Source organism: Collinsella aerofaciens ATCC 25986 (assembly GCF_964239575.1).
Lineage (GTDB): Bacteria > Actinomycetota > Coriobacteriia > Coriobacteriales > Coriobacteriaceae > Collinsella > Collinsella aerofaciens_BQ.
The window spans coordinates 1-56,451 of sequence record NZ_CAXSQQ010000009.1 but is presented as its reverse complement, the minus strand read 5'-3'; the positions used below and the strand labels follow the sequence as shown (position 1 = coordinate 56,451).

Sequence of the window (56,451 nt, the reverse complement as noted above, 5' to 3'; positions counted from 1 at the left end):
ACCGAGACCTCGCGCCCGCATACGTCGGCGATAGTCTGCATCCAAACTGGATTCTTGGTTCCGCCTCCGACAAGCATAATGCGCCCAATTGGCAGTCCATGCTCTCGCTCGATAATGTCGACATGGGATGCAACGGTATACGCGACGCCTTCCAAGGCGGCGCGAACCATATGGGCTCGCGTATGCCTTCCGGTCAGGCCAAAGAAGACGCCACGCGCCTCGGGATCGTTGAGCGGAGTACGCTCCCCCGCAAAGTACGGCAGGCACAGGAGCCCATCGGCACCCGACGCCACATCGGCGGCATCATGCGCCATAACCGAATATGCATCGGGGCCACCGTGGCCCTCGGCCTCTACGGCGTCGCGATACAGCTCTTGGCGCAGCCACGATGTGAGTGCACCCGCCGTATTGGTCCCCGCGCAGATTCCGTAAGTTCCGGGAATGATAAACGTCCCCGGCCACAGGCGGGCATCATCGACCATATGATCAGCTAGGTAGATGAAATACGCCGTGCTCCCCAACTGAACCATCATATCGCCGGGACGGAATACACCCGTCGAAATGGCCTCGGCACCAGAGTCACCCGTTCCCACTAAGACAGGTGTCCCCGCCGCGAGCCCCGTCGCCTCAGCCGCACGCTGCGTAATCACCCCGACAATATCGGTAGCCGACATTACCTCCGCCATCTGGTCAGGCCGGCAGAAACGAGCACATTCCCGAGCATCAACCTTCCAAGTGTAGCGGTCATATAGGGGAAGAAAATCCTCCGCCAAATAACGGTCCACCGTAAAACGCCCCGTCAACTTTGCGCACAGAAACGATGACGCCGTCAGGAACTTCGCGGCACGTTCGTGCACCTCGGGCATATTCTCCTTAAACCACAAGATCTTGGGAGCAATATCTGACGAACAGGGATCGTGCCCGAAAAGCTCGCGTGCGCGATCTGACCCATATTCGAAAAGAAGCTCGTCAATCTGCGGCTTCGACCGCGCATCGACTCCATACAAAATCGCGGGCGCCAGCGCGTTGCACTCGGTATCGACCGGCACGCAGTCGCAACCCAATGCGGAAAGCCCCACGCATCCGATCTGCGCCGCGTTAACCCCCGATTGCGCCACCAGCTCGCGCGACAAGCGGCAAAAATCGCCCCACCAAACTGCCTCCGCATCATGCTGGTACCATCCATCACACGGGTTGTCCGTCTCGTGTCCACAAGAGGCTTGGCAAACGATATCGCATCGATCATCGATTAAAACACCTTTAGAGGCGCTTGTCCCGATATCAATACCCAGATAGAACGCCATAGGTGCTTACTCCCCTCGCGCCGCACGAGCGGCAGCCATAAAACGAGCTACCCGCTCAACATCGACCGGGGCATCCAGCTTTCCGTCGCACTTTAAGCACGTGCCGACAAACGCACCATCGTAGTGAGCGAATACGTCAGCCACGGTATTTTCGCGACAACCGGTGCCACATACCACAGGTACTTCGCCAACACGCTCGCGGACTTCATCGGCAAGCTCGCCCGAAGCGCCACGACCGGCAGCCGAACCGCCGATGACCATTGCATCCGGAAGGCAATTAAAGAGAAGTGAATCGGCAATGTCCGCAGTCGTGCGGTCGTTGAGATAAACCTCCCCCTCGCTCGTGATGAAGTGAAAAAGCTTGAGGTCATCCAGGCGCAGCGCCGCCTTGCGACGCATGGTGTGCGCGAAATCTCGATTAATCAGCCCGAGATCACCGGCCCAGGCACCGCAAAAATTGCAGCGCGTGAACTGCGCATCGACAGCAGCGCACAGCTCGATTGTGGCATCACCGTCGTAAATAGCCTCGGCTCCCCAAGGGGTCGACAGATCATGGGACAGAGCTCCGATTACATAGCCCATCGATGCAAGGGTTGAGGGAGAAACGTGCTGCTCATAGGGCATCGAGAGCTCATTGCTAATCAAAATGCCATCGACACCGCCCTGTTGCAACGCCTCGAGATCGCGCTTGGCGGCTTCCACGACCTGCGACACGCTTCCACCCGGGTAATACAGTGGGTCGCCCGGCAGAGGACGCAGCAGCATTCCGATAACCGGCTTTTCGGTCTTGAACATCGAAGTTAGAAACGACATAGCGTGCTCCTTCATAGGGTTATTGCAGGGACGTTACTCCCCCAGCACCTCGACGTACACTTTTCGCTTCTGCGGACCGTCAAACTCCGCAAGATAGATGTTCTGGGCACTTCCGCACACGATGTGGCCATCTTGGACGGGAAAGAAGCAACTGTTCCCACAAATCATGCTCTTGATATGCCCACAGGAGTTGTTGCCGGTGGCTCCATAGCTCGGCAGGAAGTGTGCATGTGCATAGGGGGCATCGAGTGGGGCGATGCGATCAAGCGTTTCCATAAGATCCGTCTCCACGCAGGGCAGCCCCTCGTTTACCACGATTCCACAGGTCGTATGCGACAAAATAATCGCTGCCAAGCCATTGGTCACCGAGCTGCGTTCGATGGCAGCGTGCACGTCTTCGGTAATATCGATGAACTGGTCCGGAGCAGTCGATAGATAGCTCAATGTTTCGAGCGTCACCATGTTTACTCATCCCCTTCAAGAAAACGCAGGGCATTACCCCAGTAGAGCCTTTCTCGCGCATCATCGCGCATGGACACGGTATCGAGCGCCCGCTTGAGTTTGAACGCACGGAAACGCGGCGTATTGCTGGCGAACATCACTTGATGCGATAGCGCGCGCTCATACCACAGCGGCCCCATATCGACCGTGAAAAGACGCTGCATCATCTCCTCGGGCGAATCGATGTAAGTGATAGAGGTGTCCGTGTAGCAGTTGGGATACTTGAGCAGCATCGCCACGGTCTCGCGCACCCAGGGCCAGCCAAAGTGGGTCAAACTAAAACGCACATTTGGATGCGTTGCGATTGTGTGCTCAAATGCAAGCGGGTTACTGCGCGAGAGCTCTGCGCCCGGCTCCCAAGACATACCGGCATGGAAAACCACCGGCTTGTTATAGCGCTCGCACAGCTCGTAAAGCGGCTCAGCCACAGCATCATCGGGGTCAAAACCCTGCTTTGCCGGATGCAGACAAAGCCCCTTTGCCCCCAGCTCGGTAAAGGCGCGCTCCAATTCGCCTGCGGCACTGCTCACGCGCGGATCTACGCTCGCAAATCCCCACAGACGATCGGGATGCGCGGCAACCAGCATGGCAATCTGGTCATTGGTGCCAAAATGCCCTCCGCATGCCGTGGTTACATCGAGCGGCATGAGCAAGCTCTTCTGCACATCGCAGACGTCCATCTCAACTTGAAGCTCGTCCCAATCCATGGGACCCATATGCCCCATACCAAATTCTCGTGACCAAAAACCGAATCCATCAGGCTCATCACCCGGCGTACAGATCTCGCCGTAGAGCATGGGCTGAACCAACATGTCGATAACCATTTCGTACTCCTTTCCAGGCATTTGACCCTAGTACGGCTCAAACGAACCAATCACTCGGGACGACAGCTCAGCGCCCGCCTTCATACACGCCGGAATATCAAGGCCATCGATCACGCCCTTGGTAAACCCGGCAATATACGAGTCGCCGGCACCCACGGTATTAACGACCTTCTCCGCCGGTACAATCCCGCACTCATAGAAGCGCTCACCGTCATAGGCAATGCTTCCCTTCTCGCCAAGCGTGGCAACCGCAACGCGCGGTCCCAATTCCTGCACGTGGCGTACCCAGTCTCGTAGCTCCGGAGTGTCCTCTTCAAACGACATAAATGCGTAGTCAACGTAGGGAAAATGATTCTCACATGCATATTCGGGATCCTGGCTGAACACCGAGAAGTCCATAACCACCGTCTTGCCCGCATCGTGCCATTCGGGCAGGAGGTCCAAACAATTGCCAAACAGGTCGGTATGAATGATGTCATGCTCTAGGATAAACGCCCGGTCATCTTCATTCGGTCGATATGTCTCCATTACGCCATCGATTGCCTCGAGATGCACGCGATCGACGCCGTCTTTCAATGCCATGAGCATCACCGAGGTGTCGCCATCCTCCACCCGCAGATGTGAGATATCGAGCCCCTCAGCGGCCAGCGCCTCTCTCATCTTGTCTCCGTACTCGTCCTTGCCGACAACCGACACGGCGGATACCGAAACGCCCATTCGTGCAAGATGGATACCCCAGTCAATGCCATTACCAGTCGGATAGAACACGCCGATGTTTTGATAGACGTCCGCACAGCAAAAACCAGCCGCGCACGCTTTAATACCCATGGTCTTCTCCAATGTTCAAAAGGGGACCCACCACATGGCGAGCCCCCTTTTCGCGTTTCGCTTATTGTTTTGCATCGGCTGTCCAAGGCCTCATAGCCAGACCGCCGTACGCTTTCTTAAGCTATTCGACGATTGGCGCTCCGTGGCCCCAAGAACCTTCCATGCCGCACACGGTCGAGGCAAACCCGGCAGCAAAGTCGAGCGCGCGCTCGATGGCCTCGGCGCCATCCTCACCACGCTTGGCGGAATCGAGATAGCACATCAAAAACGAGGTGAGGAACGAGTCGCCCGCCCCCATGGTGTCCTTCATGTCCGTTACCGGTTTAGCCAGCTGGCGGTAATAACGCTCGCCGTCGTAAGCAATGCAGCCCTCGGCGCCCGCCGTAGCCGACACAAAACGCGGACCCAGGCCCTTCACCCATGCCAGACGCTCGCGAATCTCGTCCTCACTCGCGGCATCCGCCGCACTAAAGAAAGCGAAATCGACGTAGGGCGCAATCTGCTCGTAATACTCGTCGGTGGAGTCATCCGAAAAGTCAAAAGAGACCGTGACGCCCGCAGCCTTCAGCTTGGGCAGCTCGCGCTCGGTAAAGCAATAGTTGCCCGAATGAACCACATCGAACTGCTTCATGTACGAAAGGTCAAAGCGATCGAGGACATAGCGCGCATCGCCACGGATACCGCCCTCGTTGGAGCCAAGGAAGACACGGTCACCGTCAACGACGGTCACGCGAGCCGCTCCGTTCTCGCCAATCATCTGCTCGCACTTGTCAAGCTCGATACCTTCATCCTCGAGGCTTGCAATGACATGCTCGGCAGCGGCGTCATTGCCAAAAATGCCCATGTATGCGGAGCGTGCGGCACCGCATTTCTTGGCATAAACGGCGAAGTTCACCGCATTGCCGCCGGGATACATGGTGTGGATATGCTCGTAGCGATCGACGACGTTGTCGCCAAATCCGAGCGCGTTAACGTTAAATGCCATGGCCTTTGCCCCTTCTAGTACTCGACAACACCCATATAGCGACGGAAATCGGGATCGTGATCAAACACCTTGCCGCGTGCAGCACGCAGCTCGCAGTTCATGGCGTAGAACAGCACCGGGTCCAGATAGGCACGGACGCTCGCCGGCACGGCTTCCATACCGTACTCCTTGGCATCGAGCACCATCAGCGTATCGGTATGCGTCTTAAGGAACGCCAGGGCGCGCTCGTCCATAGCACGGCACTCGCTGGAGCCCATCTGCAGGAAGTAAAAAACGCCATCCTGAGTAGCCTCGAAGGGGCCGTGGAAGTACTCGGCAGAGTGGATGTAGCTACAGTGCTGCCACTGCATCTCCATAAGAGAGCAGATAGCGAAACCGTAGGTCTGGCTAAAGTTGGGACCGCTGCCCAGAATGTAGAAGAACTCGTGCTCCTGGCAAAGCTTGGCAAAGCGATCGCCCAGCTCGGCATTTACCTTCTCGCGTGCCGGGGGAAGAATCTTATCCATCTCGGCGATACCGGCATACATATCGGCAAGATCGGCGTAACCCTCCTGCTGATCGAGCAGCTCTGCCGCAAGCGACAGCGAAATGCCAGCGGGGACCTCGGCCTGCGGCACGCCCTCGCCCCACGGGTAGACCCACGTGGTCCATTTACCGGTGTCGATCTTAGATCCAGCGTTGTCGGTCTGGGCGATCACCGTAGCGTCGGCAGCAAGGGCAATCTCGCAGCCCTCGACGACCTCAGGGGTGTTGCCACTGTGGCTACAAGCGATGACCAGGGACTTCTCGCCCAGACGACGCGGACGCATGATATCGAACTCGCGAGCCGTATAGATATACGAAGTGAAGGTGGTTGCCTCGCGCTGCAGAAGCTCATGAGCCGGGATCAAATCGATCATGGAGCCACCGCAAGCAATCCAGTAGACGCTGTCGAACTTGCCCTTCTCGGCAATTGCCTCTTTGATCAGATCGTGTGCGTTCATATCCAGTTCCTTTCTTATTTGGCCCGCAATCAATGACGTTGGTTGCGTGGCCGATGGTTGTTTTAGTCAATCAGATATTTCTCGAATGCGGCCATGTTCTTGGCATCTGCCGCCGCCGGATCATCGTAGTAACGACCGTCCGTGATTTCCTGGCCCAGCATGCCGTCGAAACCATGGGCGTTGAGCGTGGCGACGAAGGCGTCCATATCGTGCTTGCCATCGCCCCACACCAGATGGCCATACGGGTCACCGTCGATAAAGTGCATCTCGTGAATTGCCCCATCACCAAAGGCGGCAAACCAGTCCTCGAGCGTCTCGCCTGCAACGCCCATCGCGGTTGTATCAACCATGGGCTGTAAGTACGGGCTCGCGACCTCGTCAATCATGCGCTTCGCATCGGAAACCGTCGTCACAAGGTTGCTCTCCTCGGGACGCAGGCTTTCCATCGTAAGCACCAGACCGTGCTCACCGGCATACTCCGCCAGAATGGACAAGTGCTCGCGGCTGCGCTTCCAGGCTTCCTCGCGGTCCTCGTCCCAGTCGCCCCAGCCCGAGTTGATGGACATGCGGTCGCACCCAAGTACCTCGGCAAGCTCAATGCCGTGCTTAAAGTACGCCAAGCTGCGCTGTTCATGCAGCGGTTTGCGTGCGCAGTACTGCCAAGGATAGACAACATTCTCGGGACACAGAGTACGATACCTAAGCCCACGGTCTGCAGCCTTTTTCGCCAGGACCTCAGCTTCAAAGTAGCCCGTGTGGTCGAGCGTCACATGCGGCTCCGCACACCACAGCTCAATGGACTCAAAGCCCAAACGCTGCTGCACATCAAGGAAGTAATCGAGCGACCACATGATGTAGTGGATATTCATGCCCGCAATCTGTTCGCGGTGCAGCGTCGGTTTGGATTCAGACATCTTATGCCTCCTTATTTCGATCGAACACGATTTGTCCGTCCGACATCGTCATGTCAACCGCAAGATCGCGTGCGTCGCGATAATCGAGGTCGAACACATCCCGATCGAGCACGCAGATATCGGCAAGCTTGCCAACCTCGAGCGTACCCAGCTCGTCTTCGCGCATCAGGTCGTACGCGCCCCCGGCAGTCCAAGCGTGCAAGAGCTCGACAAGCGTCAGCGTGTTGACCTCATTCACGGGCAGTCCGTCGGCGAAGAATCCGCCGCACGCGCTGTAGATTGACTCGCCCAGGCTCGGAATCAGCAGCGGCAGATCCGTGCCGCAGCACACTGTGCATCCGGAATCTTCCATGCCGCGGCGATTCCAGCTGTGCAAAAGTCGCGTCTCGCCAATTTGTCGACGCATCATCGACAGGCAATCCTCGCGCCGGTCCAGCGTCAGAATCTGCGGATAGACCTCGCAAATTCCACCTAACTTGCCAAACTCGACAAGATCGGTCGGGTCAGAGTTCTCGAGATCGGTAATCGCATGGCGGCGAAGCATCCGTCCATGTTCGTCTCGAGGCAGCGAGGCATAGAGCGCCACGGTGCGACGAACGGCCCCATCGCCCTGGCAATGCAAGGAATATCGGAATCCGTCAGCATCAATTGCACGCAGCTCGTTCTCAATCAGATCCCACTCTGGCTCCTCGACGACCGTCTTGCCGGCAGCGCCCGCATCGGCCGTGTCCTCATAGGGGTCAATCATCTCGGCAAGCCCCGCCCATACGCCGCGATCGGTCATACGGTTGAAGCCAGAAAAACGAACGAACGGTCCCCGGAAGCGCTCTCGCGCCTCGCGGGCATATGCCAGATTTGCACCGGCGCCCACCGGCTGCGACATCATAGAGACGCGAACCGTCAGCTCACCAGATTCCTCACGGCGAGCCATTTCGTCGGCAAAGCCGTAGTAGTCATCAAACGCCATTTCCTTGATGGCGGTAACGCCGCGCTCGTTAAGCATGCTCATGTAGTCCGAATACCCGGCACGCACCTCGGGCAGCGCAAGGAAATCGCTCATCATGCGCCAGATCTTCTCGGCATAGCACGCTTGGGGTGTAAAGCCATATCGCGCACTGGCGGCAGCATTGAGAACGCAGGTCTCCGCGCCCGGCGTAAAGCAGACGACAGGGATATCGCCAAAACACTCGTCAAACACAGCTGCTGTATTTGCGTTCTCGGCATCCGATGCCAACGTTTCGGGTAGGTTGTGGCCAAAAGCCGCCGCGCAATCCGGATGACCTTCTTTCCATGCACGCAAGAGCGACACGGCCTCTTTGGCATCAGCGATGCCGGACAGATCAGACCCCAACGTCCGCAGCGCCCAACCTGTATAGAAGGTATGCACATCGATCAGGCCAGGCATGACAGTGCGGTCGCCCAGGTCAACTACCTCGTCCGCCTGGGTCAAATACGAAGCTAGCTCACACTTGGTGCCAACAGCCTCAATTCGATTGCCACGGACCGCTACGAAACCTTCAAACGGCAGGTCCCCCGTACCGGTAAAGACGCTCTTAGACGTCAGGACCGTCAAACGATCGGACATCACAACCACCTACGCCGGAAGCATGCCGGAAATGGCAGTAATGACCAAGCCAAACACGACCATGAAGATGAAGAACTTCCAAATGGTCTTCCACCATTGGCCAAACGAAATCTTAGCCACGGCAAGGCCGGCGACCGTCATGCCCGCCACGGGGCTGATGGTGTTGATGGTCTGGTTGGCAAACTGGAGCGCGGTGACGGCCGCCTCGGGATTGAGGCCCATGAGCTCGGTCAGGGGGCCCATAACGGGCATGGTGAGCGCCGCCAGGCCAGAACTCGAGGGAACCAGCAAAGAGAGCAGACCAAGGACGACATACATAAACGTGGTGTAGACGGCGGCGGGTGCACCGGCGAGCGCGGTAGCGAGCGCGTGGAGGATGGTGTCGATGATCATGCCGCCCTCGGCGATGACCAGAATACCGCGAGCGATACCGATAACGACGGCAGCGTACGCAAAGTCGGCGAGGCCCTTAACGAACTCCTCTGCGATCGTCTGCTGGTCAAGGCCGCCCAGGATACCGGCAAGCAAGCCCATGCCAAGGAACACGGCGGAAATCTGATTCATGTACCAGCCCTGGGTAACAAGACCCCAGACGATAATGCCCATACCGCAAGCAAAATCGATAAGCACGAGCTTCTGACGGATAGTGAACTCTTCCTCGATGGAGGCATCGGTCACGGAAAATTCAATACGCTTGAGCTTATCGTCCTCGTACACAATGGACGACTCGGGGTTTTTCTTGACGCGCATGGCGTAGCGCATGGCCCATGCGATACCGACGGCAGTGAAGATGACCCAAGAAACGGCACGCAGCCACAGTTGCGGATTACCCTCGATGCCAATGATGCCTTGGGCGATCAAAACATTAAACGGGTCGATGGTCGAAGCACAATATCCCAGGTTAGGACCAAGGAAGCAGATGATGAATGCCGTCATCGAGTCATAACCGATACCCATCATGATGGGAATGAAGATGGCATAGAACGGCAGGGCTTCCTCAGACATACCAAACGTAGTGCCACAAATGGACAGCAACGTCATCGTGATGGGAATGATGAGGATGTCCTTGTTCTTGAGCTTTTTAATCACACGGCTCATGCCGGCATTCAAAGCGTTGGTCTTGGTGATGATCGCGAACGATCCGCCAATCAATAAGACGAACGCAACGACGTCGGCAGCCTCCTGGATGCCCTTAGTAGGCGCTTGCAGGACCGCAAAGATATCCTGGCCCAGATTGATGGTCTCACCGGTCTCGGAATCGGTGTAGTTCTTATCGACCTGTTCATAGGTTCCAGCAACGGCGACTTCACGCTCACCCGCCGCTGTCGAAATCGTCTTGCGCTGATACTGACCAGAAGGAACGATCCAAGTCAGGACCGCAAAGACAACGATCAGCAAGAACATGATCGTATAGACATGCGGTAATTTGAACTTAAAACGTCTGTTTGTCTTCTTCGCCTTCGTATCTGACATAGATACCTCCAAAGAACTCAAGACTGCATCGCATCTCGCTTCAACGCTTGCACAAGCAAACGTTCTATGACGTTCCATAGATTACCAGCAGATTTTCCAGTCATCAAGATAATTTCAAACTGATTGCCGCAACGCGGTTGAACGGTCGCGTTTGCGCCATGAACGGTATGGAAACGCCCGGTGAGATGATCCACCGGGCGTTTCCATTCGCAATGTCCTAGATGTCAAAAACGTAGCGAGACCCAACGATCCGCTGACGACCGATGATAAACGGCCGCCGCTGCTCATCGAAAAAGAAGGCTTCCATATAAAACAAGGGTTCGCCAACGGGAACTGCCAACAGTCGAGCGACCTCGGGCGACGCGCACGCGATCTCGAGCGTGCACGGGTCGGTAAACGCGGGCGTGCGGCCCGTCCGGTTGCGCACGAACTCAAAAATGGATTGGTTAGATAGAAGTGCCGTTGATAGATAGGCGTTGTCCTCGTAAACATATATGTTGTTCTCGAGCATGACAGGGACGCCATCGGCAGTGCGCACGCGCTCAACGCAAATCAAGTCAGTTCCAACGGGAACACCAAAGAACTGCGCTTCGGTGGAATCCGCCGGCAGTATCTTTCTCGAAATGACACACGCCCCCGGTTCCATTCCGTTAACGCGGCATGCGTCCGAAAAACTCTGGACGTCATCCTTCTGGCGAATCTTGCGCTTGAGCTTGGGGGCATTGACAAACGTGCCTTTCCCCTGTCGCTTCGTTAGATAGCCCTGCTGGACGAGCTCCTCAATAGCGCGTCGCACGGTAACGCGGCCAACTTTATAGCTCTCAGCCAATTCGAATTCGTTGGGTATCCGCGCGCCTGCCTTGTAGGCGCCGGAGTTGATTTCGTTTTTAATGATATCAATGACCTGTTGGTACAGCGGTATCGCTGCTTTACCGTCAGTTGGCCCTTCAGTCGGTGGCATATACCCTCTCCCAGCACAATTAATTCTAAAACGGGCTTAAGGGCATTCAACAAGCCCTTAAGCCCGCATTAGCTTAAAGTATGCTAGGTGTCGCACCAAAATGTTGGCTATTTACTCATCAGACCCGAAAAACGCGCAACTACCGCGCTCCTAAGAAAGCGTGAGCAGCTCCGGCAGCTGGTCGATAATCTTGTCCGCGGCATCCTGGCTAAAGCCAAAGCGTTCCTCGCGCTTGGCAATGACTGTCAGGCCGGCTCGCTTGCCAGCGGTGATGCCAGGCACCGAATCCTCGACGCAGCAGCAGCGATTCGCGGGCAGCCCCAGCAGGTCCAGCGCATGCAGGTAGATGTCGGGCTCGGGCTTGCTCTCCTTAAACTGCTCGCCGCTCACCACATACTCAAAGGCATCCGACAGCCCGCACGCATTGAGCACTTCCTCGATACTAACCATGGGAGACGAGCTGGCAAGTGCCACGCGAACGCCGCGGCGCGGCAGCTCTCGAATCGTATCCACGGCGCCTGGGTTAATCAAAGCCTGATAGTCGCGCGGACGCTTATGAGCCCATTCGTCCCAACGGGCCAACGCTTCCTCGCCAGTGAAATGCCCCTTACCGGCACGCTCAAACCAATCGACCAGCATATGCAGGAAGAACTGATGCGAGGTACCGACCTGCCCATTCAACTCCTCTTGAGTCAGATTAAGCCCAAGCTCCTTGGCAAACGCGGCAGTCTCGCCCAGGTAGTAATACTCGGTATCGACAATCACGCCGTCCATGTCAAAGATAACGGCATCGAACGGAAATGCGGACACGGCACCCTCCCTAACAAAAGGACGCCCGCGAGCAGGCGCCCGAACCATGCATTAATCGGCGATTCTAACCCAGCAGCTTATCCAGCGCCACCGCAATACCATCTTCGTTGTTATTGGCGGTCACCATCTGGGCCACAGCCTTAACCTCATCGACGGCGTTGCCCATGGCAACGCCGGTGCCGGCCCACTCAATCATGGACTTGTCGTTCTGGCCGTCGCCAAACGATACGACCTCACTGGCATCGATGCCGAGTTTGGGCAGGGCACCCTCGAGCGCACGGGCCTTGTCGATACCGGGCGCCGTGTACTCAAAGTACCAGTCGGCCGTAAACATGCCCGAAAGCGTCTGGGTAAAGGGCGCGTACATCTCCTCGTGATGCGCTTGCAGATAGGCCGGGTCGCCCGCAGTGAGCAGCTTGTCCACGGGATAAGCATCAGCGACCTCATGCAGGCTCTCCACCTCGCGGATCTTAAGGTCGCACGCATCGCGCTCGTATTTGACGATGTTTTTCTGCGAGCCATCCGGCAGCGTAATCATGCAGCGGTACGAATCCTCGACATGCAAGTCGCGACCGAGCGAGATCATGGGGATCACACCATAGTTTTGCAGATGATCAATCAGACGGTGCAGTTCGTCAGCCGGCATGGCCTGGTCAAAAAGGACCTCATCGGTCTGAGCGTCGACCACATGCGCGCCATTAAAGGCAACTAGCAGACCGTCATGGTTTTGGAGGTCGAGCTCCTGCGCCAAGGCGTGCAGCCCCCATGCGGGACGGCCCGAAGCCAAAATGAGCTTAATGCCCGACTCCTGCGCCGCAAGCAGCTTCTCGCGCGTACGCGGGCTAATCACTTTCTGGTCGTTGGTGAGCGTACCGTCGATGTCCATCGCGATGGCTTTGATTGCCATATGTGCCTCCTTGCATCGTTTTTATCGCGCACTATCTTATCCGAGCCGGGGCACGTTCGCACAGCGCGCGCATGACGGTTGCAAAACCACCCCATTTGAAACAAACGCAAAAAAGTACTTGCAAAGACGCGTTCTGACATATAAGTTGATAAAAGACCGCCGTTGCGGTTTTAAGTAGATCGAGCATATGAAGTTTGAGTTTTAGCGTGTAAGAGAAGGAAGATCGGCAAAGTACAACCCCAAACGCAATGACAACTTAATGAGGTAACTGCCACATGTGAGGCACCCAGGGCATTGCTGTCTCGATTTTGAGCACGATGCCTTCCGCCTTGCATGGGCCGTTCCATCCCGCCCCTGCAGCAACTGCCTCACGGGCTCATTGAAAACCGCATAGCACCCCAACGTCAGCACATCACCCACGGCAAGCGCATCACTCACGACAACCAGCACATCAACAAACAGCACGAACATCAACCGATTGGAGAAGCTATGACAAACCACCACGCTGAAGACGGCGATAAGAAAAGCATTCTGGATGCCCGCATTGAGCGAGCATATGCAAACGAATATGACGCCGCCTTTGCCGCCGCGACCATCAAGAACTACGCGTCGCTACCGCTCGCGACGATCTTGGCCGACCACCCTCAACTGCTGAAGCGCTGCACAAAGATCATGGGCGACCCCGACATTCGCAAGCTGACAGACCCCTATGCCCCAAAACGCGACAACGATTCGTACGTTCTTACCGTAGGCTGCCTAGCCCATATGCTTACGGCGCTCGACACGAAACTCAAGCTCGAATGGGAACCCGACGAGCGTCATGAACTCGAAAGCAAGCGGAACACCCTGCGCACCGCACTGTTCCTTCCGTTGGACGGCCTCAAGCGCTGCAACGTCGAGCTCAATACACAGGCGCGGCAAAAGCCCGGGACCACGGGGCAGAAAACTCCAAGACCCCATGTGGCCATCGTCGACCGCAACCGATATAACCGCATGACCGCGCACTTTTCCGCCGAGGGAGCAGCCATAAGGACGCTGATCGACCTGCTGTGCCTCCTGAGCATCAACGAGCTATTTGAGGGCTATCTCGCCCTTGTTCCTGCGACGGCACCCAAGTCGGTAGCAAAGATCATCGAGACCTGCAGACGCCAGTTTGAGCGCCATCGCAATGGCAGCGAGATGAACGCCAGCATCGCGCAGTACTACGCGGCTCATTACAAAAATGACGGATGTGCCCCTATCGAGCATCAGCTGCGGCTCGCCTACACCACGCCCGTCGCAACGCTCCATCGCTTTGGAGCCCTTGGCGCTTGCGAGCCGCACGGACAGGCAGCCTGCCCCACAACCGAGCTCGATCTCAGGCTCGGACGAACCCTGTAGCCCGCCAGCCCCTCCGCGGGCAACAATTCTATTCCACAACACAACCAACAGAAAGGAGTCCTCATGGACACCAATCATTCCCCCATCATCAGCCCCCTCACCATGCGTGAATCCGCCCGAGGCATCACGCTCACCAGCATTTACGATGAGATGCTCGCCCGTCGCGAGCTCTCCGTCATGGGAAACATCGAAACCCCGATGGCCCACGACCTATGCCAGCAGATCCGCCTGCTCGATGCCACCGACCCCAGCCGCCCCATCACCATATTTGTCGCCAGCGCCGGCGGAAGCGTGCGATCGGGTCTTGCGATCTATGACGCCATGCGCCTCGCATCGTGCCCCATCCGCACCGTCTGCCTGGAATTCGCCGCGTCCATGGGCGCCGTGATTTTTATGGGCGGCGACGATCGCCGTATGGCGCCCCATGCAGAGCTCATGATTCACGACCCGCTGATCCCCCAGGGGGCAGGCGGCTCGGCACTTGCGCTGCAGGAAACCAGCCGGCGTCTCATGCAGACCCGCAAGACCCTCACGCAAATCCTCTCGGACCGCAGCGGCCTCACGCCCAAGCGCATCCAGTCCCTCACTGCAAAAGACACCTACCTTTCGGCCGAGCGCGCCGTCGAGCTCGGCTTTGCCCACGAAATCCTCTCGACCACCAAGGAGGTCGCCCATGTCTAACCTCACCAGCCGCCTCGCCGCATCTGAGTCCGCATCGTCCACCATCCTCGCCAAGGATCGAACGCTTTCCTGCGACACCCGCCAGACGGGACTCAACAACAACGCACTTGTGATCGGCCCCTCGGGAGCCGGCAAGACCCGAAACGTCCTCAAGCCCAACCTGCTGCAAATGAACGCAAGCTACATCGTGCTCGACACCAAAGGCACGCTCTGTCGCGAAGTGGGACCCGTGCTGGCAGCCCACGGCTACCGCGTGCAATGTCTCAACTTCGCCGACCTCAACACCGTCCCGGCCCTTGCGCCCGGCATCGAGCGCTGCGGCTACAACCCCCTGAGGCACATTCGCCGCAAGGCGGACGGCAGGCCCAACCAGCAGGACATCCTCTCGGTAGCAAAGGCCATCTGCCCCATCGAGGACAACAACCAGCCTTTTTGGGATCATGCGGCGGCAAACCTGCTGTCGTGCCTTATCGCCTACGTCACCGAACAGCTACCCGCCGACGAGCAGACGATCAGCTCGGTCATCAAGCTGATCGAGCACCTACAGGACGGTGCCACGGGTCGATTGTTTGACGACCTGATCACGACCGACCCCCAAAGCTATGCCCTCTCGCTATGGCGACGCTACGCCATTACGCAAAATGCCGAGCGCATGCACGCGAGCATCGTCGGCATCCTTGCCGAAAAGGTCATGTGTCTGGGATTCGACGGTGCGGCACAGCTCTATCGTGAGTGCCATCAGGTGGACTTCGCTTCCATGGGACACACCCCCTGCGCCCTGTTTGTAACCGTGAGCGATATTGACCGCAATCTCGATCCGCTGACCGGCCTCTTTATTTCGCAGGCGTTTATGGGCCTCATTCGTGAGGCCGATAGGCAGCCCGGCGGCAGCCTGCCCGTGCCCGTGCGCTTTATGCTCGATGACTTCGCAAATCTGCAGATCCCCCAGATCGACAACGTGCTCTCGATTATCCGAAGCCGCAACATCTGGGCAACGCTGCTGCTGCAGTCGACCAACCAGCTCGATGCGCTCTATGGCGAGGCACGCGCACGCTCCATCATGGGCAACTGCGACACGCATCTGGTGCTGGCGTTCCAGGATCCCGAGAGTGCCCGGGTGTTTTCCGACCGCGCCGACGCGCTGCCCAGCACGCTCATGGCGACGCCGATTGATCGCTCGTGGCTCTTTGTACGCGGTCGCATTCCCGAACAGGTCGAGCGCTTTAGGCTCGAAGACCATCCGCTCTACGGGGAGCTGCCCGAGGCGCAGCGAGGCCATGCGGAGACCGAGATCTAGGCGCAGGGTTCTCGCAGCGCGCGGCGCCCCGGTGATGTTCCACAAAGGCCGTGCGCCCCGGGACCACGGCAAAGCAAAGGGGCCCGCATCCGATAGGATACGGGCCCCTGACTATAAGACGCGATGCGTTAACAGCAGCGACTACTTGCGGTGAGCGCGGTAGAACTCGATGAGCGCCTGGGTCGAAGCGTCCTGCTCGGCCTTGGCGGCGTCATCGTGGAAGGCAGGGGTGATCTGCTTGGCAAGCTGCTTACCCAGCTCAACGCCCCACTGGTCATAGGAGTCGATGCCCCAGACCGTGCCCTCGACAAACGTGATGTGCTCGTACAGGGCGATGAGCTCGCCGAGCGCGAACGGGGTCAGCGTGTCACCGAAGATCGAGGTCGTCGGACGGTTGCCCTCAAAGCAGCGGGCCGGGACGATCTGCTCGGGCGTGCCCTCGGCGCGCACCTCATCGGCCGTCTTACCAAAGGCGAGCGCCTTGGTCTGGGCCAGGAAGTTGCCCAGGAACAGCTCGTGGACATCCTGGCCGCTGTCGGTCGCAGGGTTTGCGGTATTGGCGAAGGCGATGAAATCGGCCGGGACCACCACGGTGCCCTGGTGCAGCAGCTGGTAGAAGGCGTGCTGACCGTTGGTGCCGGGCTCGCCCCAGAAGATCTCACCGGTGTCGGAGGTCACGGCGCTGCCGTCCCAGCGGACATGCTTGCCGTTGGACTCCATGGTGAGCTGCTGCAGGTAGGCCGGGAAACGATGCAGGTACTGGCAGTACGGCAGCACGGCGTGGCTCTTGGAACCGAAGAAGTTGACGTACCAGACGTTGAGCAGGCCCATCAGCGCGACGGCGTTGTTCTCGAGCGGGGTATTGCAGAAGTACTCGTCGATGGCGTGGAAGCCCTCGAGGAACTGCTGGAAGCGCTCGGGGCCGAGCACGACGATCAGCGACAGGCCCACGGCGGAGTCAACGGAATAGCGGCCGCCGACCCAGTTCCAGAAACCGAAGGCGTTGGCGGGGTCGATACCGAAGGCCTCAACCTTCTCGAGTGCGGTGGAGACGGCGACGAAGTGCTTTGCCACGGCCTCGGCGTTCTGCTCATCGGAGCCATCGATAGCGCCCTGAGCCTTGAGCTGCTCGAGCATCCAGGTCTTGACCTCGCGAGCGTTGGTGAGAGTCTCGAGCGTGGTGAAGGTCTTGGAGACGATGATCACGAGCGTGGTCTCGGGATCCAGACCCTTAAGCTTCTCGGCCTGGTCGTTGGGGTCGATGTTGGAGATGTAGCGGCAGTCTATACCGGCGTCGGCATAGGGACGCAGAGCCTCGTAGGCCATGACCGGGCCCAGATCGGAGCCACCGATGCCGATGGACACCAGGTGCTCGATCTTCTTGCCGGTAACGCCCTTCCACTCACCGGAGCGCACGCGCTCGGCGAAGGCATACATGCGATCGAGGAGCTCGTGCACGTCGGCGACGACATCCTGACCGTCGACGATGAGCTGGCCCTTCTCGCTTGCCGGACGGCGAAGCGCAGTGTGCAGAACAGCGCGGTCCTCGGTGGTGTTGATGTGCTCGCCGGAGAACATGGCGTCACGGCGCTCCTCGAGCTTCACCTCGCGGGCAAGATCGCACAGCAGCTTGACGGTCTCATCAGTCACCAGGTTCTTCGACAGATCGAAGTGCAGGTCACCGGCGTCAAAGCTCAGCTTGTTCACGCGGTCGGCGTCAGCAGCGAACCAGGCCTTGAGGTCGATACCTTCGGCCTCGAGCTTCTCCTGATGAGCTTCGAGCGCCTTCCAAGCGGCAGTCGACGTAGCATCGATAGGTGCGGCAACAGTTGCCATAGAGTCCTCCTCAGCATACGGGCGCACGCCTCCATGCGCCCGGACATTCAGATGCCACTATTCTAGCGCAGGTCAAGACCATAATCAGCGAGCGTTGCCAATCCGCCCCTAAACGGCAACCGACCAAAAAGGGACAGGTTTATTTTGGCAGGTCAAACGCTTTACCTACAAAAATAACCCATCCTTTTATGGCAGATATTAGGCCGCGGCGCACACACTGCCGAGCAGCTCGCGCAGAGGAGACCCGATACCCTCCAGCAATTCGGGCGCAATGATGGCAAAAACGGGCACCTCGCCGGCTCCCACGACAGCAGGTACCTTGCCCTCCGAGACAATGCATCCATAAGGCACAAAGCCGTCTTCGCCGGCATCGAGCGCCGCCATGCGCCGCGCGAGCTCGCGCGCAAAGCCCGCCGTATCGGCATCGCCAATCGCCAGGACAAAGTCCACGCCTTCGTCGGTCGCCAGGGCCACGGCTTCGTCGATCAGCTCGTCTCCCCCATCGCAAGCCGAGCCGCAGCGGAAAAGCACGCGCTCAAGCAGAGCTCGATCAACCGAGCCGAGTGCCGCCGAGACAAGCTCATCACGCGTGTGCTTGTCGCCTCCCAGCACGACCAGCGCCTTAGTGCCGCCGTAGTGAGCGACCAATCGTCCACACCAGCGAGCCACGTCCCCATCCGCAACAAGGCGTGTCGGCATACCAAACCCATAATTGACCATCTTTCCCACAACCCTTCCGTGCGTATAGGCGGTATCAATCGTTAGGCTCATGCTAAGAAGCGAGGTTTTCCGAGCTGTTTCACGCTCTTTAGGGCTGCGTTAAAACCCGATCCAACCGCACGACCGCACCTGTCCCTTTTTGGCAGGTTTTGACGATGTTCGGACGAGCGGGTATTATCGAACAAGTATTCGATAAGAACATGTGTTTGATGGAGGGACACGGATGGCGCACGAGCAGCACACCTATATCTGCATCGACCTCAAGACGTTTTATGCCAGCGTCGAGTGCGTCGACCGTGGGCTCGATCCGCTCACCACCAACCTAGTCGTTGCCGACGAATCGCGCGGACGCACGACCATCTGCCTCGCCATCACGCAGGCCATGAAGGACTTAGGTATTCACAACCGCTGCCGCCTATTCGAGATTCCCGACGGCATCGACTACATCAAGGCCGTACCGCGCATGCAGCACTACATGGAGGTGTCGGCGCAGATCTACGGTATCTACCTGGAATACGTCAGTCCGCAAGACGTTCACGTCTACTCAATTGACGAGTGCTTTATCGACGTGACACCCTATCTGGACCTCTATCACACCGATGCGGAAGGCTTCGCCTGCATGTTGCGCGACGAGGTCCTGGCGCGCACCGGCATCACGGCGACGGTCGGCATCGGCCCCAACCTATTCCAGGCCAAAGTTGCACTCGATATCACCGCCAAGCACGTACCCAGCCGCATCGGCATACTCGACGATGAGACCTTTCGCAAGGAAATCTGGCCCCATCGTCCCATCACCGATATCTGGGGCATCGGCCCCGGCGTGGCAGCACGACTCGAAAAATACGGCGTCTACGATCTGATGGGCGTCGCGGCGCTCGACGAAAACCTGCTTTACGACGAGCTCGGCGTCAATGCCGAGTATCTCATCGACCACGCCTTCGGACGCGAGCCGACAACCATCGCCGATATCCAAGCCTATCGCCCGCAAGCAACTTCGACCACCACAGGACAGGTGCTCTCGAAGGGCTATGCCTACGAGCAGGCCTACACCGTCTTGCGCGAGATGGTCGACAACGCCGTGTTGGACTTGATCGATAAGCACGTGGTCTGCGACAGCATCTCGCTCTTTGTGGGCTACGCGAGCGAGCGCGCCGACATACGCAGGCTTGATGCCAGCGGTACTGCACAATATGTGGACGGATGCGGACACCTGCGCTCGAGTACGTCGAGCATCGAACCCACCGCAACCGCCGGCCCCGAGCTCGCGCCCCGTGCTCCCAAGCCCGTCCAGCGCGATGACGAACGGCGCCGCCTGGTGCGCGAAGCGCAGGCAATCGATGGCATCTTTGTGGGAGAGCATGGTGGCAAACCGCGTGGTGGCTATGCCGCGCTCTTTGCGCACTCCAACGCCTCGCGCAAGCTGCCCGAGCGTACCAATTCGTTTAAGAAGATCATGGGCTATTTCGATGAGCTCTGGGCGCAGACTGTCGATCCCAAACGACCGGTCAAGCGCATCAACCTGGGCTTTAGCAATCTTGTGCCCGAGAAATTTGCCACCATCGATCTGTTCAGCGATATCGAGGCCGATGAGCGCGAGCGCGACCTGGCGCGCGCCGTTCTGGCCGTGAAAGGCAAGTACGGCAAGAACGCGCTCGTCAAGGGATTAAGCTTTACCGCCGGCGCCACCGCGCGCGAGCGCAACGATCAAGTTGGAGGACACCGTGCCTAAACCCAAACAACAGCCCATGCGCCCGCCGACCGCCTTCGAGCGCCTGGCGGACCCCGAGGGCAGACGCCGCGCAGCCGACCCCAACCTCACTGCCAACGGTGCCGTGCGCGCCAACCGCGCCGCACAGTTTATGCCCTTTGCCGCCCTCACGGGATACTACGAACTCGTGCGCAAGCAGGAAATCACCGTCGAGCAAAAACGTGAGCTCACGGAAGAAAAAGCCCTCGAGCTTTCGCAAAAGCTCGAGGGCCTCAAACGCGGCGACTTGGTGCGCGTCACCTATTACGATACGTACGGCTATCGTAGCCGCACGGGCATTCTCGACGAAGCGTTACCCGCATTCAAGCTGCTCAAACTCAGGGATATCGCCATCAACTTCGACGATATCCAGGACATTGAGCTACGCGGACGAGCCTAGCGACGAGAACGCTTGCGCAAGACGAGAGCAATGCCAAGCACTGCGGCAGCTGCAACCAGCAATCCCAAGACCAGCGTGAGGGTCGAGTCGCCAGCGCGAGGCAGCGAGCCGTCCTTCGGAGTCTTCTTAGCGGTCGTCGTGACGGTGGTCGTGGTGCTGCTCGACTGGTCGTTGCCACCCGTCTGGCTGCCGCCAGGCTGATCGCCGCCACCCGGCTGCGAAGGATCGGTGGGTTCCGTCGGATCCGGAGTACCGGGATCAACCGGATTCTCCGAATTCTCCTTGCGCTGGATCCAGACCTGGCAACCATAGAACGGGTTGGCGGTACCAAGGCACAGACCCTGGTTGGTCACCGCAAAGGTGCGCAGACCATGGTTATACGGATCGTTAAAGCCATTGGTCGTCAGCGTCGTAAAGTTCACGCCGTCCTCGGTCACATACATATCAAAGCCGCGCTCGGCATCGCGCAGGTAACACATGCACGTAAGGACACTCTGCAACTTCTTGAGGTTCTCCTCGCTCAGCAGCTTATCGAGCGCATCCTGAATATCGCTCGGCAGCTCGGTGCCATAGGCATCCTCGTACTGCTGCTTAAGGCTCTCATAGCTATCGAGCATGTCCTGATACTGGTCGGCAAAGGACTTGAAGTACGCGATCTCGCCATCGATCTTCTGGACATAAGCGGCGTCGTCCTCAAAGTCCTGGGACATCGTCGCGGCCTGATCGCAAAGACCGCCCGCGGCATCCTCCAGCGCATCGCTCAGATCGCCAAAGCCCTTAGCAACCTCGGTCTTCTCGTCATCGACATCGACGGCCTTGTTTGAATCATCAACCTCAGCAGCTTCGTTCGAATCATCGACCTCGACGGCCTCGTTTGAATCATCGTCCGCAAGCGTGTTCACGGGAACGATGGGGTCGTCAGGCGATTTCTTGTCGAGCAGGTGATTGAGCAGGTCCCTAAGGCGCTGAACCTGAGAGTCCCACTCCTCGGGCGTCATATCGATAATGTCGCCATTGGAGAACTGGCCGATCGGCTCAAGCAGGCTCGCGGTATCAAAGGTACCGATATACAGCTTGCCGTCGAACTTCTGCATGCGCCAAATGTACTGGTTCTCGTTTCGGCCAAAGCCCGAAGTCAGGCCGGAAATACCGCCCTCGGGGAACATGTCGGTGCGATCGCCAACGACGAGCTCCATGTTCTCGTCCTTGTCCATGCGATAGATGTTAACCGACTGCTCAAGATTGGCATTCACAAACGAGCAGTCAACGCCACCCATGCTGCTCTTGCCGCCCTCTTCGGTGTTGGATTTGTTGAACAGGATGCGCTCGAGGGCAATCTCCTCGTCGTTGTATTCACCGATATAGAGGTAGTCGTTGTAGACGATGAGGTTGGCAGCGCCAGAACGGGTACGGGCAGGATCGATGCCAAAGCAGTACTTTGCACCGTCCGTCTTCTGATCGCCGACAATGGGAGTCCACGAATAGCTGCCGTCGGCATTCTTGTCGCCACGGACCATGGCAAACGACTGCATGGAATTATCATCGGGAGCGTTCTCGGGCGTACCGGTGCAGATGGTCGCATAGAGATGGCCATTGTACGAGACCATATCCCAAATGGCGCCGCCGTAGATGCTGTCCTGATAGCGAATCGCCGGATAGCCAAACAGCGTCTCCGAGTTGGCAATCTCGGTGAAGCTGTCCTGGCCCTTCGAGGGGTCAGACGACGTCAGGATTGTCGACACAAAATTACCGTTCGCGTCTTTACCCACATTACTGATGACGAGCTGGCCATCATGGACGCACATGCCGCGGATACCGGTAGAAATGCCCTGCTTGTAGGCAGCACCGTAATCCTGCATGCTCGAAAGGCCCTGATAGACATCTTTGTACTCATCCGTCTTAGGATCGATCTCGTATACAGCAGGCAGGCCGCCTTTGCCGTCATTGGTCCTGACGCTGCCGCAGAAATAGAGCTTACCCTTATAGCTCACGGCATTGCGGAACAAAGGAGCGACGCCGTTGAGCGATTCAGAGAGTAGCAGCTTGGTCTCACCGGTCTTGGTATTGATCTTGACCAAGATGCCGCCGCTGTCCTTGTCGGCCGTGCCGTCCTCCTTCTGCTGTCCATAGAAGAAGGTACCGTTAAACATGGCCTCCAGCGTCAGGCGCATGGTTTCGACATCAAAGGAATCGCCCAGCGTGCTGTTCATGAGCGTCAGCGTGTTGCCCATCGCCGCATAGCAGGTGCCCACATAAAGCCAGTCACCATAGCTCGCAGCCGCCCAAGTGTAGCTCTGGCCGCGATCGCCTTCGTTGTTGGCCGTATTACCATCGGCGCCCGGGACGGCAACGGCACCGTTACCCTGGTAGTCGACGATGCCATCCGGCTGCGACGTTCCTACCGTAGGATGCGAGAGCTTCTCAAAGGAATACCCATTTCCCGCATTGTAGGTAACGGCACCCGATGCGTCTTCGGCGTGCGCCGGCAGCGGCGATACCAAGATAGCGGCAAGCGCTGCCACCAAGCCAAGTGTTCCCACTCGTCTCATAAGGTTATAGCCTCCCCTGTCCTAAAGCCCAGTTTTAGCATTCTTCATTTCTGTCCACGGTTAATTGCAATCTGAGCACAGCAATAATCAGTGTATAAATATACACCTGTAATTTTTTGGACGGGTTCATAGATGCTCGATTGGTAGCGAATTCCGCGCAAACCGTCACCAAACTCCACTTTTGCCGCATCTAAAGGTTATTTTTGCGCAAATTTTTGGATGCCGATAGTCACAATGGGCAGGAGGCTGGTACCCACCGGAGAGGGCAACGCCTACATTTTCATAACGTAATAGCCCGCACCCCTCACTGCCGTCTCGAGTGTGTCGCGATCAACCGGGCGCTTCGAGCGCACGCGTGCCGTGTGGTCCGCGTACGTTACCGTAGCCCACACGCCATCAAGCGCATTGAGGGCATTCGTCACATTCCGGGCGCAGCCGTCGCAACTCATGCCGCCGATAAGGAGTTCCTCACGATAGGGGTAGTGGGACTCGTCGGTGTCTGCCACCACAACCTTTTTGGCCTTCTTGCCGCTCGCACCATCGCTGCAGCAACTCTTCCCGTGTGTCGAAGCGGCAATGCGACGCAGTCCAAAAAACATGCCGACGGCAATGACGGTCAGCACGATGAGATTCGCAGGGTTGAGCAAGTCACTCATGCGTTCCCCTTTCAAGTAGCCCTATCTGGATACCCCCATGGGGTGTCTCCATCTTAACCCAAAATCATGTCCGTTCGGTCAATTAGTTTCCCTCTTCAAACTTTTTTGTTGACCATGGCTTACTTTCGTGTATAAGTTTTCCTAGGCTAACAAGTAAGGGCTCGAAAGGGGCAACGTGACTCGAACCATTGACATCCCAACATACCAAACGGCCGTCGTGCGCAACTGCTCCCCTACGCTCGCAGGTATCAAGCCGGCTTCGCTCTTCACCTATCCCGGCGTTTACGCCAACCAAAACGGAATACCCGGCGCCGCCCATATCGAAGAGCGACGCTCTCGCCTGCTTGCCGTCATAGCCCAATGCAACCGCAAGCTCCAGCCACTCGGGATCCATATGAGCATTTTGGTCTGGCGCCCCTGCGGAGCGCTCATCTATGTGTACCGCCCTGCGGACCTCATGCGATACCTCTCCGACCCCCGCGCCACGACGGCGCTTGCCGCCGAAGGCTACGATGTCCATAACCTGCCCGCATCCCTGGTGCATCTCGCCGCGCGCATCACGCTGGCAAGCAGCAATGCCGCAGAAAGTGCCTATGACGGCAGTGTCTGCGCACTCGCGCGAAATAGGCACTGCGATACGGGGTGCATGTGCGAGTTCCCCCACGAAATTGGCTATTTTTTGGGCTATCCCTACGAAGATGTCCATCAGTTTATCGTCCAGCGCGGCGAGAACTATAAGGTCTTTGGGGCCTGGAAGGTCTACGCAAATGTCGAGCAGGCACTTGCGACGTTTGATGCCTACCGCGCCTGCACCCAATACTTCACCTTTGTCTATCAGCAGGGCTACAGCTTGGCGCAACTTGCCCAGGCAACCCGATAGAACGTACAAACCGCGGCCGCACGCCGCACAACCGAAAGGACTCAATATGAGCAAGATCGCCGTCGTCTACTGGAGCGGCACGGGCAACACCGAGGCCATGGCAAACCTCGTTGCCGAAGGTGCAACCGATGCCGGCGCCGAGGCAGAGGTCATCTCCTGCGCCGACTTCTCCGCAGACAAGGCCGCTGGCTATGACGCTATCGCCTTCGGCTGCCCCGCCATGGGTTCCGAGGAGCTTGAATATGATGAGTTCCAGCCCATGTGGGATGAGGTCAAGGAGACCCTCGGCGACAAGAAGGTCGTCCTCTTTGGCTCTTATTCGTGGGCCGAGGGCGAATGGATGGACAACTGGAAGGCGGACGCCGACGAGGAGGGCGTCAACGTCGTCGATTCCGTCATCTGCTACGACGCCCCCGATGATGAGAGCGAAGCGGCCTGCCGCGCCCTTGGAGCCGAGCTCGCCTAGCGGCAATGAGCTCCGCCCGCAACGCGCATTGCAACAAAACACATTCGCGTCCCAACAAAAACGGGAGCCGGATCACATCCGGCTCCCGTTTTCTGCTATGTCAGTCATATAAAGCGGCTACGAGATATTGCCCAAGAACGCCTTGGTGCGCTCGCTCTTGGGGTGGTCGAAGACCTCGCTCGGCGTACCCTCTTCCACAATGACGCCGCCGTCCATAAAGACGACGCGGTCGGCGACATCGCGGGCAAAGCCCATCTCGTGCGTCACGACGATCATGGTCATACCGTCGTGCGCCAGGTCGCGCATGACGCCCAGAACGTCGCGCACGAGCTCAGGGTCGAGCGCCGAGGTGGCCTCGTCAAAGAGCATCACGTGCGGGTTCATCGACAGGGCGCGGGCGATGGCCACGCGCTGCTGCTGGCCGCCCGAGAGCTGGCTCGGCATAAAGTCGATGCGCTCGGCCAGGCCGACCTTGGTCAGCTCCTCGACGGCGATCTTCTCGGCCTCTTCCTTGCTGCGCTTGAGCACCTTTTGCTGCGCAAGCATGACGTTCTTTTTGACCGACAGGTGCGGGAACAGGTTGAACTGCTGAAACACCATGCCCAGGTGCGTGCGCACTTTGTTGAGGTCGACGCCCTTGGCACACACATCCACGCCCTCGACGACAATCGAGCCGCTCGTGGGATGCTCCAGGCGATTGATGCAGCGAAGCATCGTCGACTTGCCCGAGCCTGAGGGGCCCAAGACCACAACGACCTCACCCTTGTGCACATCCAGATCGATATCGCGCAGGACCACATTGTCCCCAAAGGCCTTCTGGAGGTTCTTGATGCTGACGACGACCTCGTTCGAGTTATTGGTTTCGCTCATGATAGGACCTCCTTACAGACCGGCGATGTGATCGGCGGGCGTCGCGACAACCTGTCCGGCGCTCTTGGCGGGACGCTTCTTCTTGGTCTCGGCCGTGCCCAAAAGCCTCGCCTCAAGACCGCTCACCAAGCGAGCGAGCGGCAGGGTGATGACCAGATAGAACAGGGCGGCAACCACGTACGGTGTAATGGAGCCCGTCGTGGCCACGATGGTACGGGCGTTCATGACGATCTCGACCACACCCACGGCGGCAAGCAGCGACGTATCCTTGTAAAGCAAGATAAACTCGCTGGTCAGCGTAGGCAAAACATTACGGAACGTCTGCGGAATCATGACATAGAGCAGCGTCTGGAACGCGTTCATGCCCAGCGAACGCGCAGCCTCGTTTTGGCCCTTGGGGATCGATTGAATACCGGCACGGAAGATCTCGCATAGGTACGCAGACGAGTTCATGGCCATGACGATAACGCCAAGCACGTAGTCATCAACCTTGACGCCGGCCAACGGCAGACCGAAGAACGCGATATAGATCTGCAGGAACGCCGGCGTACCGCGGATGATATTCACATAGATGCCGGCGAGGCAGCGCAGGATGCGCGACTTGGAGATGCGCATGAGCGACAAGGCAAAGCCAAAGGGAATTGCCAGCGGAAACGCCACAAGCACGATCGAGAGCGACATAAGGAAGCCCTTAAAGACGATCGGCAGGCTTTGGACCAAAATGACCGGGTTTAAGAACAGGCGCAGGAACATATTGGAGTTCCAGGCCTCGACCCACGGCTGCTCCTTAAGATCGGCCAAGAAGTTATCGAATGCCGTCACGCCCTTGATCTCCACCGACGGAATCTTGGAGATCTTCTTGGTCGAGCCATCGGCCAAAGTGCAGGTGCCGCTAAAGGCCTCATCGCCGCCCTCGACGGGGAAGGTCACGCCGTAAACCTCGACACGAAAAAAGCCGCCGGCAGGCGCCGTCTCGCCAAAGTCAATCTTGAGCGTCTGGCCGTCAGCCTTGCACGTGGGCTTCATGGGCGTACGATCCATGAGGTCCTCGCCCGAGAGCATCGTCAATCGCGTGTCATCGGTACCAAACGTCGTGCCGTCGACAAACGTCAGCGAAAGACCGCTCAGCTCCTCATCGGCATCGGCCTGGACCTCCCAGGTAATGCGCGTCTCGGTGCCACCGACCACGTCGCTGCCCGAACCGGTATTGGGACGCGCGGTGATCTTTGCGGTCTCGAGCGCCTGAGCGGTCGAAGGCGCGGCTGTCCCCGCGCACAGCAAAGCGAGCGCCACAGTCAGGGCGCAGGCTAGTTTTTGGAGCATCGAGGGCAGCGGGAAGCGCCGACCCATGGCCCCTTCGTTCAATCGAGACAAGGTGGCTCCTATCGTAGAAGTTGCCGGCAAAACGAGACGGAAATGCTCTCCGTCAAGAGAAGCGCAAAGGCCCTCTCCGCCAAAACGGAAAGGGCCTTTGCGCAATCAAGCATCTATTTACTTGATGCTGTACTTAGCCATGAGGGCGTCGACGGTACCGTCGTCGGTCAGGTCCTTGATGGCCTGGTTGATGTCGTCCTTGAGCTTGGTGTTGCCCTGGTTGATGGCGATGGCGTACTCCTCGCCGGTGCTGATCTGCTTAATGGTCTGGCAGGTGTTGAACTGCTCGGCGGTCAGCTGGCTGGCAACGGAGCGGTTGGTGACTACGGCGTCACCCTTATCGGACTGCAGGGCGCTGAAGCACTCGGTAGCGTCCTTGTAGGGGACGATCTTGGCCTTGGGGAAGTTCTCCTGGGCAAAGGACTCGGCGGTCGAGCCAGACTGAACGATGATGGTAGCGTCGGCGTTGTTGAGCTTCTCGCTGTAGTTGTCGGCCGTGATGTCGGTGTTATCGACCTTGGTCACGATAGCCTGATCGTCCATGTAGTAGGAATCGGAGAAAGTGACTTCCTTCTCACGCTCGGGCGTGTCGGTGATAGCCGCGATGGAGACGTCGTACTTGGCGCCCGAAGCGACACCCGGAACCAGCGTGTCAAAGTCATTGTTGACGTACTCGACATCCAGGCCCAGCTTGTCACCGATAGCCTTGATGAGCTCAAGGTCAAAGCCCTGGTAGTCGCCGTTGTCATCCTTGTACTCAAACGGCGCGTACTCGGCAGAGGTGCCGACGGTCAGCGTGCCGTCCTTGACGAGCGCGTACTCCTTGGAGCCGTCGACCTTCTCGACCTTAGCGTCGTCAGAGCTGCTGGAACCGGCATCAGAACCAGAGGTGGCGTTGGACGAACCGCAGCCCGTCAGAGCAAGGGCGAGCGCCATAGCACCCGTGGCGGCAAATGCGCCAAGCTTCTTCAGCTTCATAATCAGTCTCCTTCCGGTGACCTCGTTTGATTCAGAGGTCTGCAAAAACTGTTGGCTATTATGCACCCGGAATTACGAATCTGCAATGAGAAAACTGATTGAAACAAACCCATAACGTGAATGGAATACTCTACTTTGTGACAGTCATTACTGCTGCAATGACCTTAATTGTCTAATTTCAGCTGCATAACCTGCAAGTTCGTTCGGAGTCTCCAAAATAAACGGCAGCGAACGCAAGTGGCCATTCGATACAATATTCTGCATAACCTGCATACCTCCACCAAATTCCTCACTGCCAAGGTATCCCTTGCCGATGCACTCGTGACGATCTTTATGGGCGCCACAAGGGTTCTTCGAATCGTTGATGTGTACGGCATGCAAGCGATCGATACCCACCACGCGGTCGAACTCGTCGAGTACGCCGTCCAGATCATGGATGATGTCGTAGCCGGCATCGCTCACATGGCAGGTGTCCAAACAAACGCCCAGCTTATCGGACAGCTCTGGGCACTTGGCGGCAACGCCCTCGATAATGCACGCCAGTTCCTCAAAGCTGCGGCCCACCTCGGTGCCCTTGCCGGCCATGGTCTCGAGCAGCACCGTCGTCTGCTGGCCCTCAAACATCACCTGACACAGGGTGTCGACAATCATCTGAATGCCGGCGTCGGAGCCCTGCCCCACATGCGCACCGGGATGGAAGTTGTAGTAGTTGCCGGGCAGCGCCTCCATGCGCCGCAGGTCCTCTGCCATAGCCTCCAAGGCGAACTCGCGCGCCCGCTCTTTGGCAGAACAGGGGTTGTAGGTATACGGGGCATGCGCCACCAGCGGTCCAAAGTCGTTTTGCGACATAAGCTCGCGCAGAGCCGCCACGTCATCCATGTCAAGTTCTTTTGCCTTGCCACCGCGCGGGTTGCGCGTAAAGAACGCAAAGGTATTGGCGCCAATGGACAACGCCGTCTCCCCCATTGCCCGATAGCCCTTCGTCGTCGAAAGATGACACCCAATCGTCAGCATCTCCAGCTCCCCCTCATCAGTTGCGGTGAAATAGTTCCTGTTTGGCCCCTATTCTGCCGCAAACAGGAACTATTCCACCGCAACTTATAAAAGGGGCATCAGGGATGCGGGCCGCCAAGCACTACGGCTACGGGCGCCAGCGTCATAATCCCCTATGCGTCAGCGCCAAGTCCTAGAGGGCTAGACGGATTGCATCGATAATGCGCGCGCAGCGCTGTGTGGCGGCAAGGGGCATGACGGGACTCTCGAGTTTCCCCGCCCGGATGAGCTGGGTCGCATGCTGGATTTCGCCGTAGAAATCATCAACCTCAAACGGGGCATTTATTTCGAGCATTCGCCCGTCGGAATACTTCACATGGGCGAGCTCGGGGCGATGGAGGCGCTCGATTTCCAACGAGCCCCGCTCACAGGCAATCGTTAAGCGGCTTTCATACGCTGCCTTGCCGTCGCACACCATATGAATGGGTATGCCGCCGACGCTCATATGAATCTCATCGGCCCAATCCACGCGGCCGCCCGATACGTCACGCCAGCGAACTTCACGAGACGAAACATCGCACGCACCCGCAAGCAAATCCTCAAACCACCCGACCGCATAGCAGCCCATGTCATATAGACAACCACCCTGCAACGGATCGAGCAGATAACTCGAAGGGGGCTCACCATAATCAAGTTTTTGCACGCTTTCGATCGAAACGATACGGCCGAGCTCGCCCGACGCAAGCAAGCCCTTCACGCGAGTATGCATCGGACAAAACCGATTTTTCATCGCCTCCATAAATGGCACGCCGCACTCACGGGAAACCGAGGCGATCACATAGGCCTCTTCTTCATTCAAAACGGCCGGCTTTTCGCACAGCACGGCCTTTCCGGCGCGCAGCGCGCGACAGGCCCAACGCGCATGCATGCCATGCGGAAGAGCCAAGTAGATTACGTCGACATCGGGGTCGGCAATCAACGCATCATAAGCCGCATCGCCGTTATCGTCAGCTGTGGCATAACTGTGCGCGGCATCAATCGAAAACGCCCTGCAAAACTCCTCAACATGCGAAGGAGTACGACCGGCGGCAGCCACAAGCCGTGCCCCGTCCACCTCCTTGAGCGACGATGCAAATCGATGCGAAATGCGCCCAGCGCCCAAAACGCCCCAACGAACCTCACGCAAATCATCACATGAATCCCGATGGCCCACGACAGCCCCCTTCAGTTGCGGTGGAATAGTTCCTGTTTTGCCCCTATTCTGCCGCAAACAGGAACTATTCCACCGCAAGTTATAAAAGGGGCATCAGGAGCGCGTTTTGCAAAAGGCTTTAAGCGCAGCCGTTACGGGGCCAGGCTGGAAACGTCGGCGCACATCGTCGAGACGCTCGGGAATATCGATGTGCTGCGGACAGTGCCGCGCGCATTTGCCGCATTTGATGCAATTGCTCACCAACTTGGGCTCGCTTGTACGCACCGCGCTCGCCGTAAAGTATTGAGACAGCCCCGTAAACCAACTATGCGCGTAGCTCGCGTTGTAGGCGCCAAAGCAGCCGGGAATATTGATACCCTTGGGGCACGGCATGCAGTAGCCGCACCCCGTACAGGGCACGCGATTCGATTTCTCAAACTCTCCCAGCACACGTGCGATGGTATCGAGCTGAGTAGCTGTCATCGAATCCGGCAGTGCGCGATCCGCCAATGCCGCGTTCTCGTCCACCTGCGCGGTATCGGTCATACCCGATAGCAGCATCGTGACCTGAGGATGATTCCACACCCAAGAAAGGCCCCAAGCAGCCGGCGTCTTCAGGTACGGATCGCGTACGTCATCGAACACGGCGCGGGCTCGCGGAGGTAGCTTGCCCGCCAGGCGTCCACCCAAAAGCGGCTCCATCACAAACACCGCGAGCCCGCGCTCGGCGGCTGCCATGAGTCCCGCCGTTCCCGCTTGGTAGCGCTCTCCAGCGTAGTTGTACTGGATCTGGCAAAAGTCCCAGTCATACGCGTCAAGCATCGTGAGGAAGTCCGCCGCACTGCCGTGGTACGAAAAACCTATCTGGCGAATACGCCCCGCCGCCTTTTGGTGCGCAATCCAGTCCTCGATACCCAACGCTACCACGCGCTCCCACTGCGCGGGCGAGGTGATGTTGTGCATAAGGTAATAGTCGATATGGTCAGTCCGCAAACGGCGCAGCTGCTCGTCGAAGAACCGATCGAAATCCTCCGCACATTTGCACGAAGCGTGCGGCAACTTGGTCGCAAGCAAAATCTGGTCGCGCAGCCCCAGGCGCTCAAGCGAAGCTCCCACACAAGCTTCGTTACCGGGGTAGAGATAGGCCGTGTCCAGATAGGCTATTCCTTGCTCCACCGCACGGGAAATGATGGCATCGGCCGTCTTCGCATCGGGGTGTCCCGGCGCACCGGGAAACCTCATGCAGCCCAGTCCCAGCACCGAGATACGGTTGCCGCTTTTGGGGTCAACACGATATTGCACTGCCCCTCCTCTCCCCTCGAAGCTCTAATGAGGCGAAACACAACGGCCACGCCATCAAAACACATTGGAATCGCAATCGAGAACGTATCGTAACGTAGCAGCAATCGAGCCATCACGACACCGCTTTAACATCAGCAAAAAGCCCGATGAAAGGAGGCGAACAGACCACGCGTGAGGACGCCTATCCCTACCCCGGCGAACAATACATCCTCTCGGTCGACCGTTACCAGATCGAGGTCATGGACCATCTGGACGAGCTTCCCGCCACGGGTGCCGTCATCTTCTGTACCTTCCCCAAGGTGCGCGATGGCGTTGGATATCCCGCACGCGTTTTCGCGGTCTGCCCTGCAGTGTAGCGTCCAGGCAAACATTTCTTTTTATAACTGCCGCCCCACGCACCCACAAATCACCCTGGCGGCATACAATCCATCAGGCGCCCCTTACGCGGGCGCCTTTTATATGGGGAGATGATTCGCATGCAGATCAACAAGGTCGCCTTTATCGGCAAGGGCGGCGTCGGCCTGCTCTACGGCAGCATGATCGCCAGGGCGCTCGGCAGCGACGCCGTCGAATACGTTATGGATGACGCACGTTTTGAGCGTCACGCGGGCGATGCGCTCACCGTCAACGGCAAGCCCTGTGTGCTCAAGTCCGTCCGCGCCAGCGAGGTAACGCCCGCCGATCTGGCCATCCTTACAGTCAAGACGACTGGACTCGATGTGGCACTCAAGACTATGGAGCGCGTCGTGGGACCCAACACGCTCATCGCCTCGCTGTGTAACGGCATTACAAGCGAGCAGAAGATTGCCGAGCGCTTTGGCTGGAAGCACACCGTCCTGGGTATCTGCCAGGGCATGGACGCCGTATTCCTCGACGGCGCGCTCACCTTTACCAACACTGGCGAAATCCGCTTTGGTGCGGCAGCCGGCACCAACCCCGCGACCGTCGCCGCCATCGACGAGCTCTACACACGCTGCGGCATCGCCCATACCGTCGAGAGCGACTTGCGCACCGCATGTGGGCCAAACTCATGCTCAACGACGGCATCAACCAGACCTGTATGGCCTACGGCGGGACCTACGGAAGCGCCACGGAGCCGGGCTCCGAGCAGCGTCGCTGCTTTGTTTCCGCCATGCGCGAGACGCTTGCGGTCGCCAACGCCGAGGGCGTTGAGCTGACCGAGGCAGACCTGACGCAGATGGTGCACCTCATCGAGGGAATCGACCCCGCCGGTATGCCCTCGATGGCGCAGGACCGCATCGCACAACGAAAAACCGAAGTTGAGGAGTTCGCGGGCACCATCTGCCGTCTGGCGGCCAAGCACGATATCCAGGCACCGCAAAACGAGTGGCTCTATCGGCGCATCCGCGATATCGAGGCAAGCTGGTAGCGCCCGGCTCACCACGTCAACAGACTCAACAGCAAAGCCGCCGCAAGGGAACCTTTCCCCTGCGGCGGCTTTCATCTTCGTCTATGACCGGCGGCAACCTCACAACAGTTAGCGTTGCGACTCAGGCACCTCGTCCTCGCCATCGCGGCAAAGAACTACACCCGCACTTCCCAGCAGCGCAGCCGCGATCAACGCACCGACCACGATAGAGGCAGCCCCACAAGACCCCTGCATACCCGCGACGAGCGCGGCCGTAGGACCAAGGCAACCAAGCGTCAATGCAACGGCGGCAACGGCGATATCTCGAGCGTTCACAAGACCACTTCCTCCACGAGAAAGACTTTGTTTCTCGTGACTTAGTGTGCCCCGCGCCCATATGCGCGGCGTACTGCCACGGTAAGCGCTCTGTTAACTCAAGCACGCACAAAAAACGGGCGCCCTTACGTTGCCCTAAAGCTCGGTAAAGACGCCCGTCCGCCAAATATCCGTGATGCAGAAAAATTACCAGCCAGTGTAGTAATCGGTGGTTCCGGCAGCGCAGCCGGAGTCATAGACCTTGCACTCGCCCTTGGACCCGGTAAACGTGGAGCCCTGGGCCTTATCGCCCGCGGCAACGACGTAGTAGCCATCGGAATCGCGCCAAAAGCCCTCGGCGTCCTGCGTCCATTCGCCCGTGCGGTGGTGATACAACACGTTGCTGCTGTAATAAGTCTCGCGGCGGCCGTTATAGTTATTGACGCCGCTCGAGCGCGTCAGGCCCGAGCCGTTCGCGTAATACGCAGCAGACGCGTAAGACGAGCCGGAGCCGGCGTTGTAATACGAAGCCTGAACGGCCTCAGCGGCCTCGGCTTCGGCTGCGGCAGCCTCGAGCGCTTCGCGCTTGGCATCCTCAAGCGCAGCGCGCAGCTCATCGAGCTCGGTCGACTTGGCGTCGACCTCCCCCATCGTCAACAGGCTACCCGCACCGTCGATGCAACCCTGCAGCACAGCACGCTCGTCATCGGTAGCATAGTCGCCATACATATTCATAATGATCTGAGCGCGCATCTCAAGGGAATCGCGCTTGGCCTCCATCGAGGCGTTCCACTCCTGCATGGAACCATAACCATCGCCGCGATAGTCAACGGGCTGCACCAGCGTCGCCTCGGACGGCGTAGGTCCAACCGTATCGGATAGTGTTGCCGCGTGGGCATCGGTTGCACCGGCGCCCGCCAAAAGTGCCACGGTCAGAGCGGCGGAAAGGGCGGCGGCTTTCGGTTTTCGTGAATCGATCCTCATGTAGCTAGAAACCTCCGTAGTGCGTTTTTGCTGCGTTTGAGCTGCGTGTGATTCGATCGCGCTGCATAGTACCCCGAGCAAATCGCGACCTGCGGTTTTACTCAAAAGGCGCACGTCAATTGCGTAAAACTCACATCCTCTTAACAGGAGTTTTCCACATCTCGATTGCATAAAGCATGCCAAAAACCCTGTTTTTGCACCCGCTCTATGCAAAAAAGGCGCCTGTGCAACCATTGTTCGCACAGGCGCCTTGAGCAGGCATTTTATGCAGTTATACCTATCGAGTCGCAAGGGGTCCTTGCACAAGTCGCCTTACTCGTCCAGCGCGGCGAAGGCCTGCTTCAGATCCCAAATGATATCCTCGGCGTTCTCGGTACCGATGGAAAGACGGATCGTGGAGGGCGTGATGTTCTGCTCGGCGAGCTCCTCGGCAGAGAGCTGGGAGTGCGTAGTGGTAGCCGGGTGCACGACGAGCGACTTGACGTCGGCCACGTTGGCGAGCAGCGAGAACACCTGCAGATGGTCGATGAACTTCCAAGCTGCCTCCTGGCCACCCTTAATCTCAAAGGTAAAGATCGAGGCACCGCCGTTGGGGAAGTACTTCTGATAGAGTTCGTGATCGGGGTGCTCAGACAGGCTCGGGTGGTTCACCTTGGCGACATGGCTATCACCAGCCAGGAACTCAACGACCTTCTTGGTGTTCTCGACATGACGGTCAACGCGCAGCGACAGAGTCTCGGTGCCCTGGAGCAGGATCCAAGCGTTGAACGGGCTGATGCAGGCGCCCTCGTCACGCAGCAGGATGGCGCGGACATAGGTTGCGAAGGCGGCGGGACCGGCAGCCTCGGCAAACGAGACGCCATGGTAGGAGGGGTTGGGCTCGGCGATCTGCTCATACTTGCCGCTCGCCTTCCAATCGAAGTTACCGCCGTCGACGATCACACCGCCCAGCGAGGTGCCGTGGCCGCCGATGAACTTGGTTGCGGAGTGGACGACGATGTTGGCACCATGCTCCAGCGGACGGAACAGATACGGGGTGCCGAAGGTGTTGTCGACGACAACCGGTAAACCGTGCTTCTTGGCGATCTCGGAGATGGCGTCGATATTGGGGATGTCAGAATTGGGGTTGCCGAGCGTCTCGAGGTAGATGACCGTGGTGTTGTCCTTGATGGCGCCCTCGACCTCGTCCAGGTTGTGGGCATCGACGAAGGTGGTCTCGACGCCAAACTGGGAGAGCGTATGCTCCAGCAGGTTGTAGGAGCCACCGTAGATGGTCTTCTGAGCCACCACGTGGTCACCGGCCTGGGCAAGAGCCTGCAGGGTATAGGTGATGGCAGCAGCACCGGAGGCGACGGCAAGACCTGCCACACCACCCTCGAGTGCGGCGATACGGTCCTCGAAGACGCCCTGGGTGGAGTTGGTCAGACGGCCGTAGATGTTACCGGCGTCGGCAAGACCAAAGCGATCGGCGGCGTGCTGGGAGTTGCGGAACACATAGCTCGTGGTCTGGTAGATAGGCACGGCGCGGGAGTCGGATGCGGGATCGGCGCTCTCCTGGCCAACGTGAAGCTGCAGGGTATCGAAACCAAAGGTGTGCTCGGGGTTGTTGATGAACTGGCTCATGATGATCTCCTTGATCGAACAAAAGTTAATTAATTAGAGAGAAGTAAGTCGCTGTCTCCTGATCACGCCGACGGGCGCAAACAGGAGCCCGGCATTCGTCTTGGTAAGCAATTCATATGCGGGCCTCCTTTCGCATCCCGGTTCCGTGGTCGGTTTAATTACCTACCGCCTTTGTGTGTTTTGAATAGTACGAGCATTGTTTCCCTCGGTCAATCACTTAAAAGCGCTAACCTGTTATCGGTTTTATAGATAACGCTCGAAAGGACGGCGCCGATGACCCTCCAGCAGCTTCGTTTCCTGATCGCCGTAGCAGAGTCCGGCTCAATCAATGCCGCAGCCCAGCGCCTCTATACCGCTCAGTCCAACATCTCAAACGCCGTCAAAAGCCTGGAACAGGAGCTCCACCTGGAGATCTTTACGCGCTCCAGCCGCGGCGTCACGCTCACCAACGACGGCACCGAGCTTTTGGGCTATGCGCGCCAGGTCGTAGAGCAGGCCGACATGCTCGAGGCGCGCTACGAGGACGGCGGCACTCCGCAAGCCCGCCTCGCCATCTCCGCCCAGCACTACGCCTTTTCGGTCGAGGCCTTTGTCAACGTGGTCGAGCGCTGCCGCGACAGCAAGTTCGAGTTCATCATGCGCGAGACCACCACATCGCAGATCATCGATGACGTCCGCGCGTTTCGCAGCGACATCGGCATCCTCTATCTGGACGACTTTAACGTCCGCGTTCTGCAGAAGGCTTTTGCCGATGCGCGCGCGAGCTTCCATCCCCTATTCGACGCGACGGTCCACGTCTTCGTTAGCGAGCGCCACCCGCTTGCCCGCCGCCCGCAGCTGTCCCTTGCCGACCTCACACCATATACGCGCTACAGCTTTGAGCAAGGCACCTCGAACTCCTTCTATTACGCCGAGGAACCTTTTAGCTATATCCCTTGCGACCGCAACATACGAATCTCGGACCGCGGAACACTTACCAACTTACTTATCACGTCGAACGGCTATACCCTATCGACCGGTGTCCTCTCCAATGAAATGCAATGGGGTATGGCATCGATCCCGTTAGCAGACGCCCCAACGATGCACGTAGGCTATATCATGCACGACGAGCGCAAGCCCTCTCCCCTCTTGCAGCAATACCTCGACGAGCTCAACCGCATCATCCATGCCAACTAACTGTCGGAAGACGGGGTAGAAATCGTAGATTGCTAGCCCCCGGCGGGCATGGCGCTACAATGGTCACTCACACGAAACGTACCCAACGAAAGGAACCATGTGAAGGTCATCATCTATACCGACGGCTCGGCCCGATCAAATCCGGGACGCGGCGGCTACGGCGCCGTACTCAAATACACCAACCCCGCCGGCAAGACCTTCACCTCCGAGCTTTCACGCGGCTACGCCAAGACCACCAACAACCGCATGGAACTCATGGCGGTCATCGTGGCGCTCGAGGCGCTCAACCGCCCCTGCGAGGTCGAGGTCCATTCCGATTCGCAGTACGTCGTCAACGCCTTTAACAAGCACTGGATCGACGGCTGGAAAAAGCGCGGATGGAAAACCGCCAACAAGCAGCCCGTCAAGAACCGCGACCTGTGGGAGCGCCTACTCACCGTCAAAAGCAAGCACAAGGTTGAGTTCATCTGGGTTAAGGGTCACGCCGGTCACGAGCTCAACGAGCGCTGCGATGAACTCGCCACCACGGCGGCCGACGGCAGTAACCTCGATATCGACACCGGCTTTAACGAGAGCGACCTGTAATAGCGTTTTCGCGCAGCTTTATATCCCCACGCGCTACACTCATCCTGTAGGCCAAACAACGCAAGGGGGACACATGCTGCGTATCGCAACCATCGGCACATCCATGATCACCGACGACTTTATCCAGGTCGTCAACGCCAACGACCAAGCTGCGTTTGTGGGCACGCTCTCGCGCGATGCAGATCGCGGCGCCGCCTTCACCGCCAAGCACGGTGGCGAGCGTAACTTCACCGCGCTTGACGAGCTTGCGTCCGCTGCCGACGTCGATGCCGTCTACATCGGCAGCCCCAATGCGCTCCACTACGAGCAGGCGCTCGCCTGTATCGCCGGCGGCAAGCACGTTATCGTCGAAAAGCCCTTCTGCGCCACCGAGGCGCAGGCGCTCGAGGTCTTTCGCGCAGCCGAGGCGGCGGGCGTCGTAGCCCTCGAGGCCATGCGCCCGCTCCATGACCCCGCTTTCCACGCCATCGAGGACGCCCTGGGTGAGATTGCGCCCATCCGCCGCGCCTCATTGCGCTTTGGCAAATATTCCTCGCGCTACAACGAGATTCTCGCGGGACGCGCCACCAATATCTTCGACTGCAATATGGCATCGGGTTCCCTCATGGATATTGGCGTCTACACCGTCGAGCCCATGGTCGAGATTTTCGGCATGCCCTCCGGCCTTACGAGCATGGCTACTCTGCTCGACCCCACCACGCGACAGCTCACGCACGGCCCCATCGATGGCTGCGGTTCCATCCTCGCCAGCTACGGCGGTGGCCGTATCTCCGTCGAGCTCGCGCACTCCAAAATTACGAATGACCTGCTGCCCTCGCAGATCGAAGGCGAGCGTGGCACTATCCAGATCGACCATCTGTCCACGCCCCGCAACGTCCGCATCGACTATCGCGGCGACGTCGTACGCGGCTCGGCGACCGAGGCGCCGCGCGAACAGGGCGACAACGGCCGCGTGCTCGACCTGCCCAAATCGAGCAACACTATGGAATACGAACTCACAGACTTTATCACCGCCATCGGCGGCATCGATAACGTCAAGGAAGAGATTTGGGAGACCCCGGCGGGACGTCACGAGCTTGGCCACTACCGCGATGTCACGCTCGTCTCACTGCGCATCATGGATGCCGTGCGCCAGCAGGCCGGCATAACCTTCCCGGCCGACGCAGGCAAGCAGGCATAGCGATGGGCTTCTTCGATACGTTCTTCTCCAGCGTCACCAGCGGCAGTCGAGAGCCTCAAAAACCGTCAAACGTCGAGCTCGAGCTGCGCCGCAGGCTTACTGTGCTCGCAAGCGACGGGGCCACTCAAGACACTCCCCTGCGCTATTTCCTGCGCTGGGCGGGGCAAGTCCAAGGCGTTGGTTTTCGCTTTACCAACACCAACCTCGCGCAGGCACGCGCACTCACCGGCTGGGTGCGTAACATGGAAGACGGCTCAGTCGAGATGGAGATACAGGGAGCTCCGGCAAGCATCCTATCTCATCTCGAGGCGCTCCATGCCTCCTACGAGCGCATGGGAACGCGTTTTCGCCTCGTAGACGCCCAGACCCGAGCCCCACTTGGCAATGAAGACGGTTTCAGTCCTCATTATTAGTATTGTGTGCTAAATACGGTATCATTTACCTACGACCGTTAATAGAAAAGAGGCGAGGCGCATGGCGGTGCAAAGAAGGAATACCAAGCAGCGAAAGCTGGTTCTTGACGCCGTGCGCCAAAGCTATAACCATCCCACCGCCGACGAAATCTACAACGTCGTGCGCGCGCAGGATGACAAAATCAGCCGCGGTACGGTCTACCGCAATCTCAATCTCTTGGCCGACGCCGGCGAGATCCTCTCCATCAAGACGCCGGGCGGTAGCCGCTTCGATCGCACGATCGAGCCGCATGCGCATATCATCTGCACCTCGTGCAGCCGCGTCATCGACGTACCGCTCCCCTTCGATGCCCAGCTCGACGCCAAGGCGTCCGAGCAAATCGGCTGGAACGTCACGTCGCACTACACCATCTTTGAGGGTCTCTGCCCCGACTGCCGATAGATGTTTGGGACATGCCTTAAAATCCACCTTTCCGCACTCTGCAGCAAAAAGTAGATTTCTAGACATGTCCCAAATGTCTACTCAGCAAGTAGACGACGCAGCTCTTCTTCGACCGTGCGCACGTAGCGGACGCGGTCGTTGATGCCACGCATAGAGGGATTGCAGCTCTCCATCAGATAGGGATGGCCCACGACGTTAAGCATGTCGCGATCGTTCTCATTGTCGCCAAACGCCATCATCTCATCGGGCGAAATACCCAGGGCACGACCGTAATCGGCAAGCGCGGAGCCCTTGCCCGAACCGAAACCGATAAAGTCCGTCCATTCGGTTCCCGACGTCATCACGTCGACACGGTCGCTGAAGAGGCGCTCAAAATGCTCCAGCGCCGCCGGCTGATCAACCTCGGGTGTCTGGAAGGCAATCTTAATGACGTCCTCGTCGATGTCCTCGGGACGGTCGACCACCGCCACATCGCAGTAGACCTCATAGCGCAAATGGTCGACGAACGCATCATTGCCGCTCATGGTGTAGAGGTGCCCCTCGCACGAAAGGGTCACGTCGGCATGGGGATACGCAACCACGGCATTCGCGATATCCATAGCAAGGCTGCGCTCCATGGAACGCTTGACAACGGCACGTCCCTCGCTCATCACCAGGGCTCCGTTTTCGCATACATATGCGAGCTCATCGGCCACCGGGGCAAACAGGTGGCGCAAGCTCGCATATTGACGGCCGCTCGCCGGCATAAACACGATACCGCGACGATGCAGCTCATCGATAAGCTCAAAGGCCTCGGAACGCGGCTCGCGCTCCCCCGGATGCAGCAACGTGCCATCCAAATCGCAGGCGATCAGCTTGATTCCCTCAAGACCCATACGCTTCCCCCAAAGCCTCCTATCAACAGCAAGACGGACCTTGATTGGTCGCCCCTCAAAGCCCGTCTTGCGCATACGCGCGCTTAGCCGCGCGCCTTTTTTACGATGGTAAAGTCGGGAGCCATGCTCACGACGACCTCCGCCGCACTCGACGCAAAGCGCCGGCTGGCATCGAGCTCGCGCGTGACCACTGAGAGCCGAACACCCTCGACACCCCGGAGTATGCGGCCCAAAACAGGCTGCACCGGCGTATACATGCGCACGGTATGCTCGTCCGAGTCGCCTCGGAAGAGCGGCGCATGCATGTTGCCGATCTCCCAGCACGCATGCGCGAGTGCAATCGGATCCATGCGGTCGACTTCGACCAAATAAACCTCGGCGCTGCGCAGGCGCACGACAACCGCCACGGGCACCACGCCCGAACGGTCAATGGCGAGCACGTCACCGTCGGCAAGACGACCACCGTCGGTAGCATCCGGCCGAACATCGATCGTGCGCCCCAGCTCCGTCACGCCCGCAAACGCGCATACATCAGCCTGGTCCCAATCGAGCAGTAGCTCATCGACCTCAAAGACACCGCCCAGCTCCCGGCGAAGCAAAAGCTCATAGGACGGGTCGTTGAGATTTCCGAGGCACGTTGTCGAAACCAGATTTGCAGGCATAGCCTAATCCTCGACCTCGACGAGCTCGATATCGAAGTTGAGATCCTTGCCGGCAAGCTCGTGGTTGGCATCGAGCGTCACAGCCTCGGGCGTCACGTCAATGACGACGGCGGGGACGGGCATACCGCTCGGCGTGGACAGGAAGAGCTTCATGCCCTTCTCGATCTGCTCGATGTTGGGAACCTGCTCGGCCGGGAAGGTCAGAACCATCTCGGGATTGTGCTCGCCGTAGGCATCGGCAGCAGGAATGTGCACGGTCTTCTTCTCGCCCACCTGCATGTCGACAACAGCGGCGTCGAAGCCCTTGATCATCTGACCGGCACCGCAGGTGAACTCCAGCGGCTCGCCGCGATCGTAGGAGCTATCGAACTGCGTGCCGTCGTCGAGCGTGCCGCGATAATGGGTCTTGACCTTCTTGCCCTGGTTGGACATGGTAACCTCCGTGATAAGGGCGGCGCACAACGCAGGCCGCCGTGAACATATGGCGCTAACTATACCCTAGTCATACAATTCAATGACAGTTTGCAAAGAAACGCTGCAACCGGAGGAACCATGGCATATCCCGTATTTGACCTACACTGCGACACCGCCGACCGAATCGGCTGGGCCACGCTCGATCTCGACCTGCGCTTTACCGCCGGCACCGACGGTTATTTCCCCGGCGACGAAACGCATCCGCAAGATTTCGACCTCATCGAGGGCAACGCCTGTGCCATCTCGCTCGCAAAGATCGGCAACACGCCGTGGGCACAGTGCTTCGCCACGTTTGTCCCCGACGAGATTCCCACCGCCCACGCCGCGCGCTTCCAGGCGCAAATCATGGCGCATATGAGCGGCCAGGCAATGCTCAACCACGACCGCATGGTCAACGTACGCAGCGCCGCAGACATTCGCCCCGCGCTCAAGGACGGTAAAGTCGCTTGCATCCACACCATCGAAAACGCCACGTTCTTTGCCGAGGACCCCGCACTGATCGAGGTGCTCAAGAGCTTGGGCGTGCTTATGTCGTCACTCAGCTGGAACGCGCAGGGACCGCTCGCGAGCGGACACGATACCCACGCCGGCCTCACCGCTGCCGGCATCGAGGCACTTACGCAGATGGAGCACGCCGCCATGGTGCTCGACGTCTCCCACCTCAACGATGAGTGCTTTGACGAGGTTGTCGCCCACGCCACGCGTCCCTTCGTCGCCAGCCACTCCAACTCCCGTGCGGTTTGCGGCGTCAAACGCAACCTTACCGACGACCAGTTCCGCACCATTCGCGACATGGGCGGTATCGTCGGCCTCAACTACTGCAGCGAGTTCCTTTCCAACGACGCAACCGACAAGACCGCCGCAGACGTCACCTTCGACCAGCTAGCGGCACATATCGAGCACTGGCTCGACCTGGGCGGCGAGGACGTCATCGCGCTCGGCGGCGACTGGGACGGTGCCACGGTGCCCGCCTTCCTCTCCGATGCCAGCAAGATGCCCGAGTTCCAGAACATGCTCTCCAAGCACTTTGGCAAGACCGTGATGCAGAAGCTCTGCAGCGATAATGCCCTTGCCTTCTTCGAGCGTTATTAATTTCACATCCCCTGAGCGGGCCGGCATGCCGAACGGTCGACATGCGGCCCGTCCCCAATCTGAAGGACCGCTTTTGACGCAGCAATTTACGATTACCGTATCCCGACCGGATGGCACATCCATCCCCGTCGTCGTTACCAAAAAGCGCGTCAAGAACTTCAACCTACGCGTCACATCGAGCGGTGAGGTCCACGCCAGTGCACCGCTCGACGCCAGCCGCGAGCGTATCGAAGCGTTTGTGAAGCGCAACAGCGCCTGGATTATCAGTCGACTTGCCCAGCGCGAGCAACGTCAGGCGACGGCACGAGAGCCGCTCAGCCCCTCGTCCATCATTGCACTTTGGGGCAAGCCCATCACGGTACAAGATGCGCTCGATCGCAACTTTGCATCACCCGCACCGCGGCCCAAGCAGGCCACCTTCGCAAGTTTTATGGGTGCCGACAAATCGAACGAACGCCCACAGGCCAAGCGGCGCGCAACCCTCGACGGCCTGACGTCCGATGAGCTCCAGACCCGCATCGACCAGCTCTATGCAACCGAGGTCGCCACGGCGCTGCGCGATATGGTGCACGCATACGAAATCGCAATGGGTGTCGCCGTTTCCCGCGTTTCCGTACGCAGCATGAAAACGCGTTGGGGCTCATGCACTCCCAAATCCGGCGCCGTTCGCATCGCACGAGAACTTGCCGCCTACCCCGTCGAATGCCTCGACATGGTTGTCGCCCACGAGCTCGTCCACTTGCTCGAGCCAAGCCACAATCAGCGGTTTCACGCGCTGCTCGACACGTACTGCCCCAACAACAGGGCTCTGTCGCAGCGGCTCAAAAAACCGCCCGCCAACGAGCTCTAGAGTCGGTTAGCGCACGCGCTCGATCTCGACACCGCAGCTTGCCAGGGGAAGACCGACGGGCGCCCAAGGCTTATCGAGCTTAACGTGCACGCCAAGCAGCAGGGGGTAACGACGCAGCAGCATCTGGGCCACACCCTCGGCTGCAGCCTCGATGAGCTTAAACGTATGCTCGCGCAGATAGCCATCGACATCGTGGCATACCGAGCCGTAGTCAATCGAGGCGTCCAGGTTATCGTGCTCCCCCGCTGCACGCAGGTCGGCATAGAGCACCAGGGACACGATGAACTTCTGGCCCAGCGCGTTCTCTTCGGGATATACGCCGTGGTTAGCAAAAACCTCAAGACCTTCAACGGTGATGCGGTCGGCATGGCGCAGATCGTCATAGCTCACGTGGGGTACCGCCGTTGCGGTGGATATTTCGCCCCTTCCACGGCGGGCGAGCTCGGCACCTTCAGTCTTGGTTGCATTCTCGGGCAGTTTCTTATTGCTCATCGCGATCGTCTCCTTCGTTTAGAACCCCGACCGCGCAAACTAACTACACGCGAATCGACAGGTTCTTTTTATCATCGCTCCAGTTGCAAGCATTGCGCGCGGGGCATGCAAAGCAGGCGCGCGACGCTTTATCGGCCGCATAGAGCAGACGCTCAAGCGGTTGGCTGTTCACGCGCAGCTTTCGATGGCCCAGAATGGCCGTCTTAATGGCTGCGGCATCGGCCGGCTCAAACGCCACATCATCGGGCATGCCGCCGAGAATCGCATCGGCGACGCGTTCGCTTGCAACATCATGGGATATACCCGATTCATACTGTTCATCTTTGCCGATATCGTGAAGAAGTGCCGTGGCGTAGATGACCTCGCGGTCAAATTCGAGCTGTTCCTCGAGATTCTTGATCCACATAATGCGAGCGACATCGAGCAGATGGTCAATACCGTGGCGGCAGAAGATGCGCCCCGATTCCAACTGCGCAATGTTGCCCAGGTGCCGCCGAAACAGCCCGTTGGCACAAATGTAATCAATGCGAGGCATGGCATCAAAGGGGGCCAGGCCCGAAGCCATGAAGCCGCGACGCGGCGTCCCCTCATCGGTCTTCGATGTAAAGTCGTTGACGACCCTCATGCTAACGGCCCAGCATCCTAAAGAACCGCTCCTCGAGCGACGGATCGGTCTCAAAGACGCCGCGGCGAGCGAGCGTCACGGTCTTGGTGCCAGGCTTTTGCACGCCGCGCATGGTCATGCACATATGCTCAGCCTCCATGAGCACAATCGCTCCCTGGGGAGCGAGATACTCCATGAGGGCATCGGCAACCTGTGCGCACAGCTGCTCCTGCAGCTGCAGACGACGGGCGTAGACCTCAACCGTGCGGGCAAGCTTAGAGAGCCCTGCGACACGGCCGTTGGGGATATAACCAATGGCGGCCTTGCCATAAAACGGCAGCAGATGATGTTCGCACAGCGAGTAGAACGTGATGTCGCGCTCGATAACCAAATCGTTCGAAGCGACGGCAAAGGTTTTGGACAGGTGCTCCTCGGCACTCTGATCCATACCGCCGGCGATCTCACCATACATACGGGCAACGCGCGCCGGGGTCTCCAGCAGGCCCTCACGAGTTGGGTCCTCGCCTATGCCCTCAAGCAACAGCTTAATGGCGGCCTCGACTTTTTCCTGATCGACCATCTGGGCCTCACTTTTCCGATTTCACGTTCGCGCTATGGTACCACGCCCTTTGGCATCGGCCACAAGCTACATAGTATGGGTCGAATAGACCGGATCGTCCCGCCAAAGCTCCACAGCGTCGCAAAGCACAACACCCTCGCGCTCAGCACGGTCGCGCGTAGCGTTCATATCGATCACACGCTGGTTACTCGAGCCTCTAAAACGCAATGAGATATCGTACAGATCCTGAACAAACGGGCCATCCACCAACATATCGAGGCAGGCAAGGATACGGTCCGTCGCCTCGGTATGATGGCGACCGCCCGGCATAAGCTCCTCGAGCACGTCGCCGGTAAAGCACCAAATGGTCTTGCCCGACCCCGCAGGATAGGCCGCACGCACGCGTTCGATAAAGTCAACGAGCCCCGCCTGATTCTCGGGCTCCATAGGCTCGCCGCCCAGAATCGTCAGGCCATCGATAAAGGGATGATCGAGACTCTCGATAATCTTGTCCTCGACGGCACGATCGAACGGCTCACCCGCAGCAAAGTCCCACGCGACAGAGTTAAAGCAATTCTTGCACCCACGACGGCACCCGCTCACAAACAGAGAAGTACGAACGCCTTCCCCATCAGCAATGTCGAAATACTTAATGTTCGCGTAGTTCATAGGTAACTCTCCCGGGAGGCCGGGACATATCATCCCGTCCTCAAACATTCTCGGCCTTCGGCCTGCGAAACTGCGGGCGGGACGATATGTCCCGGCCTCATGCAAAGGGTAACTCAATGAACGAAGCGAACATCGAGTATAGGGTTCGAGGTCCAATAAATACTTTGTTGCAGCTCAACCGTTATCGCAAGCAAAGCGTTGTTGCAAGTCAACTCATTTCCGCTAAGAACTTCGAGGAGTGAGCAGGCCTCATGCTGCATCTCAGCTACGTCAACTTGGCTGAACCGAGAGGGCCGCTTGGGCTTTTGCTCGATATGAGTTCCGCACGCAAAGAAGGCCACTTAATGTGGCCTTCGTCTTGCGCAGGACTGTCCGAAATAGCGAGCAAATGCCCAAGCGGCCCTCTCGGTTCAGCCCCGGAGCGGTATTAGAGATGCAGCACGCGGTCGCGGATCTCCTCGGTTCGACCCTGGTTCCAGAATTGGGTACCGATGTAGCCGCACGTACGACGGGCGACGTTCATCTTCTCCTGATCGCGGTTGCCGCAGTTGGGGCACTCCCACACCAGCTTGCCGTCATCCTCGACAATCTTGATCTCGCCGTCGTAGCCGCACACCTGGCAATAATCGCTCTTGGTGTTGAGCTCGGCGTACATGATGTTGTCATAGATGTACTGCATCACGCGAATGACAGCCTTGAGGTTGTCCTGCATGTTGGGAACCTCGACGTAGGAGATGGCACCGCCCGGCGAAAGCTGCTGGAACATACCCTCGAACTTGAGCTTGTCGAATGCGTCGATCTCCTCGGACACGTGGACGTGGTAGCTGTTGGTGATGTAGCCCTTGTCCGTCACGCCCGGGATGATGCCAAAACGACGTTGCAGGCACTTGGCGAACTTGTAGGTCGTCGACTCAAGCGGGGTACCGTACAGCGAGAAGTCAATATCGCTTTCGGCCTTCCACTCGGCGCACTTGTCGTTCATGCGCTGCATGACGGCCATGGCAAAGGGCGTGCCCTCCTTCTCGGTGTGGCTGTGGCCCGTCATGTACTTGACGCACTCATACAGGCCGGCATAACCCAAACTAATGGTGGAGTATCCGCCCACGAGCAGCTTGTCGATCGTCTCGCCCTTCTTCAGACGAGCGAGGGCGCCGTACTGCCACAGAATCGGTGCGGCGTCAGAAAGCGTACCCATCAGGCGCTCATGACGGCACAGCAGGGCACGGTGGCACAACTCAAGGCGCTCGTCGAAGATCTTCCAGAACTTATCCATATCCTGGTGCGAGCTCAGCGCGACATCGGGCAGGTTGATGGTCACGACGCCCTGGTTAAAGCGACCATAGTACTTGGGCTTGTTCGGGTCGTAGTTCAGCGCGTTGGCAACGTTGTTAAAGCCGTTGCCCGAGCGGTCGGGCGTCAAGAAGCTGCGGCAGCCCATGCAGGTATAGCAGTCGCCGTTACCCGCGGTCTCGCCCTTCGACAGCTTGAGCTCGCGCATCTTTTTCTCGGAGATGTAATCGGGCACCATACGCTTGGCAGTGCACTTGGCAGCCAGCTGGGTCAGGTAGAAGTACGGGGAATCCTCGTGAACGTTATCGTCCTCGAGTACATAGATAAGCTTGGGGAATGCCGGGGTGATCCATACGCCGGCCTCGTTCTTAACGCCCTCGTAGCGCTGGCGAAGCGTCTCCTCCACGATCATGGCAAGGTCGTGCTTCTCCTGAGGCGTACGGGCCTCGTTAAGATACATAAAGACCGTCACGAACGGCGCCTGGCCATTGGTGGTCATAAGGGTCACGACCTGATACTGAATCGTCTGGACGCCGCGACGGATCTCGTCACGCAGACGGTCCTCAACGACCTCACGGACCTTCTCGGCAGACGCAGAGACGCCGAGCTCCTCAAGCTCGCGAGCGACCTCGCCGCGAATCTTTTGACGGCTCACCTCGACGAACGGGGCAAGATGGGTCAGCGAAATCGACTGGCCACCGTACTGGGAGGAAGCAACCTGGGCGATGATCTGCGTCGCGATGTTGCAGGCGGTCGAGAAGCTGTGCGGCTTCTCGATCAGCGTACCCGAGATAACAGTGCCGTTCTGGAGCATGTCCTCCAGGTTCACCAGATCGCAGTTGTGCATGTGCTGGGCAAAGTAATCCGAATCGTGGAAATGGATCAGGCCCTCATTATGGGCATCCACGATCTCTTGAGGCAGCAGCACACGCTGAGTCAGGTCCTTGGAGATCTCGCCGGCCATGTAGTCACGCTGAACGGAATTGACGGTCGGGTTCTTGTTGGAGTTCTCCTGCTTGACCTCTTCGTTATTGCACTCGATCAGCGACAGGATCTTGTCATCGGTCGTGTTCTTCTGGCGCTTCAGGCTCTGAACATAGCGATAGATGATGTAGTGGCGGGCAACCTCGTAGCAGTCGAGACGCATGATCTCGTCCTCGACCAAATCCTGAATCTCCTCGACCGAAACAGTGTGGCCCGCGTTCTCGCATGCCTCGGCGACGTTTTGCGCCGCGTAAACCACCTGGCGGTCGGTAAGACGAGAGCTCTCCTCGACCTCCGAGTTTGCGGCACGGATGGCATTGACGATCTTATCGATGTCAAAGACAACCTCGGTGCCGCTGCGCTTGATGATCTTCATCCTCTTGCCTCTTTCGCATCGTAGCCTCATCGCGCTTCAGAGCCAAACGATACCCGGCAGGGCTTGCCCCTGTCTTGCGGCGCCGTCGCGCAATCTGTGTTCTCGATAAACCATAAGTCCTCATGCGGACAATCCTCGCGGCCGATCAAGCGGCTCAAAGACGTGTCCAAATGGGGCGAATAAGGTTCTCGTTCTCTGTCCGCCATCTATCATACGACAAAGAGGCATCTATATCCTGTATTCTTTTTTTAGGTCAAACACAACATATAGTGTTTCAGCAGGTCAAAGCAATTAGTCATTTTGCAGACGCATTAAAAATGAGGGGTTCTTGGGAAGTCGGTAAAACGTTACCAATACGGCTACCTGCATGGCAGTTATAAAACCCCCTTAGTCAAGCCGCTGACAAATCCTACCAAAACCAAGCCGCTCACGCCAAAAGAATCCAAAAGATTATGCTTGACCAACATGTTGCGGTCACGGTCGGCCAGGACGTATGCAATCTGCCGGCACCTCTACGGGGACCTTGGATCAATATTTGGTGGCATATTTGACGGCGTGCTTGGTAGCAAAACAAAACAGCCCAGAGGACATAGCCTCTGAGCTGCGAACATTTGGTGGGCGTTAGAAGATTTGAACTTCTGACCTCTTCCGTGTCAGGGAAGCGCTCTCCCCCTGAGCTAAACGCCCAAATGGAGCGGACAACGGGGCTCGAACCCGCGACCCCAACCTTGGCAAGGTTGTGCTCTACCAACTGAGCCATGTCCGCTTACGAGGATTAATCTTACGTGATGCCCGCATCCTATGCAAGAACTTTTTTTAAAAAGTTTTGCAACGCCCTCGCGAACCTCGCGAAGACATCAGCCACCACGGAAGGCGCGGGCAAACGCAATCTCGCCGCAAGAGACCCCTACATCTCACCGAGCATGATCCAGGCAGAGCTGTCCTGCGCGAGCCTGCCGTCTGCAAGCGGTGATGAGGTGAGCAGGACCCTGCCCGCCGGCAGCTCCACGGCTGCTGCGCCGAAGTTCGTCACACACGCCCAGCCGTTGTCGCGGCGATAGGCGATGACGCCGCCCTCGGCGCCCTCGGCACCATCCGCAAGACCGGTGCGCCCGTCAAGATCGAGCCACGCAAAATCGTTGGCGCAACCGCGCAGCTTGCGCCGAAGCCAGAGGGCGTCACGATAGAGCGCAAGCATCGATGTCGGGTCCGCTTCTTCCCTATCGGCAGCGTAATCGGAAAACCATGCAGGTTGCGGCAGATGGGGCGCCGCATCGGCGTCCGCCGGCGAAAACCCAAACGATCCGCCCTGCGCGGGATCGTCCGCCGCCACCCACGGCAGGGGCACACGGCAGCCGTCGCGCCCCTTCTCACGCTTCGGTCCGCGCGTATTGGTCGCAGTAGGATCTTCGAGTGCAGCCCACGGGATGTCAGCCACCTCAAAAAGGCCGAGCTCCTCACCCTGATACACGTATGCCGAGCCCGGAAGCGCCAGTTCAAGCAAAAGGGCCGCCCGCGCGCGGCGCTCGCCGAGTTCACGGTCCTCGTCATAAGACAACCCGTCGCGTAAGAGCCAGTCGAGCGCAATCTGGTGGTAGCGCGTCGCCTTGATTTGCGGCAGGGCATAGCGTGTCGCCACGCGCGGCACGTCGTGGTTGGAGAGTACCCAGGTCGAGGCGGAATCGGATTCGACGGCTGCCTTCAAGCCCTTCTCGATTGCAGTGTGCATGTCATCATAGGTCCAAGTGGCCTTGGCAAACTCAAAGTTGAATGTCTGGCCAAGCTCGCTGGGACGCGCGTAGAGATACTGGCGCTCGGGCAGCACCCACGCCTCGGCAACGGCACTGCGCGGCGGATTATAGCGGTCGAACACGCGGCGCCACTCGCGATAAATCTCGTGGACCTCATTGCGGTCCCACAGCGGATGGGTGCCGTCGTCAACCATGTCATCGCCCTCGGCGAGATGCCACTGGTCGAGGTCATCGCGGTCGAGATCCTTGGCGAGACCCTGCGCCACATCAATGCGAAAGCCGTCGACGCCTCGATCGCTCCAAAACGCCAGGACGTCGCAAAAGAGCGCGTGAACCTCAGGGCATGACCAGTCAAAGTCCGGCTGCTCGGGCGTAAACATGTGCAGATACCACTGACCGTCCGCAACACGCGTCCATGCGGGGCCGCCAAAGTTGGCATTCCAATTGGTGGGAGGCAGCTCGCCATGCTCGCCGCGACCATCGCGGAAGATATAACGGGCGCGCTCGGGCGATCCGGGGCCGGCGGCAAGAGCAGCTTTGAACCAGGGGTGCTGGTTGGATGAATGGTTGGGCACGATGTCGACGATGACCTTGATGCCACGCGCGTGAGCCGCAGCGATCATGTCATCAAAGTCGTCAAGCGAGCCGAGACGCGGATCGACATCGCAGTAGTCCGCCACATCATAGCCGCCATCGACAAGAGGCGATGGGTAAAACGGGCTCAGCCAGATGGCCTCGATACCCAGCCGCTCAAGATAGTCCATCTGCTGGGTAATGCCCGCGATATCGCCCAGACCCGAACCAGTCGAATCCTTAAACGAGCGCGGATAGATCTGATAGATCGCGGCGTCGGACATCCATGAGCGCGAAGAAGACTATTCTGTAGCCATGGGGCGTATCTCCCTTGCAACGAGGTTATGCGAGATGCCCACGATGATACGCCCAAAGCGGACATTCGCGGCAAACAACGCCACAGCCGCGACCCAAAACGCTCGCTCCCTCTCGGGTTCGAGCCCAGGCGATGGGTACAAAAAAGCCCGGCTACCGTGGTAGTCGGGCTGCTGCGTTTGGAGCGGACAACGGGGCTCGAACCCGCGACCCCAACCTTGGCAAGGTTGTGCTCTACCAACTGAGCCATGTCCGCATATGTAAAACAAAACGGGCGCCGGAGCGCCCGGATGTTGCCTGGAGGCGAAGCCCGGATTCGAACCGGGGGTAAAGGCTTTGCAGGCCTCTGCCTTACCACTTGGCCACTTCGCCGAAAAAGGACCGCCTAAACGGTCCGGAAATGCAATGGAGCGGACAACGGGGCTCGAACCCGCGACCCCAACCTTGGCAAGGTTGTGCTCTACCAACTGAGCCATGTCCGCTTGCGGCTTATTAATTTACGCGAGTTGTCCAAAAGACGCAAGTACTTTTTTCAAAAAACTTGTCTGCCGCATGTTCTTAGTAGCTAAACGCGCTAAAGCGATTGGCTAGGCACACGATTCCAGCGCTCCGCTAAACAGCTTCACCATCTGCACGCGCGTGCCGGCGCCGTCCGTACGACGAGCAACCTCCACGTTATCGACGAGCATACGCATGAGCTTGATACCACGTCCGCGCTCCTCGGATGTGACCGGCTCGTTCGTTTCATCGATAGAATAGCCGGCACCTCGATCAAGCACCTCAACCACAACGCGATCGCCATAGGCCTGAACCGTCAGGACGCACCCGATACCGCCCGCATGGTCATAGGCATTACCCAGCGCCTCCCCCGACGCCAATGCGACATCGTAGCGCTCGTCACGGCGCAACGGGAGCGATTCAAGGAGTTCGGCGATGCGATGTCGGTAGTATGGAAGATTCTCGATACCCTGACGGACCTCGACGCTCTTACTCCAGCGAGGCAGCTCCCCCACCGGAATGGCGGGAATAGACTCCCGTGCCGGCCCCGCGACATGAAGGATATCGACAAGACGAGCAATCTCCAAAAAGCGAACAACTTCACCTGATGCATTGACGAGCGAAAGCAGGCCTTCTCGCCTCATGAGCTCACGAGCGCGCGTAAGCAGGAATGCCAAGCCCGTCGAATCGATAAAGCTAACAGCCTGACAGTTGATGACGACGCGACGCACGCCGCGGCCAATCAGAGCATCCAACCGCCGACGCAGCGCAGGCACCGTGGCGATGTCGATATCGCCTGGTGGCGTCAAAACCGCTATGTCATTCCACTCATTCATACGACCATGGTTCCCCAAAAAAGCCCACTCAATGCATTCGTTTCCCCAACCGTACGGATTCAGCCCGCCCAGCGTCGTCTATGAACGACCCCGTAAAAACTCAAGGGACACCAATGCAATGTCATCGTCCAGCGCCGATTCGGTAAATCGGTCAAGCTCGCCCAAGACCTTGCCGCAGATTCCCGATACGCCCTCCCCCGAAACAGAAAGCAGAAGATCGCGCAAACGCTGCTCGCCAAAGAACGCTCCGGTGCGGTCGCGGGCCTCAATCGTTCCATCCGTATACATGAAGAGCATGTCACCAGGAGCGAACGTAAACACGCCTGTCTCGTACACCATGCTCTCAAAGGCACCGATTACGCCCGATTGGCATCCAAGTAGCTCGACCTCTCCCCCACGGGCCTCGCCGCCACCCAGCGGCATCGACTCTGGCCTAATGACCATGGTCGGAGGATGGCCCGCCGAACAATACGTTGCGCGTCCGGCTTTAAGGTCAATCTTGGCGATAAAGGCCGTCACGAACGTCTCGACCCTCGAGAAGCCCATGAGCATGCTGTTAAGGGAGCGTGCCATGCGGGCCGGTCCAGCGCCCTCCCAGGCATATGCCGTCAGGGCCGTCTTGACGAGCGCGGACATCGATGCAGCCTCAATGCCTTTGCCAGACACATCGCCCAGAATCATGACGGCGCAGTCGTCGGGAAGACGGATGAGCGTATAGAAATCGCCGCCGACCAACGCCGAGTTCGTGGCCGACAGGTACACCGAATCGGTTGCGATACCCGGAACATCCCCCAGGGAATTTCTCATGCCGATCTGAAGGGTCTGAGCGATATGGCGCTCCTCGCGCTTTTGAGATTCGCCTTCGTAGATCAGCTCAAAGTCATGCGCTAAGTGCACCAAGTAGTCATATTCAAGGTCATCAATCGGCTCTTGGCTACCATCACGAAGCAGCAGCGCGCGCGTCGTAGGGCTCTTCGCAACAGAAGCAGGAACAATCGCGTCGTTACTGTGTTTGCCATCACCCTCAGAGCGCGGGCGCCCCGCCTCGATGCCGGAGTCGACGTAGAGACCTTGACAAGGCAGACCATGCGCCCTAAGCCAACCTCCCATAGGCATCGATTCGTCAACGCGAGTTATACGGACGTGTTTAAGGTCCTCGGCACTCGTGCCGCCCAAAACAGATGCCTCAAAGCCATCAGGGCCAGCCCCCAGACGTGCCGCTGGCGCCGTCGTGGAAAAGAAAAGCTTCTCGGGATCGTCCGGCAAAGCAACGCGACTGCCGCCTTCAAAATCTATGACGTAGGAATCCAGACTGGCGTCATACTCAACAGGGCAAAAATGGCAGTTAAGCATATTGCAGATCTCGGACGATACCGCCTGGGTAGCCGCGGCGGAATCGTCTAGAAAGGTAAACAACTCATCACGCAAGACATTGAGCGAGCGGCCAAGCTCGGCCGTGCGACGGGAGCGAAGGCTCGATGCCATGCCGACCAGCTGGATAGACAGGTAATCGCAAATGACCTCGAGCACATTAACGTCATAGGCGAGCGGTGCCTGAGGGCGTTTCCAACCAACTTCCAGCACGCCAAGAATCTGCGTACCGTAAAAAACGGGAAGACAGATCTCGCTGCGGTACGGAGGCATATCCTGCATGCGCAACAGGTGCTTAGAACGATTGTCCAAGTCCATAAACATACCGGAGGCGGCCTTATCACCCTCAAGGTCCTGTTGAATCGACAAGCGACAGGCACGCGACTCACGAAGAACATACGTCGGAATGCCAGCGCCATACGGCAAAAACTCAGGCAGGTAGCTGTCGTACAGATCCTTGGAAACACCGCGAAGTTTAAAACCGCCGCTCTCAGAAAAATAGATAGCGGCACCCGAAGCATCGAGCGTTCCGACAAGCTGGTTCAAAACAGCATCAAGTAGGCTGGGTAACTCATCGGAGCCCACAGTGCTCATAATGACCGAGAGCGTGCCAGAGAGGCGCTTGTTCGCCACTCTAAGCTCCGAAAGCGCACGCTTGAGCTGACGGTCGTGCGAATACTGTTCTTCGATGCTATGGAGCGCCACCAGGACACGTGGCGCGCGGCGCCCAAAGATGCGTGGAGGCGTTACGGAGCCCGCACGAACCAAGACGGGGATAAAGGAGCCGTCACTCAGCTTGAGCATCAGTTCGTTCTCGGAGCCATCAGTTTCAAATGGCAGACGATGTTCCGTCGCACGTTCAAAAGCGGATGAGTACAGGACATCTTTAACATCTCCACCGATGACGTCAGCGCGTTCCTCGCACATCAAACCAAGTAAGCGATTATTCACATGCAGAATTGTTCCGTCGAGCTCGCAGATGATGACAGCATCGCTCGTGATCTCGACTAGTTGGGCAACGTCTGCCCACTCGTTGCGTTCAAGCGTTTCCATCGTGGACCCCACCGTCTATCGGTAACAAAAAAGCCTCCGAAGAGGCTTCTCAAATGCGATGGTGTCGGAGGCGGGACTTGAACCCGCATGACCAAAAAGCGGTCACTAGCACCTCAAGCTAGCGCGTCTGCCAATTCCGCCACTCCGACATGCTATGTTGTTGATTCGCAGTTCGTTTTGTTGGACCCGCGCGTTCAACGAGGAAGATAATAACCTATGATTCGAGAACTGTGCAAGCACTTTTTTCAAAAAAGTTTACGAATTTGTTAATGCGCAGGTAGATCCGTATGTCCGGTCCCGAATCGGTGTTGCCTCCCGGCGCGTCCTCGGGCATGACCGATATTTTGCTGCGCACTTCGTGCTGCAAAATATCGCTCCCCCTGACGCTCCTATTTGGCAAGGTGTTTTTTAGAATCCATTTTGCGCTCGGCCTCGAAGGCTTGCCTGTCCCAATCGAGCGGAAGTCCGGCCTCGACCCATGCCTCGTAGGCCCTCCTTATGGGCTTGAGCTCCCTTTGGCCCCTCTCCAGCATCGAGATGTACTTCTCGCTGGTTCCCAATATGGACGCCGCCCTCACCTGGCTGACCCTCGCCGCGCGCCTGGCCGCCACGAGCCCCGAGGCGTCCTCGGGCCTCCTGACCTCGTGCGGGCGCATCAGCGCCCGGTACGCCTCCCTGGCCACGTAGCGCTTGAGGCACCTCATGACCTCCCTGTCGCTCTTCCCCCGCGCCCTGGCCCTCTCGGCGTACTCGGTGGATTGGCAACACCTATTTGGACGATTCCGGGAGGGACAGCCCCGCCTCCCTGAACTCGACCGGAGACATGTAGCC

Annotated in this window: 55 protein-coding genes and 6 tRNA genes (1 of these 61 only partly in view); 17 read left to right on the top strand and 44 right to left on the bottom strand. The window is 58.4% G+C overall.

What is annotated here, in order from left to right:
• From ACESUZ_RS06220 to ACESUZ_RS06160, 13 genes are all read right to left on the bottom strand, one after another.
• On the bottom strand, window positions 1–1,304 hold the 5' portion of the coding sequence (locus ACESUZ_RS06220) for an FGGY-family carbohydrate kinase (protein ID WP_373199080.1). It extends 214 nt beyond the left edge of the window; the window shows 1,304 of its 1,518 coding nt (coding positions 1–1,304); the start codon lies at window positions 1,302–1,304; its stop codon lies beyond the left edge, outside the window.
• Window positions 1,305–1,310: 6 nt separating this feature from the next.
• A complete protein-coding gene (locus tag ACESUZ_RS06215; RefSeq protein ID WP_373199078.1) occupies window positions 1,311–2,117 on the bottom strand; it encodes a BtpA/SgcQ family protein in 807 nt (268 codons plus the stop codon).
• 33 nt (window positions 2,118–2,150) lie between these two features.
• Window positions 2,151–2,579 (bottom strand): secondary thiamine-phosphate synthase enzyme YjbQ, encoded by a 429-nt coding sequence (locus ACESUZ_RS06210; RefSeq protein WP_006234356.1) that lies wholly within the window; start codon window positions 2,577–2,579, stop codon window positions 2,151–2,153.
• Between the two features lie 2 nt (window positions 2,580–2,581).
• Window positions 2,582–3,442 (bottom strand): amidohydrolase family protein, encoded by an 861-nt coding sequence (locus ACESUZ_RS06205; RefSeq protein WP_040358369.1) that lies wholly within the window; start codon window positions 3,440–3,442, stop codon window positions 2,582–2,584.
• Between the two features lie 27 nt (window positions 3,443–3,469).
• Window positions 3,470–4,282 carry a fructoselysine 6-kinase gene (gene frlD, locus ACESUZ_RS06200; protein ID WP_373199076.1) on the bottom strand — a complete coding sequence of 271 codons (813 nt, stop codon included), beginning with the start codon at window positions 4,280–4,282 and terminating at the stop codon, window positions 3,470–3,472.
• A 109-nt stretch (window positions 4,283–4,391) separates the two neighbouring features.
• Window positions 4,392–5,255: a PfkB family carbohydrate kinase gene (locus tag ACESUZ_RS06195; protein ID WP_035138847.1), complete on the bottom strand. Its 864-nt coding sequence runs from the start codon at window positions 5,253–5,255 to the stop codon at window positions 4,392–4,394.
• 14 nt (window positions 5,256–5,269) lie between these two features.
• A complete protein-coding gene (locus ACESUZ_RS06190; RefSeq protein ID WP_373199074.1) occupies window positions 5,270–6,238 on the bottom strand; it encodes an SIS domain-containing protein in 969 nt (322 codons plus the stop codon).
• Window positions 6,239–6,300: 62 nt separating this feature from the next.
• Complete coding sequence (locus ACESUZ_RS06185) at window positions 6,301–7,152, bottom strand: sugar phosphate isomerase/epimerase family protein (protein WP_195503316.1); 852 nt, start codon at window positions 7,150–7,152, stop codon at window positions 6,301–6,303.
• Window position 7,153: 1 nt separating this feature from the next.
• The gene (locus ACESUZ_RS06180; protein ID WP_373199072.1) at window positions 7,154–8,737 is read right to left on the bottom strand and encodes an amidohydrolase; all 1,584 of its coding nucleotides are present in this window, start codon (window positions 8,735–8,737) and stop codon (window positions 7,154–7,156) included.
• A gap of 9 nt (window positions 8,738–8,746) precedes the next feature.
• Entirely contained in the window at window positions 8,747–10,210 is a 1,464-nt protein-coding gene (locus tag ACESUZ_RS06175) for a YfcC family protein (protein ID WP_373199070.1), read from the bottom strand.
• Between the two features lie 217 nt (window positions 10,211–10,427).
• Complete coding sequence (locus ACESUZ_RS06170) at window positions 10,428–11,171, bottom strand: GntR family transcriptional regulator (RefSeq protein ID WP_217749971.1); 744 nt, start codon at window positions 11,169–11,171, stop codon at window positions 10,428–10,430.
• 150 nt (window positions 11,172–11,321) lie between these two features.
• Entirely contained in the window at window positions 11,322–11,981 is a 660-nt protein-coding gene (locus ACESUZ_RS06165) for an HAD family hydrolase (RefSeq protein ID WP_308196326.1), read from the bottom strand.
• 64 nt (window positions 11,982–12,045) lie between these two features.
• On the bottom strand, window positions 12,046–12,888 hold the full coding sequence (locus ACESUZ_RS06160) for a Cof-type HAD-IIB family hydrolase (protein ID WP_373199067.1): 843 nt from the start codon (window positions 12,886–12,888) through the stop codon (window positions 12,046–12,048).
• Window positions 12,889–13,221: 333 nt separating this feature from the next.
• Between ACESUZ_RS06160 and ACESUZ_RS06155 the strand changes: the two genes are divergently transcribed.
• The 3 genes from ACESUZ_RS06155 to ACESUZ_RS06145 all read left to right on the top strand — a co-directional run bounded on the left by ACESUZ_RS06155 (window position 13,222) and on the right by ACESUZ_RS06145 (window position 16,246).
• The gene (locus ACESUZ_RS06155; RefSeq protein ID WP_373199065.1) at window positions 13,222–14,268 is read left to right on the top strand and encodes a hypothetical protein; all 1,047 of its coding nucleotides are present in this window, start codon (window positions 13,222–13,224) and stop codon (window positions 14,266–14,268) included.
• 63 nt (window positions 14,269–14,331) lie between these two features.
• Entirely contained in the window at window positions 14,332–14,949 is a 618-nt protein-coding gene (locus ACESUZ_RS06150; RefSeq protein WP_022094432.1) for an ATP-dependent Clp protease proteolytic subunit, read from the top strand.
• The gene (locus ACESUZ_RS06145) at window positions 14,942–16,246 is read left to right on the top strand and encodes a VirD4-like conjugal transfer protein, CD1115 family (RefSeq protein ID WP_373199063.1); all 1,305 of its coding nucleotides are present in this window, start codon (window positions 14,942–14,944) and stop codon (window positions 16,244–16,246) included. The genes ACESUZ_RS06150 and ACESUZ_RS06145 overlap by 8 nt, the downstream gene beginning before the upstream one ends.
• Window positions 16,247–16,387: 141 nt before the next feature.
• Here the strand turns inward: ACESUZ_RS06145 and pgi are convergent, their stop codons facing one another.
• Together pgi and ACESUZ_RS06135 are read right to left on the bottom strand one after the other, a co-directional pair.
• Window positions 16,388–18,082, bottom strand: coding sequence for a glucose-6-phosphate isomerase (gene pgi, locus ACESUZ_RS06140; protein ID WP_373199062.1), 1,695 nt, complete (start codon window positions 18,080–18,082; stop codon window positions 16,388–16,390).
• Between the two features lie 198 nt (window positions 18,083–18,280).
• Window positions 18,281–18,853, bottom strand: coding sequence for a dehydroquinate synthase/iron-containing alcohol dehydrogenase family protein (locus tag ACESUZ_RS06135; protein WP_373199060.1), 573 nt, complete (start codon window positions 18,851–18,853; stop codon window positions 18,281–18,283).
• Between the two features lie 172 nt (window positions 18,854–19,025).
• Here ACESUZ_RS06135 and ACESUZ_RS06130 point away from each other — a divergent pair, with 172 nt between their 5' ends.
• Together ACESUZ_RS06130 and ACESUZ_RS06125 are read left to right on the top strand one after the other, a co-directional pair.
• Window positions 19,026–20,531 (top strand): Y-family DNA polymerase, encoded by a 1,506-nt coding sequence (locus tag ACESUZ_RS06130; protein WP_373199058.1) that lies wholly within the window; start codon window positions 19,026–19,028, stop codon window positions 20,529–20,531.
• Window positions 20,524–20,949 carry a hypothetical protein gene (locus ACESUZ_RS06125; protein WP_227790077.1) on the top strand — a complete coding sequence of 142 codons (426 nt, stop codon included), beginning with the start codon at window positions 20,524–20,526 and terminating at the stop codon, window positions 20,947–20,949. The genes ACESUZ_RS06130 and ACESUZ_RS06125 overlap by 8 nt, the downstream gene beginning before the upstream one ends.
• Here the strand turns inward: ACESUZ_RS06125 and ACESUZ_RS06120 are convergent.
• Both ACESUZ_RS06120 and ACESUZ_RS06115 read right to left on the bottom strand, forming a co-directional pair.
• The gene (locus ACESUZ_RS06120) at window positions 20,946–23,498 is read right to left on the bottom strand and encodes a hypothetical protein (protein WP_373199055.1); all 2,553 of its coding nucleotides are present in this window, start codon (window positions 23,496–23,498) and stop codon (window positions 20,946–20,948) included. The genes ACESUZ_RS06125 and ACESUZ_RS06120 overlap by 4 nt on opposite strands.
• Window positions 23,499–23,770: 272 nt before the next feature.
• Entirely contained in the window at window positions 23,771–24,154 is a 384-nt protein-coding gene (locus tag ACESUZ_RS06115; protein WP_006234377.1) for a heavy-metal-associated domain-containing protein, read from the bottom strand.
• Window positions 24,155–24,329: 175 nt separating this feature from the next.
• On the opposite strand from ACESUZ_RS06115, the gene ACESUZ_RS06110 reads away from it, so the two are divergent.
• Both ACESUZ_RS06110 and ACESUZ_RS06105 read left to right on the top strand, forming a co-directional pair.
• Window positions 24,330–25,034: a DUF3793 family protein gene (locus ACESUZ_RS06110; RefSeq protein ID WP_373199053.1), complete on the top strand. Its 705-nt coding sequence runs from the start codon at window positions 24,330–24,332 to the stop codon at window positions 25,032–25,034.
• A 46-nt stretch (window positions 25,035–25,080) separates the two neighbouring features.
• Window positions 25,081–25,500: a flavodoxin gene (locus ACESUZ_RS06105; protein ID WP_006234379.1), complete on the top strand. Its 420-nt coding sequence runs from the start codon at window positions 25,081–25,083 to the stop codon at window positions 25,498–25,500.
• Between the two features lie 117 nt (window positions 25,501–25,617).
• Here the strand turns inward: ACESUZ_RS06105 and ACESUZ_RS06100 are convergent, their stop codons facing one another.
• The 6 genes from ACESUZ_RS06100 to ACESUZ_RS06075 all read right to left on the bottom strand — a co-directional run bounded on the left by ACESUZ_RS06100 (window position 25,618) and on the right by ACESUZ_RS06075 (window position 32,209).
• Entirely contained in the window at window positions 25,618–26,370 is a 753-nt protein-coding gene (locus ACESUZ_RS06100) for an amino acid ABC transporter ATP-binding protein (protein WP_006234381.1), read from the bottom strand.
• Between the two features lie 12 nt (window positions 26,371–26,382).
• Complete coding sequence (locus ACESUZ_RS06095) at window positions 26,383–27,744, bottom strand: amino acid ABC transporter permease (RefSeq protein ID WP_373199051.1); 1,362 nt, start codon at window positions 27,742–27,744, stop codon at window positions 26,383–26,385.
• 117 nt (window positions 27,745–27,861) lie between these two features.
• Window positions 27,862–28,722 (bottom strand): ABC transporter substrate-binding protein, encoded by an 861-nt coding sequence (locus tag ACESUZ_RS06090; protein ID WP_271747241.1) that lies wholly within the window; start codon window positions 28,720–28,722, stop codon window positions 27,862–27,864.
• Window positions 28,723–28,869: 147 nt separating this feature from the next.
• The gene (locus ACESUZ_RS06085) at window positions 28,870–29,736 is read right to left on the bottom strand and encodes a deoxyribonuclease IV (RefSeq protein WP_373199049.1); all 867 of its coding nucleotides are present in this window, start codon (window positions 29,734–29,736) and stop codon (window positions 28,870–28,872) included.
• 172 nt (window positions 29,737–29,908) lie between these two features.
• Window positions 29,909–31,006 (bottom strand): Gfo/Idh/MocA family protein, encoded by a 1,098-nt coding sequence (locus ACESUZ_RS06080; RefSeq protein WP_373199047.1) that lies wholly within the window; start codon window positions 31,004–31,006, stop codon window positions 29,909–29,911.
• Between the two features lie 15 nt (window positions 31,007–31,021).
• Window positions 31,022–32,209: an aldo/keto reductase gene (locus ACESUZ_RS06075; RefSeq protein ID WP_373199045.1), complete on the bottom strand. Its 1,188-nt coding sequence runs from the start codon at window positions 32,207–32,209 to the stop codon at window positions 31,022–31,024.
• 146 nt (window positions 32,210–32,355) lie between these two features.
• On the opposite strand from ACESUZ_RS06075, the gene ACESUZ_RS06070 reads away from it, so the two are divergent.
• The 3 genes from ACESUZ_RS06070 to ACESUZ_RS06060 all read left to right on the top strand — a co-directional run bounded on the left by ACESUZ_RS06070 (window position 32,356) and on the right by ACESUZ_RS06060 (window position 33,599).
• Window positions 32,356–32,565, top strand: a complete 210-nt coding sequence (locus ACESUZ_RS06070; protein ID WP_215673753.1) for a cyclase family protein — start codon at window positions 32,356–32,358, stop codon at window positions 32,563–32,565.
• A gap of 120 nt (window positions 32,566–32,685) precedes the next feature.
• Window positions 32,686–33,387, top strand: coding sequence for a ketopantoate reductase family protein (locus ACESUZ_RS06065; protein ID WP_373199043.1), 702 nt, complete (start codon window positions 32,686–32,688; stop codon window positions 33,385–33,387).
• A complete protein-coding gene (locus tag ACESUZ_RS06060; RefSeq protein WP_373199041.1) occupies window positions 33,270–33,599 on the top strand; it encodes a ketopantoate reductase family protein in 330 nt (109 codons plus the stop codon). The genes ACESUZ_RS06065 and ACESUZ_RS06060 overlap by 118 nt, the downstream gene beginning before the upstream one ends.
• Window positions 33,600–33,707: 108 nt before the next feature.
• Here the strand turns inward: ACESUZ_RS06060 and ACESUZ_RS06055 are convergent, their stop codons facing one another.
• From ACESUZ_RS06055 to ACESUZ_RS06045, 3 genes are all read right to left on the bottom strand, one after another.
• Window positions 33,708–33,914, bottom strand: coding sequence for a hypothetical protein (locus ACESUZ_RS06055; RefSeq protein WP_117745854.1), 207 nt, complete (start codon window positions 33,912–33,914; stop codon window positions 33,708–33,710).
• 186 nt (window positions 33,915–34,100) lie between these two features.
• Window positions 34,101–34,877: a hypothetical protein gene (locus ACESUZ_RS06050; protein WP_373199039.1), complete on the bottom strand. Its 777-nt coding sequence runs from the start codon at window positions 34,875–34,877 to the stop codon at window positions 34,101–34,103.
• A gap of 312 nt (window positions 34,878–35,189) precedes the next feature.
• Window positions 35,190–36,500 (bottom strand): O-acetylhomoserine aminocarboxypropyltransferase/cysteine synthase family protein, encoded by a 1,311-nt coding sequence (locus ACESUZ_RS06045; protein WP_117848770.1) that lies wholly within the window; start codon window positions 36,498–36,500, stop codon window positions 35,190–35,192.
• A 273-nt stretch (window positions 36,501–36,773) separates the two neighbouring features.
• On the opposite strand from ACESUZ_RS06045, the gene ACESUZ_RS06040 reads away from it, so the two are divergent.
• The 5 genes from ACESUZ_RS06040 to ACESUZ_RS06020 all read left to right on the top strand — a co-directional run bounded on the left by ACESUZ_RS06040 (window position 36,774) and on the right by ACESUZ_RS06020 (window position 40,296).
• Window positions 36,774–37,676 (top strand): LysR family transcriptional regulator, encoded by a 903-nt coding sequence (locus ACESUZ_RS06040; protein WP_373199037.1) that lies wholly within the window; start codon window positions 36,774–36,776, stop codon window positions 37,674–37,676.
• A 48-nt stretch (window positions 37,677–37,724) separates the two neighbouring features.
• The gene (gene rnhA / locus ACESUZ_RS06035; protein WP_373199035.1) at window positions 37,725–38,261 is read left to right on the top strand and encodes a ribonuclease HI; all 537 of its coding nucleotides are present in this window, start codon (window positions 37,725–37,727) and stop codon (window positions 38,259–38,261) included.
• A 73-nt stretch (window positions 38,262–38,334) separates the two neighbouring features.
• Window positions 38,335–39,441 carry a Gfo/Idh/MocA family protein gene (locus ACESUZ_RS06030; RefSeq protein WP_373199034.1) on the top strand — a complete coding sequence of 369 codons (1,107 nt, stop codon included), beginning with the start codon at window positions 38,335–38,337 and terminating at the stop codon, window positions 39,439–39,441.
• Window positions 39,442–39,443: 2 nt separating this feature from the next.
• On the top strand, window positions 39,444–39,854 hold the full coding sequence (locus ACESUZ_RS06025) for an acylphosphatase (RefSeq protein ID WP_373199032.1): 411 nt from the start codon (window positions 39,444–39,446) through the stop codon (window positions 39,852–39,854).
• A gap of 61 nt (window positions 39,855–39,915) precedes the next feature.
• Complete coding sequence (locus ACESUZ_RS06020; RefSeq protein ID WP_373199030.1) at window positions 39,916–40,296, top strand: Fur family transcriptional regulator; 381 nt, start codon at window positions 39,916–39,918, stop codon at window positions 40,294–40,296.
• Window positions 40,297–40,373: 77 nt separating this feature from the next.
• On the opposite strand, the gene ACESUZ_RS06015 is transcribed toward ACESUZ_RS06020, so the two are convergent.
• The 3 genes from ACESUZ_RS06015 to ACESUZ_RS06005 form a co-directional block, all read right to left on the bottom strand.
• Window positions 40,374–41,171 (bottom strand): HAD-IIB family hydrolase, encoded by a 798-nt coding sequence (locus ACESUZ_RS06015; RefSeq protein WP_373199029.1) that lies wholly within the window; start codon window positions 41,169–41,171, stop codon window positions 40,374–40,376.
• Window positions 41,172–41,254: 83 nt separating this feature from the next.
• The gene (locus tag ACESUZ_RS06010) at window positions 41,255–41,833 is read right to left on the bottom strand and encodes an urease accessory protein UreE (protein WP_373199027.1); all 579 of its coding nucleotides are present in this window, start codon (window positions 41,831–41,833) and stop codon (window positions 41,255–41,257) included.
• A gap of 3 nt (window positions 41,834–41,836) precedes the next feature.
• The gene (locus tag ACESUZ_RS06005) at window positions 41,837–42,265 is read right to left on the bottom strand and encodes an FKBP-type peptidyl-prolyl cis-trans isomerase (protein WP_117817160.1); all 429 of its coding nucleotides are present in this window, start codon (window positions 42,263–42,265) and stop codon (window positions 41,837–41,839) included.
• 120 nt (window positions 42,266–42,385) lie between these two features.
• Here ACESUZ_RS06005 and ACESUZ_RS06000 point away from each other — a divergent pair, with 120 nt between their 5' ends.
• Window positions 42,386–43,399 carry a dipeptidase gene (locus ACESUZ_RS06000; RefSeq protein ID WP_373199025.1) on the top strand — a complete coding sequence of 338 codons (1,014 nt, stop codon included), beginning with the start codon at window positions 42,386–42,388 and terminating at the stop codon, window positions 43,397–43,399.
• Between the two features lie 73 nt (window positions 43,400–43,472).
• The gene (locus tag ACESUZ_RS05995) at window positions 43,473–44,249 is read left to right on the top strand and encodes a M48 family metallopeptidase (RefSeq protein ID WP_373199023.1); all 777 of its coding nucleotides are present in this window, start codon (window positions 43,473–43,475) and stop codon (window positions 44,247–44,249) included.
• 6 nt (window positions 44,250–44,255) lie between these two features.
• On the opposite strand, the gene folB is transcribed toward ACESUZ_RS05995, so the two are convergent.
• The 15 genes from folB to ACESUZ_RS05920 form a co-directional block, all read right to left on the bottom strand.
• Entirely contained in the window at window positions 44,256–44,741 is a 486-nt protein-coding gene (folB, locus tag ACESUZ_RS05990; RefSeq protein WP_195624795.1) for a dihydroneopterin aldolase, read from the bottom strand.
• A gap of 43 nt (window positions 44,742–44,784) precedes the next feature.
• Window positions 44,785–45,366, bottom strand: a complete 582-nt coding sequence (locus tag ACESUZ_RS05985) for an HD domain-containing protein (protein WP_175406008.1) — start codon at window positions 45,364–45,366, stop codon at window positions 44,785–44,787.
• A 1-nt stretch (window position 45,367) separates the two neighbouring features.
• Window positions 45,368–45,925 carry a GTP cyclohydrolase I FolE gene (gene folE / locus ACESUZ_RS05980; protein WP_373199021.1) on the bottom strand — a complete coding sequence of 186 codons (558 nt, stop codon included), beginning with the start codon at window positions 45,923–45,925 and terminating at the stop codon, window positions 45,368–45,370.
• Between the two features lie 66 nt (window positions 45,926–45,991).
• On the bottom strand, window positions 45,992–46,573 hold the full coding sequence (gene nrdG, locus ACESUZ_RS05975; protein WP_373199019.1) for an anaerobic ribonucleoside-triphosphate reductase activating protein: 582 nt from the start codon (window positions 46,571–46,573) through the stop codon (window positions 45,992–45,994).
• A 427-nt stretch (window positions 46,574–47,000) separates the two neighbouring features.
• Entirely contained in the window at window positions 47,001–49,223 is a 2,223-nt protein-coding gene (nrdD, locus tag ACESUZ_RS05970) for an anaerobic ribonucleoside-triphosphate reductase (protein ID WP_373199017.1), read from the bottom strand.
• 612 nt (window positions 49,224–49,835) lie between these two features.
• Window positions 49,836–49,910, bottom strand: a tRNA-Val gene (locus tag ACESUZ_RS05965).
• A gap of 3 nt (window positions 49,911–49,913) precedes the next feature.
• Window positions 49,914–49,989: transfer RNA gene (locus ACESUZ_RS05960), tRNA-Gly, on the bottom strand.
• Between the two features lie 141 nt (window positions 49,990–50,130).
• Window positions 50,131–51,831 (bottom strand): glycoside hydrolase family 13 protein, encoded by a 1,701-nt coding sequence (locus tag ACESUZ_RS05955; protein WP_373199015.1) that lies wholly within the window; start codon window positions 51,829–51,831, stop codon window positions 50,131–50,133.
• A gap of 211 nt (window positions 51,832–52,042) precedes the next feature.
• Window positions 52,043–52,118, bottom strand: a tRNA-Gly gene (locus tag ACESUZ_RS05950).
• A gap of 42 nt (window positions 52,119–52,160) precedes the next feature.
• Window positions 52,161–52,234: transfer RNA gene (locus ACESUZ_RS05945), tRNA-Cys, on the bottom strand.
• 34 nt (window positions 52,235–52,268) lie between these two features.
• A tRNA-Gly gene (locus tag ACESUZ_RS05940) sits at window positions 52,269–52,344 on the bottom strand.
• Window positions 52,345–52,449: 105 nt separating this feature from the next.
• Window positions 52,450–53,196: an anti-sigma factor antagonist gene (locus ACESUZ_RS05935; RefSeq protein ID WP_373199013.1), complete on the bottom strand. Its 747-nt coding sequence runs from the start codon at window positions 53,194–53,196 to the stop codon at window positions 52,450–52,452.
• A gap of 78 nt (window positions 53,197–53,274) precedes the next feature.
• Complete coding sequence (locus ACESUZ_RS05930) at window positions 53,275–55,620, bottom strand: GAF domain-containing SpoIIE family protein phosphatase (protein ID WP_373199012.1); 2,346 nt, start codon at window positions 55,618–55,620, stop codon at window positions 53,275–53,277.
• A gap of 59 nt (window positions 55,621–55,679) precedes the next feature.
• A tRNA-Leu gene (locus ACESUZ_RS05925) sits at window positions 55,680–55,769 on the bottom strand.
• Window positions 55,770–56,009: 240 nt separating this feature from the next.
• Complete coding sequence (locus ACESUZ_RS05920; protein ID WP_373199010.1) at window positions 56,010–56,324, bottom strand: hypothetical protein; 315 nt, start codon at window positions 56,322–56,324, stop codon at window positions 56,010–56,012.
• Window positions 56,325–56,451: the final 127 nt, after the last annotated feature.

What these genes read in the sequence shown, in the direction of transcription:
- ACESUZ_RS05955 (WP_373199015.1), bottom strand. Translation starts at nt 51,831, where the DNA reads ATGTCCGACGCCGCGATCTATCAGATCTATCCGCGCTCGTTTAAGGAT.
- ACESUZ_RS06030 (WP_373199034.1), top strand. Translation starts at nt 38,335, where the DNA reads ATGCTGCGTATCGCAACCATCGGCACATCCATGATCACCGACGACTTT.
- ACESUZ_RS06210 (WP_006234356.1), bottom strand. Translation starts at nt 2,579, where the DNA reads ATGGTGACGCTCGAAACATTGAGCTATCTATCGACTGCTCCGGACCAG.
- ACESUZ_RS05930 (WP_373199012.1), bottom strand. Translation starts at nt 55,620, where the DNA reads ATGGAAACGCTTGAACGCAACGAGTGGGCAGACGTTGCCCAACTAGTC.
- ACESUZ_RS05920 (WP_373199010.1), bottom strand. Translation starts at nt 56,324, where the DNA reads ATGAGGTGCCTCAAGCGCTACGTGGCCAGGGAGGCGTACCGGGCGCTG.
- ACESUZ_RS06150 (WP_022094432.1), top strand. Translation starts at nt 14,332, where the DNA reads ATGGACACCAATCATTCCCCCATCATCAGCCCCCTCACCATGCGTGAA.
- ACESUZ_RS06120 (WP_373199055.1), bottom strand. Translation starts at nt 23,498, where the DNA reads ATGAGACGAGTGGGAACACTTGGCTTGGTGGCAGCGCTTGCCGCTATC.
- ACESUZ_RS06060 (WP_373199041.1), top strand. Translation starts at nt 33,270, where the DNA reads ATGGCCTACGGCGGGACCTACGGAAGCGCCACGGAGCCGGGCTCCGAG.
- ACESUZ_RS06130 (WP_373199058.1), top strand. Translation starts at nt 19,026, where the DNA reads ATGGCGCACGAGCAGCACACCTATATCTGCATCGACCTCAAGACGTTT.
- ACESUZ_RS06205 (WP_040358369.1), bottom strand. Translation starts at nt 3,442, where the DNA reads ATGGTTATCGACATGTTGGTTCAGCCCATGCTCTACGGCGAGATCTGT.
- ACESUZ_RS06070 (WP_215673753.1), top strand. Translation starts at nt 32,356, where the DNA reads ATGAAAGGAGGCGAACAGACCACGCGTGAGGACGCCTATCCCTACCCC.
- ACESUZ_RS05985 (WP_175406008.1), bottom strand. Translation starts at nt 45,366, where the DNA reads ATGAGGGTCGTCAACGACTTTACATCGAAGACCGATGAGGGGACGCCG.
- ACESUZ_RS06005 (WP_117817160.1), bottom strand. Translation starts at nt 42,265, where the DNA reads ATGTCCAACCAGGGCAAGAAGGTCAAGACCCATTATCGCGGCACGCTC.
- ACESUZ_RS06135 (WP_373199060.1), bottom strand. Translation starts at nt 18,853, where the DNA reads ATGAGCCTAACGATTGATACCGCCTATACGCACGGAAGGGTTGTGGGA.
- ACESUZ_RS06065 (WP_373199043.1), top strand. Translation starts at nt 32,686, where the DNA reads ATGCAGATCAACAAGGTCGCCTTTATCGGCAAGGGCGGCGTCGGCCTG.
- folB (WP_195624795.1), bottom strand. Translation starts at nt 44,741, where the DNA reads ATGAGCAATAAGAAACTGCCCGAGAATGCAACCAAGACTGAAGGTGCC.
- nrdG (WP_373199019.1), bottom strand. Translation starts at nt 46,573, where the DNA reads ATGAACTACGCGAACATTAAGTATTTCGACATTGCTGATGGGGAAGGC.
- ACESUZ_RS06195 (WP_035138847.1), bottom strand. Translation starts at nt 5,255, where the DNA reads ATGGCATTTAACGTTAACGCGCTCGGATTTGGCGACAACGTCGTCGAT.
- ACESUZ_RS06045 (WP_117848770.1), bottom strand. Translation starts at nt 36,500, where the DNA reads ATGAGCCAGTTCATCAACAACCCCGAGCACACCTTTGGTTTCGATACC.
- ACESUZ_RS06180 (WP_373199072.1), bottom strand. Translation starts at nt 8,737, where the DNA reads ATGTCCGATCGTTTGACGGTCCTGACGTCTAAGAGCGTCTTTACCGGT.
- ACESUZ_RS06040 (WP_373199037.1), top strand. Translation starts at nt 36,774, where the DNA reads ATGACCCTCCAGCAGCTTCGTTTCCTGATCGCCGTAGCAGAGTCCGGC.
- ACESUZ_RS06175 (WP_373199070.1), bottom strand. Translation starts at nt 10,210, where the DNA reads ATGTCAGATACGAAGGCGAAGAAGACAAACAGACGTTTTAAGTTCAAA.
- ACESUZ_RS06115 (WP_006234377.1), bottom strand. Translation starts at nt 24,154, where the DNA reads ATGAGTGACTTGCTCAACCCTGCGAATCTCATCGTGCTGACCGTCATT.
- ACESUZ_RS05935 (WP_373199013.1), bottom strand. Translation starts at nt 53,196, where the DNA reads ATGAATGAGTGGAATGACATAGCGGTTTTGACGCCACCAGGCGATATC.
- ACESUZ_RS06000 (WP_373199025.1), top strand. Translation starts at nt 42,386, where the DNA reads ATGGCATATCCCGTATTTGACCTACACTGCGACACCGCCGACCGAATC.
- ACESUZ_RS06215 (WP_373199078.1), bottom strand. Translation starts at nt 2,117, where the DNA reads ATGTCGTTTCTAACTTCGATGTTCAAGACCGAAAAGCCGGTTATCGGA.
- ACESUZ_RS06015 (WP_373199029.1), bottom strand. Translation starts at nt 41,171, where the DNA reads ATGGGTCTTGAGGGAATCAAGCTGATCGCCTGCGATTTGGATGGCACG.
- ACESUZ_RS06155 (WP_373199065.1), top strand. Translation starts at nt 13,222, where the DNA reads ATGGGCCGTTCCATCCCGCCCCTGCAGCAACTGCCTCACGGGCTCATT.
- pgi (WP_373199062.1), bottom strand. Translation starts at nt 18,082, where the DNA reads ATGGCAACTGTTGCCGCACCTATCGATGCTACGTCGACTGCCGCTTGG.
- ACESUZ_RS06100 (WP_006234381.1), bottom strand. Translation starts at nt 26,370, where the DNA reads ATGAGCGAAACCAATAACTCGAACGAGGTCGTCGTCAGCATCAAGAAC.
- ACESUZ_RS06160 (WP_373199067.1), bottom strand. Translation starts at nt 12,888, where the DNA reads ATGGCAATCAAAGCCATCGCGATGGACATCGACGGTACGCTCACCAAC.
- ACESUZ_RS06145 (WP_373199063.1), top strand. Translation starts at nt 14,942, where the DNA reads ATGTCTAACCTCACCAGCCGCCTCGCCGCATCTGAGTCCGCATCGTCC.
- ACESUZ_RS06010 (WP_373199027.1), bottom strand. Translation starts at nt 41,833, where the DNA reads ATGCCTGCAAATCTGGTTTCGACAACGTGCCTCGGAAATCTCAACGAC.
- folE (WP_373199021.1), bottom strand. Translation starts at nt 45,925, where the DNA reads ATGGTCGATCAGGAAAAAGTCGAGGCCGCCATTAAGCTGTTGCTTGAG.
- ACESUZ_RS06050 (WP_373199039.1), bottom strand. Translation starts at nt 34,877, where the DNA reads ATGAGGATCGATTCACGAAAACCGAAAGCCGCCGCCCTTTCCGCCGCT.
- rnhA (WP_373199035.1), top strand. Translation starts at nt 37,725, where the DNA reads ATGGCGCTACAATGGTCACTCACACGAAACGTACCCAACGAAAGGAAC.
- ACESUZ_RS06105 (WP_006234379.1), top strand. Translation starts at nt 25,081, where the DNA reads ATGAGCAAGATCGCCGTCGTCTACTGGAGCGGCACGGGCAACACCGAG.
- ACESUZ_RS06185 (WP_195503316.1), bottom strand. Translation starts at nt 7,152, where the DNA reads ATGTCTGAATCCAAACCGACGCTGCACCGCGAACAGATTGCGGGCATG.
- ACESUZ_RS06090 (WP_271747241.1), bottom strand. Translation starts at nt 28,722, where the DNA reads ATGAAGCTGAAGAAGCTTGGCGCATTTGCCGCCACGGGTGCTATGGCG.
- ACESUZ_RS06025 (WP_373199032.1), top strand. Translation starts at nt 39,444, where the DNA reads ATGGGCTTCTTCGATACGTTCTTCTCCAGCGTCACCAGCGGCAGTCGA.
- ACESUZ_RS06170 (WP_217749971.1), bottom strand. Translation starts at nt 11,171, where the DNA reads ATGCCACCGACTGAAGGGCCAACTGACGGTAAAGCAGCGATACCGCTG.
- ACESUZ_RS06190 (WP_373199074.1), bottom strand. Translation starts at nt 6,238, where the DNA reads ATGAACGCACACGATCTGATCAAAGAGGCAATTGCCGAGAAGGGCAAG.
- ACESUZ_RS06085 (WP_373199049.1), bottom strand. Translation starts at nt 29,736, where the DNA reads ATGCTGACGATTGGGTGTCATCTTTCGACGACGAAGGGCTATCGGGCA.
- ACESUZ_RS06020 (WP_373199030.1), top strand. Translation starts at nt 39,916, where the DNA reads ATGGCGGTGCAAAGAAGGAATACCAAGCAGCGAAAGCTGGTTCTTGAC.
- nrdD (WP_373199017.1), bottom strand. Translation starts at nt 49,223, where the DNA reads ATGAAGATCATCAAGCGCAGCGGCACCGAGGTTGTCTTTGACATCGAT.